This is a genomic window from Streptomyces sp. NPDC031100, from assembly GCF_055570785.1.
The window spans coordinates 1-55307 of sequence record NZ_JBVIGN010000013.1 but is presented as its reverse complement, the minus strand read 5'-3'; the positions used below and the strand labels follow the sequence as shown (position 1 = coordinate 55307).

Below are 55307 nucleotides of genomic sequence, written 5' to 3'. Positions count from 1 at the left end.
CGCGTACGGCGACGACGGCGCGGCTCCGGGCCATGTTGAGGCGGGCCACCTTGACGGCCTGGCGGGCGATCGCGGTCGTACGGGGAAGCCGGGCGGCGGTGTAGGCCGCGAGGTCCTCGGCAGGTGGCCCAGGACCACGGCGTCCTCGATGGCCTGGTTGCCGCCCTGGCCGAGGGTCGGCGGCATGGCGTGGGCGGCGTCGCCGAGGAGGGCGACCCGGCCCGAGTGGTAGGCCGGCAGCGGCTCGGCGATGTGGCGGACGTCGTGGCGGAGCACGTCCTCGGGGCGGACGGCGGCGATGACGGCGGGGACCGGGTCGTGCCAGTCTCCGAACCGGCGCCGGAGTTCGGCCCGCTCGCCGTCGGGGGCGCGCTCCCCCGCCGGGGTCATGGCGGCCGCGTAGGCGTAGACCCGGCCGTCCTTGACCGGGTGGGTGCCCCAGATACGGCCCCGGCCCCAGGTCTCGTGGGAGGCGAACTCGGCTCCGGCACGGGGATCAGGACGCGCCAGGTGGTGAACCCGGCGTACACCGGCCCCGGGTGGGACGGGAACAGCACGCTCCGGACCCGGGAGTTGATGCCGTCCGCGCCGACCACCAGGTCGGCCTCCAGCTCCTCCTCGCCCATGGTCACCCGGGCCGGGCGGGCGCTGTCTCCCGGGTCGGCGAGGGTCGCCGGGGCCGCCGTGCGGACGGCGCCGGACGGGAGCAGGGCGGCGAGGCGGTCGACGAGGGTGGTGCGGGGCAATAGGACGAGCGAGGCGCCGAAGCGGGCGGTGGCGGCCTCGGCGCTGGAGCGGGACAGCCGGCGCCCGCCGGGCGTGCGCAGGCCGCCGTCGCCCTGCCAGGCGGCGAGGTCCCGGATCTCGTCGCCGATGCCGAGGACGTCCAGGGCGCGCAGGGCGTTCGGGGCGAGCGAGATGGCCGCACCCACCGGCTCCAGCGAGCGGGCCCGCTCCAGCACGGTGACGTCCCAGCCCCGCCGGTGCAGGGCCGCGGCGGCGGCCAGGCCGCCGATTCCGCCGCCGATGACGATCGCGCGCGCGCCGACCTCGTGGCCGACACCGCCCTCGCTCTGCTCGCCGAGCGCGGGATGCGCGGGCTGACGCACCGGGCGGTGGACGAGGCGGCCGGGCTGCCGCAGGGCTCGACCTCGAACGTGGCGCGCACCCGGCAGGCGCTGCTGGAACTTTCGGTGCGGCGGCACGCCGAACGGGAGGCACGGGTGCTCGCGCTGGAGGAGATGCCGGACCCGAGCGGCGGGCTCGACGCGCTGGCCGAGGGGCTGGCCCTGGCCGTGCACCGCTCCCTCACCCGGGGCGGCGACCTGCTGATCCCCCGCTACGAATTGGCTCTGGAGGCCACCCGCCGCCCCGGACTGCGGGCCTTCTACGACGCGACCGGCGCCGTCTTCAAGGAGCAGCTGGCCGCGATGCTCACCGCCGTCGGCTCGCCTGACCCGGCCCGGCACGTGCTGTCGCTCGTCGCGTGGGCGGACGGGCTGATGTTCTCGTGCGCGGCCGGGTCCTTCAGCACAGAGGTGCCGAGCCTGGAGGAGGTGCGCAAGGGGCTGCGGGAGCTGCTGGCGGGAATGCTGGGCCGTTGAAAAGGGCTGGTGCCGGCGAGCGCGGTGTTGCGAGGATGCGGGGATGACGACCGAACGCCATGAGCCCGCCCAGAACGCCGGTGAACGCGCCATGCTGGAGGGGTGGTTGGACTACCACCGCCAGACCCTGGCGTGGAAGTGCGAGGGCCTGTCCGACGAACAGCTGCGGACCGCGTCCGTGCCGCCGTCCGAGCTGTCCCTCATGGGCCTGGTGCGGCACATGGCCGAGGTGGAGCGAGGCTGGTTCCGCAAGGTCCTGGTGGGCGACGACCCCGGCCCGATCTACTACACCGACGAGGACCGGGACGGCGAGTTCCACCTCACCGAGTCGGACACCTGGGAGGAGGCGTACGCCACCTGGCAGGCGGAGATCGAGACGGCCCGGCGCAACGCGGCCGGCTTCGGGCTCGACGACCTCTCCCGGGGCACGAGCCGGTTCACCGAGGAACCGTTCAGCCTCCGCTGGATCTACACGCACATGATCGAGGAGTACGCCCGGCACAACGGCCACGCCGACCTCGTCCGCGAGCGGATCGACGGCGCCACCGGCGACTGAACGTCACCCTCGGCGCCTGAAAATCCCCCGCAGGGGGCACGAGATCACCCGTGCGGGGGCATCAACCTTCGGTGCACGGTGCCAAGCCGGTGGCCGACCCAGCAGAGTTGCGCGGGTGCATCGAACGACGACCACCGCAGCGCTCCTGGCCACCGTGGCCGTCTCGGCCCTCGCCGGCTGTGTGACGGTACCGCGCCCGGCGAGCGCCCCCGGGCCCCTGCCGGACACCGCGCCCACGCAGCCCTCGGCGCCGCGGCCGGACGGCAGCCCGGAGCCGCGGGTGGTACAGGCGCCGGTGCGGGAGGCGCTGGAGATGGTCGGCCCGTCCGAGCACCCGCACCGCGCCGGGCGGACGGTCCCGCACCGCACACCGGCACCGCCCCCGGTCGCCCGCCAGCAGCCGGCGTCGCCCGCACACCCCCGGCCGCACCTGCACCCGGACCCCCGCGCGCCGCGCGTCGACGTCCCGGACGTGTCGCAGCAGGTCCCGCAGACCCCGGACGTCTGCGCCCTCGGCAGGCAGTACGGCGGCTGGCGCCAGGACAGCCCCGAGGCGGTGATCTGCGACCAGACGTACGGCCACTGACCGGGCCGTTCCAGTATGCGCCCGCCAGGTGCCACACCACACTCGGCGGCCGGCCGGCCACCACCCGCGTGAACAACGCCGCGGGTCGATACACCTAGCCGCTCGGCCGCTGTCGCGGCGGGCCCCAGGAGTCGCCGCCCGGGGGGCCGTCCTCGCCCAGGCGCAGCTCCAGGCGGCTGATCGCCGCCCGCACTCCGTCGCCGTAGCCGTCGTCGGACAGGGAGTCGGCGGCGCGGCGGGCCCGGCGCAGATGGCTGCGGGCGGCCTCGGCGTGGCCCAGCTTCACGTAGTCGGCGGCCAGGTTGAGGTGCAGGGAGGGGAAGAACCCGCGGACGCTCACCGGGTCGCCGGCGCCGCGGCCGTCCGCCAGCTCCTCCGCCGCCGACAACGCCCTGAGGTCCCAGGCCAGTTCGACGGACGGGTCGTCCTGGGTGTCGGCCAGGTAGTGGGCGAGGGTGCAGCGGTGCAGCGGGGCGCCGTGCTCGCCGATCTCCGTCCACAGCTGGAGGAAGCGGCGCCTGGCCTCCTCGCGGTCGCCGCCGTGATGCAGCATCACGACCTGCCCGATCCGCGTCAGCACGGCATCCGGCGCCGTCTGCTCCTGTCGCTCCGCCACCACGTCCTCCGAGCCGTCGTCGGCTGTCTGGTCAGCTGCCTGTCCCGACGCTAACGGGCGGCAGCGGCAATCCCGGGCAGGCGGCCCACGACACGGGGCCGCCTGCGGGCCGGTCAGCCCAGGTTCGGGATGGTCCAGTCGACCGCCTCGTGGCCCTGCGCGGCGATCGCCTCGTTGATCTGCGTGAACGGGCGGGAGCCGAAGAACTTCTTGGCGGACAGCGGCGAGGGGTGCGCGCCCTTGACCACGACGTGCCGGCTCTCGTCGATCAGCGGGAGCTTCTTCTGCGCGTAGTTGCCCCAGAGCACGAAGACCGCCGGGTCGGGCCGGGAGGCCACCGCGCGGATGACGGCGTCCGTGAACTTCTCCCAGCCCTTGCCCTTGTGCGAGTTGGCCTCGCCGGCCCGGACGGTGAGCACCGCGTTGAGCAGCAGCACGCCCTGCTCGGCCCACGGCATCAGATAGCCGTTGTCCGGGATGGGCAGGCCGAGCTCCTCGTGCATCTCCTTGTAGATGTTCCGCAGGGAGGGCGGGGTCCTCACGCCCGGGCGGACCGAGAAGCACAGGCCGTGGCCCTGGCCCTCGCCGTGGTACGGGTCCTGGCCGAGGATGAGGACCTTGACCTTCTCGTACGGCGTCGCCGCCAGGGCGGCGAAGACCTCCTCGCGCGGCGGGTACACGGGACCCTTCGCCCGCTCCTCCTCGACGAACTCGGTCAGCTCCTTGAAGTAGGGCTGCTGCAGCTCGTCACCCAGAACCCCGCGCCAGGACTCGGGCAGCATGGCGGTGTCGGTCACGTCAACGTCCTCACGATGTGCGGTCACTTGCAGATCTCAGAACCTACAGGCGACCACTGACAACCGGTGCCGCGCGGCGGAATCACCAGCTGGTCTTGCGGTGCAGCTCCCACATCATCATGATCGTCGACGGGTCGAGGGCCCGCTCGCCGCCCGAGATGTCGTCGTTGGCCGCCACGAACTGCCGCCCCTGCCACAGCGGGAGCAGCCGGGCGTCGTTCACCATGATCTGCTGGGCCGCCTCCAGGTCCTTGACCACCTTGCCCCGGTCGCTCTGGCCGCGCGAGCGGGGCAGCAGCACGTTGGTGATCTCCTTGGACGGGTAGGGCGTGCCGAGCGCGTTGTGCTCGCCGACGAACGGCGCGATGAAGTTGTCCGCGTCGGGGAAGTCCGGGAACCAGCCGCGGCCGAAGACCGGGTACTCGCCCTTCTGGTAGCCGACCACGTAGGTCTTCCAGGGGCGGCTCTTCAGGGTGATCGTGAACAGGCCGGAGTCCTCCAGCTGCCGCTTCAGCTCCCGGAACATCACGGCCGTCTCAGAGCCGTAGCGGTCGGTGGTGTACCAGAGGGTGAGCGGGACGCGCTGGGTGATGCCCGCGTCCCGGAGGAGCTTGCGGGCCTTGGCGACGCTCGGGTCGCCGAAGTCGTCGAAGAAGGCCGTGGTGTGCGCGGTCAGGCCCTTGGGGACCATGGAGTACAGCGGGTCCACGGTGTCCTTGTAGACCTTGTGCGCGATCGCGCCGCGGTCGACGACCTGGGCGATCGCCTTGCGGACGGCAGGCTGCTTGGCCCACGGGTCCTTGGGGTTGAACACCAGGTAGCTGATGTCCGTGCCCGCGCCGTCCACCAGCTGCAGGTCGGAGTTGCCCTGTCGCTGCAGCTCGATGATGTCGTCGGCGGCCAGGCCGCGGTAGGTGACGTCGATCTGCTTGTCGCGCAGCGCCTTGACCATGCTGGACGAGTCCTGGAAGTAGCGGATGGTCACCTCCTTGTTCTTCCGCTCGGCGAAGCCCTCGTAGTGGTCGTTCTGGACCAGGACGGCCTCTTTGTCCTCTTCGTAGGACTGCAGCTGGTACGGCCCGGAGCCGAAGACCCTGTCGTCCTTGCGCAGGGAGTTCGCGGGGTAGTCGTCGGGGTCGACGATCGACATCGCCGGGGTGGCCAGCACGAACGGGAAGGTGGCGTCGGACTGGTTCAGGTGGAAGACCACCTCGCGGTCGCCGACCGTGTCCACCCTGTCCAGGCTGCCGAGCAGCCCGGCGGGCCCGCCGGGGGCGTCGATGGTGCGGATGCGGTTGATGGAGTGCTGGACGGCCTCGGCGTTCAGCGGGTCGCCGTCGGCGAACTTCATGCCCGCGCGCAGCTTGCAGCGGTAGGTGCGGCTGCCGGAGTCGGTGAAGGAGCAGCTCTCGGCGGCGTCGGGCTGGGGGGTGGTGGCACCGTTCGGGTAGGCGAGGAGCGTCTGGTAGATGTTCCGGTACAGCTCCCAGGAGCCGTCCCAGGCACCGGCCGGGTCCAGCGTGCTGGGGGCGCTGGTGGTGCCCACGACGATCGGTCCCTTGCTGTCGGGATCGCCGTCGGACAGCAGGCTGCAGCCGGCCACCAGGGATATGGACGCGATCGCCGCGACTCTCCGCAGGAATCGGTTCCGGTTGAACACGCGCACGCTCCTCGATCTGCCATACCAAGGGTCGGCAGACCATACCGCTCTGAACCGCCCCCGGGACAGGCCTCCTTGATCGATTGTGCTATGACGACGTTGTCATTCCGCTCTGCGGACGGTGGAACGCGTTTCGGGCGCCGTTCCGCTGGGAAACGGCGCCCGAAAGAGACGACCTGGTGGAGCGGGTCAGGCACCCACGCCGGCGTTGAGGAAGATGCCGCCGTCCACCACGAGCGTCTGGCCGGTGATCCAGTCGGACTGCTCGGAGGTGAGGAACGCGGCCGCCCCGCCGATGTCGGAGGGCACCCCGAGCCGGCCGAGCGGGTAGGCCGCGGCCGCCTCCGCCTCCCGCCCCTCGTACAGGGCCTGGGCGAACTTGGTCTTCACGACGGCCGGGGCGATCGCGTTGACCCGCACCCCGGGCGCGAACTCGTGCGCCAGCTGCTGGGTCAGGTTGATCATCGCGGCCTTGCTGACGCCGTAGGCGCCGATGAACGGCGAGGGCGCGAGGCCCGCGATCGAGGCGATGTTGACGATCGCGCCGCCGTTGTCCTTCTGCCAGGCGTGCCAGGTCTTCTGGGCGAAGCCGAGGGCCGAGATCACGTTGGTCTCGAACACCTTGCGTGCGACGTCCAGGTCGAGGTCGGCGATGGGCCCGAAGACCGGGTTGGTGCCGGCGTTGTTGACCAGGAAGTCGACGCGGCCGAAGGCCTCCATGGCGCGCCCGACGGCCTCGGTCTGGTGGTCGAGGTCGTGGGCCTTGCCGGCGACGCCGATGACCCGCTCCGCGCCGAGCTGCTCGACGGCCTCCTTCAGGGCGTCCTCGTTGCGACCGGTGATGCACACGCGGTCACCGCGGGCGACCAGCGCCTCGGCGACTCCGTAGCCGATGCCGCGGCTCGCGCCGGTGACGAGTGCGACCTTGCCGGAAAGCTCCGGAAGTTCAGTCATGTCCGTGTTCCCCAATGTCCCTGAATGCCCTAGTCCAGCGGTCCGCCGGCGACGTACAGCACCTGGCCGGAGACGAAGCCGGCCGCCTCGCCGGTGAAGAAGGCGATGGCGTTGGCGATGTCCTCGGGCTCGCCGACGCGCTGCACCGGGATCTGGGTGGCGGCGGCCTTCTTGAAGTCCTCGAAGCCCATGCTGACGCGCTCGGCCGTGGCCTTGGTCATCTCGGTGGCGATGAAGCCGGGGGCGACGGCGTTGGCGGTGACGCCGAACTTGCCCAGTTCGATGGCGAGGGTCTTGGTGAAGCCCTGCAGGCCGGCCTTGGCGGCGGAGTAGTTGGCCTGGCCGCGGTTGCCGAGGGCCGAGGAGGAGGAGAGGTTGACGATCCGGCCGAAGCCCGCGTCGACCATGTGCTTCTGGACGGCCTTGGTCATCAGGAACGAGCCGCGCAGGTGGACGTTCATGACGGTGTCCCAGTCCGAGACGCTCATCTTGAACAGCAGGTTGTCGCGCAGCACGCCCGCGTTGTTGACCAGGATGGTCGGAGCGCCCAGCTCCTCGGCGATCCGGGCGACGGCCGCCTCGACCTGCGCCTCGTCGGAGACGTCCGCGCCGACCGCGATGGCCTTGCCGCCCGCCGCGGTGATCTTCTCGACGGTGTCCTTGCAGGCGGCCTCGTCCAGGTCGATCACGGCGACCGCGCGACCCTCGGCGGCCAGTCGTACGGCGGTGGCGGCGCCGATGCCGCGCGCCGCGCCGGTGACGATCGCGACCCGCTGTTCAGTGGTGGACATTGCTGCTTCTCCTCGCCCTTGAGAGAACCTGTCTGGCTCTTGAGGGAGCCTGTCTGATGCGGTGAGCGACCGCTTAGTACCTTCAGCACCCGTGACGCTAGAAGCCCTGGCACCCGGTGTCAACGGGACACCGGGTGCGTGTGATCCATTACCTCACCAGGAGGTCCAGCAGGCGCTCCGTTTCGGCCGCCGGATCGGTGGTCAGGCCGGTGTGCACGGGTCCGGGCTGCACGATGGTGGAGCGGGGCGCGATCAGCCAGCGGAAGCGGCGCCCCGCGTCGTCGCCGGACGCCTGTCCGGCCTCGTCCCCGCCCGCGCAGTGGCGCTCGATCGCGCCGAGCGCGGCCCGCACCCCGGCCACGTCGGCGTCCGGGTCGAGGGCGAGCAGCCGGGCCTCGTCGAGGTGGGTGCGGGCGCCGACGTAGCCCTGGGCGCGGCAGTAGAGGGCGATGCCGGCGTTGATGCACTCGCCGCGCTCGACGCGGGGCACGACCCTCAGCAGGGCGTACTCGAACACGTCCCGGTCGCCGCCCTGGCCCGCCCGGGTGATGTGGCGCTCGGTCACGTGACCGGCCATGTGGATGTGGGTCTCGCTCACTTGCCCTCCTCGATGCCGGTGATGCGCTCGGCGATGACGGCCGCGCGGGCGAGCAGGGGCCGCGCGTAGGCCCTGCGCAGGTCGTCCGGGGTGTCGAAGCCGGGCTCGTCGGCCAGCCAGGCGTCCGGGATCTCGGCGGTGACCTCGGCGAGCAGGTCCTCGGTGACCCGCGGGGCGAGCGCGGCCGCGGCGGCGGTCACGTCCGGGTCGAACCGGGCCAGGGCGTGGTCGCAGGCGTCGTAGGGGCGGGCCGCGGAGGCCTCGGCGGCGGGCCAGTTGTGGTGCCAGATCATCGTGGCGCCGTGGTCGATGAGCCACAGCTCGCCGCGGTGCACGAGGAGGTTGGGGTTGCGCCAGGAGCGGTCCACGTTGTTGATCAGCGCGTCGAACCAGACGATCCGCCCGGCCTCCCCGGGGCTCACCGGGAAGGCGAGCGGGTCGTAGCCGAGGGCGCCGGAGAGGAAGTCCATGCCGAGGTTGGTGCCGCCGCTGGACCGGAGCAGCTCCTGCACCTGCTGCTCGGGCTCGCCGAGCCCGAGGACCGAGTCCAGCTGGACGGTGACCAGGCGGGGCATCCGGAATCCGAGCCGGCGGGCCAGTTCGCCGCACACGACCTCGGCGACCAGTGTCTTGCGGCCCTGTCCGGCGCCGGTGAACTTCGTGACGTACGTCCCGAAGTCGTCGGCCTCGACGAGCCCCGGCAGCGAGCCGCCCTCGCGCAAGGGCGTGATGTAGCGGGTCGCGGTGACTTCCTTGAGCATCGCCCCAGGCTACTGGGGCGGCGGCGGAGTCGCCGACAGCTTCTCGACAGCCGTGGTTTACGGCCGCCTCATGTCCGCGGCGCAAGGATCCGGGTGCCGTCTGAACAGGTCGTGGCCCAGGCCCGTACCCCTGGACGGATCACGAAGGACTCCGCGGAAGGGAACGCCCACATGACCAGCGCATCGCTCAAGCCCGCAGCGGGACCGGGCCGTCGTACCGTCATGGCGGCAGCCGGAGCGGCCGGGCTCGCCGCCGCGCTGACCGCCTGCGGTTCCGGCGACGACTCGTCGAACACCGTCGACACCGGGTCCGGCTCGTCCGGCACGACCGGGTCCACCGGGTCTACCGGCTCGACCGGCTCCTCGGCCACGGGTGGCTCGGGCGGCGGCACAGCCCTCGCCAAGACCTCGGACATCCCGGAGGGCGGCGGCAAGATCTTCAAGGACCAGGGTGTGGTGGTCACGCAGCCCACGTCGGGCACCTACAAGGCGTTCTCCTCGAAGTGCACCCACCAGGGCTGCGCGGTGGGCAGCGTCGCGGGCGGCGTGATCGTCTGCCCGTGTCACAACAGCCACTTCTCCGTCGAGGACGGCAGTGTGAAGCAGGGCCCCGCGACCCAGCCGCTGCCCGCCGCGAAGATCGCTGTCTCCGGCGACCAGATCACCCTGGCCTGAGCCGGGTCACGCCCGTCGGCGCGGCCGCTTGAAGCAGCCGAGGACCTCGTCCGTGGAGGTGATCGTGGCGACCAGGGCGAGGGTGTTGCGGATCATCGTGGGCGTGTAGTCGGAGGGTACGCCCGCAATGGCGTCGGCCGGGACGACGGCGGTGTAGCCGCGGTTGACGGCGTCGAACACCGCGTTGGGCACCGCCACGTTGGCCGAGACGCCGGTGACGATCAGGGTGCGGCAGCCGAGGTTGCGCAGCAGGGCATCGACGTCGGTGCCCTGGATCGGCGACAGGCCGTGCAGCCGTCGTACGACGAAGTCCTCCTCGGTGACCTCGATCGGGGGCGCCACGCGCACCGCGGTGGTACCGGTCAGCTGCTGGACGGGCAGCCGCTCGGCGGCGCGGAAGAGGCGGGCGTTGCGGCTCGCGCCGCGGCCGTCCGGGCGGCGCTCGGCGACGGCGTGGATCACCTGCACCCCGGTGTCGTGCGCGGCGGCGACCAGGCGGGCCACGTTGTGCAGGGCGCCGGAGGAGCGGGCCTCGCGGGCGAGTTCGGGCAGCGCGCTGTCCGGTCCGACCACCCCCTGCTGGCACTCCACGGTCAGCAGGACCGTGCTCGCGGGATCGAGCAGTTCGCGCAGCTCTTCGGACGACGGCATGGCGCCTCCCTTCGCCGGGGTGCGGGGCGGTGAGAGTAACCACCTCCGGCCGCGAGGGGAAGACACGGGGGAAGGCGGCGCGGGGACGGCGGACGACCCATTCCCTTTTCTGACGTGATGTCAGAGGATCACCGCAGCAAGGACGTTCCTCTGGCACGACGTGAGAGAAGAGGGGGCCGTATGACCGTCACTCAGCAGCGCCGGGGCCGCAAGATCATGATGACGCCCGGTGAGCTGGACGAGTTCCTGACCACCCAGCGCACCTGCCGGGTCGCGACCGTCTCGGCGGACGGCGCTCCGCACGTCAGCGCGCTGTGGTTCGCCTGGGACGGCACCTCGCTGTGGCTGTACTCGGTGGTGCGCAGCAGGCGCTGGACCCAGCTGCGCCGCGACCCGCGGGTGGCGGTCGTGGTCGACTCCGGCGAGGAGTACGACCAGTTGCGCGGAGTCGAGCTGTCCGGGCGGGTGGAGTTCGTCGGCGAGGCGCCGCGCGTCGGAGAGCTGTGCGCCGAACTCGACACGGCGGAGACGCTGTTCGCACGCAAGAACTTCGGCCTGGACGAGATGCCGCACGACGGCCGGCACGCCTGGGTGCGGCTGACCCCGAAGAAGATCGTGTCCTGGGACTTCCGGAAGCTCGGGGGCTAGCCGCTCCCGTCCCCGTAGTTCCCGGGTCGAAGACGGCGGGCCTGCGGGGCGGGCGGTGCGGATCAGGCGCCTGGGCAGACGGAGACCGCGGCACTCAGCCGAGCTGCCGCGCCGACGCCCGCAGGGCCTCGACCGCCGCGCGGATCGACGGGCGGCGGTCCGCGTCCGCGCGCCAGACGACGTACACATGCCTGCGCACCCGCTGCTTGAGCGGGATCATGACGATGCCCGGCGGCACCGGGTGGCGGCCCAGCAGCGGTGCGATGCACACTCCCAACCCGGCGGCGACCAGGCCGAGTTGGGTGTGGGTCTCGCGCGCGCGGTGGCCGACGATCGGCTCGATCCCCTTCGAGCGCAGCGTGAACATCAGCCACTCGTGACAGAACTCGCCCTCGCCCCAGGTGATCCACTCGTCCTCCGCGAACTCGGCGAGGTCCACCTCGTCGCGGTCCGCGAGCGGGTGCCCGACGGGCAGGGCGACATCGGCCGGATCGTCCAGCAGAGGGGCCTTGACCAGGCCTTCGGGCACGGGCATCGGCTTGTTGTACCAGTCGAGGACGACCGCGAGATCGAGGTCGCCGCGCACGACACCGGCGATGCCCTGCTCAGGTTCCAGTTCGCTGGAGCGCACGCGCAGCCCCGGGTGCTGGGCGCGCAGGGTGCCGAGCGAGACCGGGAACAGGCCGCGGGCGGCGGTCGGGAACGCCGAGAGGCGCAGTTCGCCGACGACCTGGCCCCGGTGCGCCTCCAGATCGGACTGCGCGAGTTCGACCTGCGAGAGGATGCGGGCCGCATGCTCGGACAGCAGCCGCCCGGCGTCCGTGAGCCGCACACCCCGCCCGTTCTTGGCCAGCAGCTGCTGGCCCACCTCCCGCTCCAGCTTGCCCAGCTGCTGAGAGACCGCGGACGTGGTGACGTGCAGTGCGTCGGCGGCGCCGCTGACCGAGCCGTGCCGGGCGAGGGCGTCGAGGGTGCGCAGGCGCTCCAGGTTCAACATGTAAGCAATCCTACGAGGTACTGATAGAGAAGTCTCGATTGTGCTACGAGGTTGCCTCCAGCATCGTTGACGTCATGAGCACGGTCACCACACCCGGCACCCAGTCCCCCACGCCTGCCTCCGCCCCTGTCCGCCCCCGTCCCCGCCTCGACTGGCGGCTGCGCTTCGGCCTCCTCTCCCTGATCTGGGGCTTCAGCTTTCTGCTGATCAAGGTGGGCACGGGGGGCTACGCACCCTTCCAGGTCACGCTGGGCCGGCTGGTCTTCGGTACGGCGGTACTGGCGGCGGCGATGGCCGTGAAACGGGAGCGGCTGCCGCGAGGGACGCGCGTCTGGGCCCATATGGCGGTCGCCGCGTTCTTCCTGAACGCCCTGCCGTTCTCCCTCTTCGCCTACGCGGAGCTGACCATCCCGTCCACGCTGGCCGGTATCTGCAACGCCACCTCGCCGTTGTGGGGCATGGCCCTCTCCCTGGTCGCGCTCTCCGAGGACCGGCCGACACGCGTGCGCTTCGCCGGCCTCGGCCTTGGATTTCTCGGGGTGCTGACGGTGCTGGGAGCTTGGCAGGGGTTCAACGGGCTGGATGCCCCAGGCACCGCGATGGCGCTGCTTGCTTCGCTGAGCTATCCGGTCGGCTGGGTCTATGTGCGGCGGACGTTGGCGGGGACGGGGAACTCGCATCTGGCGATGACCGGCGCGCAACTGCTGTCGGCGACGGTTCAACTGGCCGTTGTCACCCCGCTGTTCACTTCCTTCCCGACCCGCCTCTCAGTCGGTCCACTCCTGGCGATCGCCGCGCTGGGGGCCCTGGGGACCGGGCTGGCGATGCTCGTTCAGTACGGGCTGGTCGCTGAAGTCGGACCCACCACGGCACAGATGGTCACCTATTTCGTTCCGGTCATCGCCACGGCTGCGGGTGTCGCGATTCTCGGGGAGTCGCTGCGGTGGACCACGCCGGTGGGGGCCGTGATCGTTCTGGCGGGGGCCGCGCTCACCCAGGTCAAGAAGAAGGCCTGAGGAGCAGGGCGCTGGGGTTGGGGGCCTTCGCTACACATACGTCCTGATCGGTACCGGGCCGACCGCTGCCGCCACCGCTTCCGCCAGCGGAACGGTCTCCTCCGGAGCCAGCGTCGAGATCGTGATGCGGATCCCGGGCGGAGCGTTCAGGCGGAAGCGGGCCCCCGGAGCGACCGCCCAGCCCGCGTGCAGCAGTCGGGCCACCACGCCCGTCTCGTCGGGGACCGGTACCCACACGTTCATGCCGCCGCGTCCATGTGCCGCCACCCCGCGCTCGGCCAGCGCCTTGATCAGGGCGTCGCGGCGGGCGCCGTACGAGGCCGCCACCTCGCGCGTGTCCACCGCGCCGTCGCACCACAGCCGCACGACGGCCCGCTGGAGGAGCCGGCTCACCCAGCCAGGGCCCAGCCGCTGCCGCCCGCGCACCCGGTCGAGCGTGACGGCGTCCCCGGTGAACACCGCCAGCCGCAGGTCGGGGCCCCAGGCCTTGGCGACGGACCGTACGAAGACCCAGTGGCGGGTGACCCCGGCGAGCGGGTGCAGCGGCACATCGACGATGCCGTGGCCGTGGTCGTCCTCGATCAACAGCGTCTCGGGGTACTCCCGGAGCACCGACCGCAGCGCGCGTGCGCGTGGGGCGCCGACCGCGGCGCCGGTCGGGTTCTGGGCCCGGTCCGTGACGATCACGGCACGCGCCCCGGACTGCAGCGCGCGGCGGACGTCGTCGGGGCGCGGCCCCTCGTCGTCGACGCCGACGGGCGTCGTGCGCAACCCGAGCGCCGGGATCAGATCCAGCAGGCTGCCCCAGCCCGGGTCCTCCACCGCCACCTGGTCGCCCGGCTTGAGGTGCGCCATGAGGACCCGCTCGACGGCGTCCAGGGAGCCGGAGGCCACGGCGACGGGGCCGTCCGGCACTCCGTCGGCGTCCAGGTCCGCGCGGGCACGGCGCGCCAGCTCCGGCTCCATGGGGTCGTGTCCGTACAGCACGGGTTCCCGGTCGTTCTGCGCGGCGGCCGCCGCGAACGCCTCCGCGAGGCGTGGCAGCAGCGCGGGGTCCGGGTTGCCGTCGGACACGTTCCGCACACCCTCCGGCACCTCCACCCGCATCTGCTCGCGCGCCGTCGTGGCCGGCTTGGGCCTGACCCGGCTGCCCCGGCGCCCGGCGGTCTCGATCACCCCGCGCTCGCGCAGGGTGCGATACGCGGCCGCGACCGTGTTCGGGTTCACCCCGAGCCGCGACGCCAACTCCCGCATGGGGGGCAGCGGTTGGCCCGGTTCCAGCTCGCCGGTGCCGACCGCGCGCTCGACACTGGCCGCGATCTCGGCTGCACCCTGCCCCTGAATCGGATACTCTCCTAGCACAAAAGCAATTATGCACTAGTACAATGGAGAACGCCATGCAGGGGACCCAGGAGACTTCGCCGCAGCCCGTCGCCTACACCCCGACCGACCGCACCGTGCCCACGCGTTCCGCGGACCGGGCGTCGTACGACAAGGACGTGGTGCACGCGATACTCGACGAGGGCTACGTCTGCCACCTCGGCTTCGTCCGTGATGGCGCCCCGGTGGTGCTGCCGACGCTGTACGGCCGGGTCGGCGAGCGGCTCTACGTCCACGGGTCCACCGGTTCGCGCCCGCTGCGGATGACCGGCGAGGCGGACCCGGGCCTTGCGGTGTGCCTCACGGTCACCCATGTCGACGGGCTGGTGCTGGCCCGCTCCGCCTTCCACCACTCCATCAACTACCGCTCCGTGGTGGTGCACGGCATCGCGCACGAGGTCACCGACCCCGAGGAGCGGCGGCTGGCCCTGGACGCGCTGGTGAACCACGTCGTACCGGGCCGGGCCGCCGACTCCCGGCCCGCGAACAAGAAGGAGCTGGCCGCCACCGCGGTCATCCGTCTCGACCTCGACGAGGTCTCCGCCAAGATCCGCACCGGCGGAGCGAACGACGAGCCCGAGGACCTCGCCCTGCCGCACTGGGCCGGGGTCGTCCCGCTCCGCAAGGGCTACGACACCCCCGTCGCCAACGCCGACCTGGCACCCGGCATCGTGCTCCCGGAGTACCTGGCGGCGCGGTGACGTAGGGGGCGGGGGTCAGGCGGGGACCGGCTCCCGGCGCCCGCGGGCCTCGCCGAGCGCCAGGCCCGCGACCGCGCCGAGCATCAGCAGGGTGCCGGTCACCGTGGCCGCCGTGAGGGGCTCGCCGAGCAGGACGACGGCGAGAACAGCCGCGGTCACCGGCTCCAGCAGCATGATCACGGACACGGTGGCGGACCGGACGACGGCGGCGCCCGCGAAGTACAGGGCATAGGCGAGGGCCGTCGGGACGGAGGCGATGTACACGAGGAGCACCATCAGCCGTACGGGATGGTCGGTGTGCGGGACCAGCCCCTCGCCCAGGGCGAAGGGCAGCAGGCACAGGGCCGTGATCCCGAAGGCCCCGATGGTGGTGCCGGAGGCGTCGGCGCCGGCATCGCGCCCCCACCGCCGGGTCAGCAGCGTCAGCACGGAGTAGCCGGCAGCCGACACGAGGGCGTAGAACACGCCCAGCGGCCGGACGGTGGCGGCCGAGCCGCCCAAGGTCAGCACAACCAGTCCGGCGAGGGCCCCGGCGACGGCGAGGACACCGCCCGCGCCCAGCCGCTCCCCCAGGGTGAGCCGGGCGCCGAGCGCGATGAGGACGGGCCCGGCGCCGAGGGTGACCACCGTGGCCACGGCGAGCCCGGTCGACTGGACGGCCGCGAAGTAGGCGGTCTGGAACACGGCGAGCCCGACACCGGTGGCGAGGGCCTTTCCGGCCCGGCGGCGCAGGGGTTCGGGGGCGGCCGGGCGAACCCGGGAGCGCAGCAGGCGGCCGGCCAGCAGCAGCACGAGTCCGGCGGCGCAGCGCCAGAAGGAGAGGCTGAAGGGGCCCATGTCGCCGGTCCGGTAGACCAGCGAGGCGGCGGCGCCCGCGGTGCCCCAGGCGGCACCGGTGACGATCAGGTAGAGCAGGCCACGCCCGACGGGCAGGCCAGAGGAAGTCTTCGACACGAGGATTTCTCCGCAGAAGCGCACAGAAGTGCGGAAGTTCGAAAGGCGGCCCGACTCAGCGGGTCACGCACGGACTTCGTCTGCGGGCAGCACCGTCCCGCCCGGCGCCGTGCGCCAGGCGTGGGTCTTCCCGGAGGCCCGCCTCAGGCGGCCGGAGGCGGAAGGACGAGTGTCGACGGCATGAGCAGCACCTTAGCGCCTGTCCGGCGGATCATGCCGGCATCCGGCATCGCGGGGTCTGGCCCGCCCTCCCCCACTGCCCCAAGGGCGTGGGGGCACCCCCATCGCACTAGGGGCGTCCTCCCCCCGTGTGAACGACCCTGCGGGTCAATACACCTAGGCGGCCGTACCCCGTGCGGACAATTCGCGTTCCGCGCCGCCCATGGCCACCGGCTCGGCGGAGGCCTTGGCGGGCGCCGAGGACTGGGCGATGAACGCGCCGACCAGGACGACCACGCCGCCCAGCACCTGCGGCGCCGACAGGTGCTCGCCGAGCAGCACCCAGGCCAGCACGGTCGCGATGACCGCCTCCAGGCAGGCGACGACACCCGCGACCTGCGGAGACAGCCGTCGCACGGACAGCACGCCGGTGATGTACGCGACGACCGTGGCCACCAGGACGATCCAGCCGAGCAGGGCGACGGCCGGGACGGCGGTGCCGTTCAGGTCCGCGGAGCCGGTGAGCACCGACCAGTCCATGCTCCAGGGGCGGGCCACGACGGTCAGGACGGCGGCGCCCACGAGCAGGCCGTAGGCGATGACGCCGAGCGGGTCCGGTGCCCGGTCGCCGGTCTCGCTGCCCTGGTCGGACAGGACGAAGTAGCCGACCTGGCAGCAGGCCGCACCGAGCGCGAACAGCAGGCCGAGCGCGTCGAAGCTCAGCCCCGACCACACCTCCACCACGCAGGCGAGGCCGCCGGCCGCGAGGACCACGCCGAGCGCGGCGGCGCGCGACACGGGCCGCCGCTGCACGAACCGCACCCAGCCGAGCACCAGCGCGGGGGCCAGGTATTCGACGAGCAGCGCCACGCCGACCGGGATACGGGAGAGCGAGGCGAAGTAGCAGGCCTGCACACCGGCGACGGCGAGCAGTCCGAACCCGGCGAGCAGCGCGGGCCTGCTGCGCAGCAGGGAGCGGTGCCGCACGGCGAGCGGCAGCATCACCAGGGCGGCGCCCGTCACCCGCAGCCACACCACGTGGAGCGGGTCGAGTCCCGCTTCGATCAGCGGCTTCGCCGCCACCCCGGACCCGCCGAAGGCCAGCGCCGAAGCGAGCGCGAGACCGAGCCCGACGCCTTTGCCGCGGCTGTCCCGACTGCTCTCAGACCTGTGCATCCGCACATGATGACAGGCGATGACATAGGCGTCACCTCGCTTTGCACCTGTCTCAGGAGGTGGACGTTCAGGGCGTCAGTTCAGGGCGTCACCCGGGGCGTCGGCAGAGCAGGTGGGTTCTCGACCCGGGCGCGCAGGTCGTGGGCGCGGATGCCGGCACGCTCGAGGACCTCGACGGCCCGGGACTGCGGGTCCACGACGAGCGCGGCGAGCAGATCGGTACCGCGGGCCCGGGACTCGCCGCGCTGCCGGGCGCGCCGGTCGGCCTCCTGCATCGCGTCGGCCGCGACGGGCGACCAGCCTCCGGCGTCCTTGGCTTCACCGCCGTACAGAGCGGGGTCCGTCACGACGGCGATCGCGCCGGAGTCCTCCACGCTGCCCTGCCAGCGCAGCCCGTAGCCGATGCTGCGCTGCACGAGGTAGCCGAGCAGCCGGGCGAGGTGCGGGGCGTCGCCGACGGCGGCGCGGGCCTCGGGGTCGGACTCGAGGAGCGAGTGGAGCAGATGGGCGGTGTCGATCTGCCGGTCCCCGTCCCGCACGGCCCTCCGGCGGGCGCCGGCGACCACCGCCGCCAGCTCGGCGCTGAGCCCGGCGTCGTCGTCCGCGCGCAGGCCGCCCGAGTCTTGGCCGGGCCGGTGGGCTATACGGTGTTGCACATCCTCTACCCCATCAGCCTCAACCGGCCGGGTCATCGGCGAGGGGAACCATTTCCACGTCCCACAGAGAGTGGACATCGCCGACCGGGATCTCATCCTTACGGAGGAGATCAGGCCGTTCCCGCGCCACAGGCGCGCGCCGCCTTGCCCTGCGCCCCTCACGCCACCACTGCGCACCCCTGCACGCGTCGGCCACAATTCCTGACGGTTCATCAGTATTGAATGTTCGAGGCCCTGAGGCTACGTTCCGCGACACCGTAGCCCGACACGAAGGGGTGGTCGCATGGCCGAAGTCAGCGCGGAGGCACGCATCCAGGCACCGGCCGAGAAGGTGTGGACCCAGCTCACCGACTGGTCGGCGTACGGCGAGTGGAACGCGACCCACACCAGCTTCCCCAAGGGCGGCCCCGAGACCCTGGCGGTGGGCGGGACGTTCCAGGAGAACATGAAGCTGATGGGCTTCCCGGCGGAGGTCGACTGGACCATCGAGGAGCTGGAACCGGCGCGGGTGTTCGCCATCCGCGGCAAGGGTCCGATGGCGGTGACCGTGGCCACCCGCTACACGCTCACCCCCGACGGCGACGCCACGACGGTCCGCATCGACGGCGAGTTCACCGGGGCTGCGGTGTCCCTGATGGCGGGCAAGCTCAAGGACTCGGCGACGGCCGCCCTGAACGAGTCGCTGCGCAAGCTGGGCGGACTGGTGACCTGAGCCCGGATCCCGACACGCACACGGGAAGGCGCCCCGCGGAGTCTCCGCAGGGCGCCTCGGCCGCCGTAGCCCCCGGCCTCAGTCCTCGTCGGCGAGAATGAGGTACAGCTTCTTGCGGGCGTCGTTGATGACGGTCAGCGCCTTCTCACGCTGCTCCTTGGTGCCCGTGTTCCAGACCTGGCCGAAGGCCTGCATCAGGCCGACGCCGGCCTGCCGGATCTCACCGAGGGCCTCCCAGTCGACCCCGCGCGAGGCCTCCTCCCAGGGGGCGTCCGGACCCTCGTCGGCGGCGCTGCGGCCGCTGTCGGTCAGCGCGAACAGCTTCTTGCCGCCCTCGCTCTCGCTGGCGATCAGGCCCTCGTCCTCCAGCAGCTGCAGGGTGGGGTAGACCGAGCCGGGGCTGGGCTTCCACGCGCCGCCGCTGCGCTCGGCGATCTCCTGGATCATCTCGTAGCCGTGCATGGGCCGGTCCTTGAGCAGCGCCAGGATCGAGGCGCGCACATCACCGCGCCGCGCCCTGCCCCTCGGGCCGCCGCGTCCCCGCGGCCCCCAGGGCCCCGGTCCGAAACCGGGCCCGCCGGGCCCCCAACCGGGACCACCCGGGCCGAAGGGCCCGAAGGCGGCCCGGCGCCCTTCGAATCCACCGAATCCACCGAATTCATGGGACCCGCCCCGGCCGTGCCGGCCCGGGCCGTCCTGACGATGTCCACGCTCGAATCCGTGGGTACGCATCGCGATCACTCCATTCCGTCGTTGATCAGTCGCGTGTCGCTCGCGTTCGTTACGCGATGCCTCAACGATATATCGGTACCGATAGCGTGGCAAGCCCCTTCCCGGGACGAGGCAAGCACGCTGGTCAGCCGCCCGTGGCGGCGAACCGGCCCGAGGGGCACGGCCCGCCGCCGTCGCAAAATCGGTCCAGGGTTCGCGAATTGGCCTTGGTCACCGGATTCCCGTGCCCTCTAGCGTCTGCGCCATGCGCATCCGAATCGTCGACGCCTTCACCGACCGACCCTTCGCCGGCAACCCGGCCGGAGTCCTGCTCCTGGACGACGGCTTCCCGGACGACGACCGGCTCCAGAACGTGGCCCTCGAGGTCAACCACGCCGAGACGGCCTTCGCGTACCGGCTGCCCGAGGGCGGTGAGGCGGACTGGGCGCTGCGCTGGTTCACGCCCGTCACCGAGGTCGCGATGTGCGGGCACGCCACCCTCGCCACCGCCCATGTCCTGCACAGCACCGGTGCCCACGAGGGACCGGTACGGTTCGCCACCCGCAGCGGGGTGCTCACCGCCACGCCTGGTGCGGACGGCTCGATCACCCTGGACTTCCCGACCGCCCCGCTCACCCCGGTCGAGATCCCGGCCGGTGTCGGCAAGGCGCTGGGCGCCGAACCGGTGGTCGCCTACGACACCGGGCCCCAGGTCGGCGACCTGCTGGTGGAGCTGGCCGACGAGCGGACGGTCCGCGGGCTCAGCCCCGACCTCAAGGCCCTCGGAGTGCACTCCGCGCGCGGCGTCATCGCCACCGCCCGCGCCGAGGACCCGTCCCGCGGCTACGACTACGTCTCCCGCTGCTTCTTCCCGAACGTCGGCATCGACGAGGACCCGGTCACGGGCAGCGCCCACACCGCACTCGCCCCGCACTGGTCCGCGCGCCTGGGCCGGGACGACCTCACCGGTCTGCAGGCCTCCCGCCGCAGCGGACTGGTCCGCACCGGGCTGCGCGGCGACCGCACGCTGCTCACCGGCCACGCGGTCACGGTCATCGAGGGCGAGTTGCTCGGCTGATCAGGCCGTCGGCAGCCAGCCCACCTTGCCGGCGAGCAGGGCGTAGCCGACGAACGCGCCGATGTCGAGCAGGGAGTGTGCGACGACCAGGGGGCCGACCCGGCCCCAACGGCGGTACAGCCAGACGAAGACCACGCCCATGACCATGTTGCCGAGGAAACCGCCGATGCCCTGGTAGAGGTGGTACGAGCCGCGCAGGACCGCACTGGCCACCAGTGCGGTCCCCGGGGTCCAGCCCAACTGCCCCAGCCTGCGCAGCAGATAGCCGACGACGATGACCTCTTCGAGGATCGCGTTCTGCAGCGCGGACAGCACGAGCACGGGGTACTTCCACCACACGTCGGGCAACGCCTCGGGCACCACCGTGAGGTTGAAGCCGAGGCCGCGGGCGGCCAGGTAGAAGGCGATTCCGGTGCTGCCGATCACGGCCGCGATCCCCGCGCCCCGGCCGAGGTCGGGCCAGCGGCGGGTGCGGTCGAAGCCCAGCGTCCGCAGGCTCTCGCCCTCGCGCAGCAGCAGGTGGGCGACCAGGGCCACGGGGACCAGCGCGCTGGCGATGCCGAAGAGCTGCCAGGCGAGGTCGAGCCAGGGGCGGCCGGGCGCGGCCGAGGCGTTGAGGGTGGCCGCCTGGTCCTTGAGCCCGCCCGGTTTGGTGACCGACCCGACGAAGCTGATCAGCGCGGACACCCCGCTCGCGCCGAGCGAGAGCCCCAGGACGAGCAGCGTCTCGTCCCGCAGGATCCGCCGCGAGAACCGCTCCCGGGGGTACGACTCGGCCACCGGCTCCGCCTCCACGTGCACTCCTGCTCTCGGTCCGGTCATCGGAGGTCACAGCATGCCGGATCGCCCTTCGGAGCGCTTGCCCGGGCGGGGCTTGCAGCATGGACCGGCGGTTTTCAGCCCAGCGGCACCAGGTCGGGCAGACCCACGGGCCGATGCGGGCCTGCGCCTCTCACCCCGACGGCACCGGCTCAGGCAGCCCACCAGTCAGATGCGGACCCGCGGCCCTCACCCCGACGGCACCGCCCCGGGCAGACCCACCGGCCAGATGCGGACCGACGCTTCTCACCCCAACAGCACCGGCTCGGGCAGCCCACCGGCCGGTGTCGACCCGCGGCTCTCACCCCAACGCCACCACCCCGGGCAGACCCACCAGCCCAGACGTGGACCCGCGCCTCTCACCCCAACGGCACCGCCCCGGGCAGACCCACCAGCCAGATGCGGACCCGCGGCCCTCACCCCGACGGCACCGGCTCGGGCAGCCCACCGGCCGGTGTGGACCCGCGCCTCTCACCCCAACGCCACCACCCCGGGCAGACCCACCAGCCCAGACGTGGACCCGCGCCTCTCACCCCAACGGCACCGCCTCAGGCAGCCCCACCGGCCAGGTGTGGACCGGCTCGCCCACGTGCATCAGCTCGGCGTAGCGGCGCGTCGTCGCGGCGAGGGCCGCCTCGCGGCCGAGGCCCTGTTCCAGGGCCCGGTGGAAGGTGGCCGCCTGCCAGGACGCCCCGTTGACCCGGCGCCGGCACCGCTCCTCGATGGCGCCCAGGTAGAGATCCCGGTCGGCGGGCTCCACGCCCCACGCGTCCAGGCCCGCCGAGGCCAGCGGCAGCAGCTCGTCCCGGATCAGGGTGACCGCGTCGACCTCGCCGGCGCCGCCGTAGCGTCCCCGCCGCGGCCAGACGAAGCGCGCGTCGATGCCGTCCCGGCACGCCGCGTCGAAGTTGGCCTCGGCCGCGGCGAACGGCAGCCGGGTCCACACCGGGCGCGACTCCTCGGCAAGGGCGCGCACCAGGCCGTAGTAGAAGGCCGCGTTGGCGATCACGTCGGTGATGGTCGGTCCGGCCGGCAGCACCCGGTTCTCCACCCTGAGGTGCGGGACGCCGTCCGCGACGTCGTACACGGGCCGGTTCCAGCGGTACACCGTGCCGTTGTGCAGGACGAGTTCGGGCAGCCTGGGTATGCCGCCGGCATCGAGGACCTCCAGCGGGTCCTCCTCGTCGCAGAAGGGCAGCAGCGGCGGGAAGAAGCGCAGGTTCTCCTCGAACAGGTCGTACGCGGAGGAGATCCAGCGCTCGCCGAACCAGGTGCGCGGCCGCACCCCCTGGGCCTGGAGCTCGGGCGGGCGGGTGTCGGTGGCCTGCAGGAACAGCGGCGGCCGGGACTCGCGCCACAGCTCGTGCCCGAACAGGAAGGGCGAGTTGGCGCCGACGGCGATCTGCGCGGCGCACGCCACCTGCGCCGCGTTCCACACGTCGGCGAAGCGGGCCGGGGTGACCTGAAGGTGCAGCTGTACGGAGGTGCAGGCGGCCTCGGGGACGATGGACTTCGAGGTGCAGGTCAGATGCTCCACGCCCGCGATGTCGAGGAGGAAGTCCTCGCCCCGGGCGGCGACGATCTGGTCGTTGAGCAGGGTGTAGCGGTCCACCGCGGAGAGGTTGGCGGAGACCAGGTCGTCCCGGTTGAGCGTGGGCAGAATGCCTATCATCACGATTCCGGCGTCCACCTCGCCGGCCTTCCGGTCGGCATAGGCCAGGGAGGTGCGCAGCTCCTCGGCGAGCCGGTCGAATACCCGGCCGCCCAAGCGGTGTGGGGCTATGTTCACCTCCAGATTGAACATGGCGAGTTCTGTTTGGAAATCTCGGCTCGCGATGCGCTCCAGTACCTGCCCGTTCAACATTTTCGGCATGCCGTCGGGGCCGGCGAGATTCAGCTCGATCTCCACCCCCATGAGGTTCTTCGGGCGATCGAACCTCTTCTCGACCAGCAGTCGCTCCAGTCCCGCCAGACACTTTTGGAGCTTTTCGCGGTAGCGCTGGCGATCGGACGGATCGACTCGCCCTGCCACGACCTTCTCCCCCATCGAAGCGTCCCTCCTCGGATGGGCGGGCCGAAGATCCGGCCGCCGGGGTCCCGGGTCAGGATGATGCCCAGCCGAAGCGATCGATAACGTCCCCTGCGGGCCCGGCACCCGCTACTCTTTCGGAATGTTCCCTGCGGCACATTCACGGGGCATGCCGCATCACGCACCTTCGGGTGCCCAGATCGTCTCGTGAAAAACGCCGACGACATTCGGCCGACCGCAGTGACAGCGTATTCCGAGGTCAGCAGCACAGCCCCGACGGGAAATCGGGATGATATGCGCGAATCATCGGCCGAATGACATCTGGCCCGGCCAACCGGAATGCGATAGACGAAAGTTCGTCTGAACACGCGTCGTATAAACTTCGCGAAGAAGGCCTAAGGTTGGGGCCGTGGTCCCGGTTCCCGTCGATTTCCTGCCGTCGAGGTGACGGGCGGCAGGCCTCAGCCGCACCCTCGTTCACCGATCCGGGCCCCCACCTCTCAGGCCACCCTGTGAGCAGACAGCGCCGTCCGCCCCACCTCCCTCGCGCCGCCGCGCCTGTCGAACGAGAGGCGACCCACCATGCCGCTGCACGTGCCCCCTGCCCCCGCGCCCGCCCTGCGCTCCGTCCTCACGGCCCTCGGTTCCCCGACCGCGGTCCGTGAGGCCCGAACCCCCTCCCTGCGCGCCGCGCAGGGACCCGCGACACCCGAACTGCCCCTGCCCGTGCACGTGCTGGACCGGATCACCGCGCAGGGCCTGTCCGCGACCCGGCTGGCCGGCTGGCGCTTCCTGATCCGCTGCGGCGACCGCGCGGTGGCCGCGGCCGACACCATGCTGACCCCGGACGGCTGGGCCTTCTCGCACTTCTTCGAGGGCCCCTACATCGTCTCCACCGAGCGGGCCGTGCAGCAGGCCGAGGCGCTGCAGCAGCCGTACCAGCCGCGCCTGTTGTCGGTGCCCGGCCTGTACATGCTCACCCTGTGGCTGCACGGCGAGGTCGCCGCCGACGCCGCCGAGGGCCATCCGGCCGCCACCGACCTGCTGATACCGCTGTCCCCGGCGCCGCCCGGCATCTTCGCCCACCGGGCCCACCAGGTCTCCGAGTTGCTTCCGGTGCTGACCCACCGGGCGACCCGAGTCCCGCTGCTCGGCTCGCCCGCCTGACGACGCCCGCGTGCCCCGCCGCCCGGAAGGGAAGCGGGGTACAGCTGTTTTTTTCCGGGATACGGATACTCATCCGAGGCGACGGAGGCCAGAGGGAATAGAATGCGCTCGTACGAGCAATTAGCCGCTCCTACGAGCCGGGAAAGAATCTCTTCCGTCCGGACTAGCCCTATCCGGCCACCCAGAACCACCCAAAGGGACAGTGCAGTTGGAATGAACCGTCCGCGCGGGTGACGCGTCATGAACCTGTGATAAGCGGTGCCGCGAAATCCCTGCGGAATGGCGCCCAGAGGGCAACACTGGGTTCCGACCGACCATCACCACGGGGGACGGACATGACCACGACAGATCGAGAGATCCCACCCATGTGCCAGCACCAGCCACCGTGCCCCACAGCAGAGTCCGCCGACCGGGAGTCCGCCCGTCTTGTGGCGCACCACCCGGAGCAGGGGTGGAGCCTGCTGTGCAACGGCGTCCTGCTCTTCGAGGACACCGGTGAGCTGCTGCCCGACGGCCGCGTCATCGCCCCGCACCGCCCGCTCGGTGCGGACCGGGTGGTGACCGCCGCCTAGCAGTACTCCGGGCGGTCCGCCGCACCGCCCGGTGACCCCAAGGGGCCGGCCGCACACACATCGTGCGCACCGGCCCCGACGTGTGTCCGAGGACGGCTACTACCCGTAGCCGGGCGCTGTCGCAGTGCCTCCGAGGCGAAGTCGTCTCGGATCGGCGGAGGTTGGCGGGGCACATGAGAAAGGCCCGGGCGGGTCGGCCGGCGAGGGAGGGAAGGCCGGCCCGCCCGGGAGTCCGGGGCCCGGCGGGAGCATCGGACGGTGGACAGTGCGTCAGACGTGGGAAGCGACGGGGTGCGTCGGACTGCGGGATGTCTTAGACGCCCACGTCCCTGCTGCGCAGGTCGGCCAGTGACTCGCGGCGGACCAGCAGGCGGGCCTGGCCCGCGTGCACGGCGACCACGGGCGGGCGGCCGACCAGGTTGTAGGCGGAGGCCATGGCGAGCTGGTAGGCACCGGCCGCGGGGACGGCGAGCAGATCGCCGGGGCGTACGTCGGCGGGGAGTGCGGCCTCGGCGAGGACGTCACCGGCCTCGCAGTGCCGGCCCACGACGGTCACCGGGGTCAGGGGCGCGGTGGCCGGCCGGCCGATCAGGCGGGGCGCGTAGCGGACGCCGTACAGGGAGGGCCGCGGGTTGTCGCTCATACCGCCGTCGACCGCCACGAAGGTGTGCTCGCCGGTGTGTTTGACGGCGAGGACGTGGTAGACGGCGATGCCCGCGGGACCGGCGATCGCACGGCCGGGTTCGATGATCAGGCGGGGCACCGGCAGGCCGGCCGCCGCACAGGCCGCGGCGAGTTCAGCACGGACCCTGCGGGCCAGGACGGCCGGGTCGAGGGCCGGTTCGCCGGGGCGGTAGGCGATGCCGTGGCCGCCACCGAGGTCGAGCTCGGGCAACAGGAGGCCGTGCTGGTCGCGCAGCCGGGCCAGCAGTCCGACCATGCGGCGCACGGCGGTGAGGTAGGGCTTCACGCTGGTGATCTGCGACCCCAGGTGGCAGTGCAGGCCCATGAGGTGGAGCTGCGGCTGGTCGAGGATGCGGGCGATGGCATGCTGGGCGTGACCGTCGGAGACGGAGAGGCCGAACTGCTGGTCCTCGGTGCCGGTGCGGATCTTCTCGTGCCCGCCCGCGGCGACTCCGGGGACGACCCGGACCAGCACCTGCTGCCGTCCGTCGGGCCCGAGGGCGGCGGCCAGCCGGGCGATCTCCGCGGGGCTGTCGATCACGATCCGGCCCACGCCCAGGCGCAGCGCCGTCTCCAGGTCGCGCGGCGACTTGGCGTTGCCGTGCAGCACGATCCGCTCGGGCGGGAATCCGGCGGTGACCGCCAGCTCCAGCTCGCCGGCCGAGCAGACGTCCAGGCCCAGGCCCTCCTCGTCCGTCCAGCGGACCATGGCCCGGCACAGGAACGCCTTGGCCGCGTAGAGGACTTCGGCGTCGGGGAAGGCCTGCCGGTAGGTACGGCAGCGTGCGCGCACCTCGCCCTCGTCGAGGACGTAGACGGGGGTGCCGAACCGGTCCGCGACCTCGGCGAGCGGGACGCCGCCGACGGCCAGGTCGCCGGGGCGGGGTTCGGTGGCGGAGGCGGGCCAGACGGAGAGGTCGGCGGGGGCGGTGGGTGCCGTGGTGACGGCGGCTTCGTGCAGGGTGGTCATCGGGTGCTCCCTTCCGTGACCCGGAAAGCCGGGAGCGGGACTGTCCGAACAGCGGCTGCGGGCGCCGGGGCCGAGAGCGTGGGGTCGACGGTGACCGTCGTGACGCCGAGCGGGGCGGTCAGCGCGCGCAGCGCGGGCTCGGCGAGCCGGATCCACGCCTGGTCGGGGCCGAGGGTGCCCGCCAGCCGGCGGGCGGAGGTGAAGGCGACGGCCGTGCGGTCGCCGAGCGGGGTGCGGAACAGACGGGCCGCACACCCGGCGGGTCCCGGCCGGACGGGGACGAACAAGGGTCCGGCCGGGGTGCGTTCGGAAGGCTCCGGGTCGTCACCGCAGACGAGTTCGGGCATGGGTGGCCTCCTGGGTACAGCTCGGTGGTCTCGAGTGCCCCGGACGCGGGGAGGCGGACCGGGGCTGCCTCGACGCTATGCCCGACCCCGCCGGTGATCCGACCTCTCATAACGCGTTGCTGACGGGGAACGGCACGACGCTGACGGGATGCTGACGAGGGCGGAGGCATCGGCCGTCGGGGGCGTCAGGAACATGGCAGGAAATGGTCCCGTCGGCTGGTCGAATCGCCCGCGCGGGAGTGGGATGGGAGGGAAGCCCTGTACGCGGGCCCACCCGCGGGGGTCGCCCGCGGGCATGCGCGAGAAACGGTGGAGTCATGTCCGGTTACGACGCCTCGGCGGCCGCCCGGGTGGTGGTCGGCGTGAGCGGCTCTCTGGGCAGCGTCACGGCCCTGCGGCGGGCCACGGCGCTGGCCCGGAGCCTGGGAGCGGAGCTGTGGCCGGTGCTGGCCTGGGAGCCGCCAGGCGGCGATCCGGCCGCACGCCGCTCCCCGGCCGCCGGCCTGCTGGTCGAGGAATGGCAGCGGCTGGCCAAGCAGCGGCTGGCCGCCGTGCTCGACGAGATCTTCGGCGAGGAGGGGCCGGGGGTCCCGATGCACCCCGTCGTCGTCCGCGGCACGACGGGCAGGGCGCTGGTGGCGACCGCCGACCGCGAGGACGACGTCCTGGTCGTGGGGGCCGGCCGGCGCGGCCTGCAGCGCGCCTTCTCGGGCCGGGTCACCCGGTACTGTCTCGCGCACGCGAGCTGCCCGGTGCTCGCGGTGCCGCCGTCGCCGCTGGAGTCCGACCTGGTGGCGGTCCACCGCCGCAACACATGGCACCTGCGCATGGACACCAGGGGTCTGTGAGGAACGGCCGCCGGTCGGCCCGGCGCTGCGAGCGCGTCAAGACGCGCCACGGTGCCGTCAGGGTCTCGTCAATGAACGGCACGGCCTGGTCCCACCAGGCTCACCGCTGTCTACCGTCGAACCCATGGAGCATCGCGACGCCACCAGCCCCGAGGTGACGGCACCGCACCCGCACGGCACCGGTTCCGTCGCGTACGACCGTCAGTACGCCTCGGACGTCTTCAGCTCGGTCCGCTTCGCGGCCGTGCTGCTCGGCATGCTCCTGTTCGTCGATCTGTCCGCCGGCACGCTCAGCTGGTGGCGCTCGGCGCTGTGGGTGTCACTGGCCCTGCTCCTCTTCCTGGTGCTCTGTCCCGCCCGCGTCTCGGCCGGCGAGGGCTGGCTGGCCTCACGCCGCCTGCTGCGCACCCGCCGGGTCCGCACCGATCGGCTGGTCGCGGTGCGCCCGCTGGGCGGCGTCGCTCAGCGTCTGGTCCTGCGCGACGCCTTCGGCAGCCGGGTCGAGATCGACCCCGACGTGCTGCTCCGCAACCCCGACCTCTGGTACCACCTCGCCGAGTCCGCCAACGCCGCACAGAAGTCCGGCACCCTCCTCTGCGGGACAACGGCCCTGCACCACCTGGCCGAACGCATCGACCGCGAGACGGCCCAGGCTGTGTTCAGGACATCGGGCCTGGGGTAGCAGGGCCCTCGTTGCGGCTGCGATTCCCGTTCGGGCGGGGCAGCATGGAGGTGCCGTACGAGATGACGCTCGGTGTCCGGTCTTCCGTTGACGACCGTCCCTCCCCCATACAGCCCAGCACGCCCCGTCGGCCCTCAGGCCTCGGTCTCTTGCTGCGTCACCTCACACCGTCGGGTCTTTCTTAACGCAAGATTGACGCCGCGGTGCCCCGGATCCATGGGCCCAGGCGTCACCCTCTGCATACGCTGGTGCCGCCGTCCGCGTGATGGCCGGAAACAGCTGAGCCGCACACCAGGAGCACGCCGATGGTCACGACCGAGCACCCCCCCAGTCGCCTGCGCGCCTGGATGCTGGAGGGGCTGTCCGACATGGGCAAGGGCGGCGGCCACCCCGGTCCCCACGCCGAGCCGGAGGCCGCGCACAAAGGCCAGCGCTGGTGGCGGGTGATGTGCCTGACGGGTGTCGACTACTTCTCCACCCTCGGATACCAGCCGGGCATCGCGGCCCTCGCGGCCGGTCTGCTCTCGCCCGTGGCGACCATCGTGCTCGTCATAGTCACGCTGGCCGGCGCCCTGCCGGTCTACCGCCGGGTGGCCGAGGAGAGCCCGCACGGCGAGGGCTCCATCGCGATGCTGGAGCGGCTGCTCTCCTTCTGGCAGGGCAAGCTGTTCGTTCTCACCCTGCTGGGCTTCGCGGCCACCGACTTCCTGATCACCATCACCCTGTCGGCCGCCGACGCCTCCACCCACCTCGTGGAGAACCCGCACCTCACCAGCGTGCTCCACAACCACCAGATGCTGATCACCTTGTTCCTGGTGGCCCTGCTGGGCGCGGTGTTCCTCAAGGGCTTCCTGGAGGCCATCGGCGTCGCCGTCGCCCTGGTCGGCATCTACCTCGCGCTCAACGTCGTCGTCGTGATCGTCGGCATGTACCACGTCGTCACCGCCGGGCACGTGATCACGGACTGGAGCAGCGCCCTGACCACGGAACACGGCAATGTCTTCGTCATGATCGGCGTGGCCCTGATCGTCTTCCCGAAGCTCGCCCTCGGCCTGTCCGGCTTCGAGACCGGCGTCGCCGTCATGCCGCACGTCGAGGGCGACGAGGGCGACACCGAGGAGCGTCCGACCGGCCGGATCCGGGACACCAAGAAGCTGCTGACCACGGCCGCCCTGATCATGAGCGCCTTCCTGATCGCCACCAGCTTCATCACCACGCTGCTGATCCCGGCGGACGAGTTCAAGTCCGGCGGCCAGGCCAACGGGCGCGCCCTCGCCTTCCTCGCGCACGAGTACCTGGGCGGAGCCTTCGGCACCGTCTACGACGTCTCGACCATCGCCATCCTGTGGTTCGCCGGCGCCTCGGCCATGGCCGGCCTGCTCAACCTGATGCCGCGGTATCTGCCCCGCTACGGCATGGCCCCGCACTGGGCGCGCGCCGTCCGCCCGATGGTCATCGTCTTCACGCTGGTCGCCTTCCTGGTCACCTGGATCTTCGACGCCGACGTCGACGCCCAGGGCGGCGCCTACGCCACCGGTGTGCTGGTGCTGATCAGCTCCGCCGCGATCGCGGTGACCATCGCCGCCCGCAAGGCGGCCCAGCGCGGCTGGACCATCACGTTCGCGATCATCTCCGTGGTGTTCCTGTACACGACCGTCGTGAACGTCATCGAGCGGCCCGACGGTGTGAAGATCGGTGCCTGTTTCATCGTCGGCATCATCCTGGTCTCGCTGCTGTCCCGGCTGGCCCGCGCCTTCGAGCTGCGCGTGACGCATGTGGCGATGGACCCGATGGCGGAACGATTCGTCCGGGACATGGCCAGCCGCAAGATCCGGTTCATCGCCAACGAGCCCGACCGGCGCGACAAGGCCGAGTACCGCGACAAGATCGAGCAGATCCGGGCCGACAACGAGATGCCGGAGCAGGAGGACTTCGTCTTCGTCGAGGTCACGGTCACGGACCCCTCCGAGTTCGAGGCCGGCCTGGTCGTCCGCGGCGAGGTCCTGCACAACCGCTACCGCGTCCTGACCCTGGAGTCCTCCTCCATCCCCAACGCCCTTGCCGCGCTCCTCCTGCACGTCCGGGACATGACGGGCTGCACCCCGCACATCTACTTCGAGTGGACCGAGGGCAACCCGTTCGCCAACTTCCTGCGCTTCTTCCTCTTCGGGCAGGGCGAGGTCGCCCCGGTCACCCGAGAGGTCCTGCGCGAGGCGGAACCGGACCGCGTCCGGCGCCCCCGCGTCCACACCGGCTGAGAAGGACCGCAGCACCCTCGGCGCCCGGCCCTCGTCCCCGGCCCTCGGCAGGAGAGTGGCGCGCGTCTCAGGCCGTCGCCGCCCTCCTGCCGAACAGCCGCCGCCGCGGCCGCGCCTCCAGCCGGCCCCAGCTCAGCTGCCCGTGTATCTCCACGCGCAGCACGACCGGCGTCCCGGGCGCCCCGGCGGGCCGCATCTTGGTCTGGCCGTAGTCGATCACCAGGGAGTCGGTGTCCACGACCACGCCGGGCCGGGTGATCAGGCGCAGCGTGCCGCAGTGCAGGTCCAGATCGATGTGGAGGGTGTCGTGGGTGATCACCGCCTGGGTGAGGTCGAGGGTCACCTCGCCCCACGCCGAGCGGATCTCCATCCGGCGCGGCACCGACCAGCCGCCGCCGCGCGTGGTCGACGAGCCCTGCTGCTCGATGCGGACGACGTCCTTGACCGGTGCCGCCCCGGACCGGGAGCCGTCCGGCAGGTCGGTCGTCAGTACCGCGAGTTCGCCGAGGGTGCGCGCGGACAGGGCGGCCGCCACCCGCTCCTCGTGTTCCTCGGCGGTGAGCCGGCCGTCCGCCGCGGCGGCCGTCACCATGTCCACCACACGGTCCCGGTCCGCGTGCGAGGCCCGCAGCCCGGACGGCTCCTCCGTACGCAGCAGCTCGGCCGACATACCTTCACCCCGATTCAGACGCCCCTGCAGGGGACCCGCCATCACGCACTAACGCTATATCGCGTTATACCCAACGGCCAACCCCGTATCCACGGTTCCCTGGTCGTGGCCCTATCGTGACCGGCATGCAGTCCTACACGATCGGCCAGGCGGCACGGCTGCTCGGCGTGAGCCCCGACACCGCCCGCCGCTGGGCCGACGCGGGCCGGGTGGCCACCCATCGCGACGAGGCCGGGCGGCGGCTCATCGACGGCAAGGACCTCGCCGCGTTCTCGGTCGAGCTGGCCAAGGCGGGCGGCGGCGAGGAGGACGCCTCCTACACCTCGGTCCGCAACGCGTTCCCGGGCATCGTCACGGCCATCAAGCTCGGCGACGTGGCTGCCCAGGTGGAGATCCAGGCGGGCCCGCACCGGCTGGTCTCCCTGCTCACCCGGGAGGCCGTGGAGGAGCTGGGCCTGGAGGTCGGCATGGAGGCCACCGCGCGCGTGAAGTCCACGAACGTGCACATCGACCGCGTCTGAACCGGCCCCCTCGACCCCGGCCCTCTCACCGGCACAGCAGCGCCGCCCACAGATCGAGCCGGTCGCTCAGCCGGGACAGGTCCCGCCCGGTGAAGTGCTCGATGCGCTGGATCCGGTAGTGCACGGTGTTGACGTGCAGATGCAGCGCCTGAGCCGTACGCGCCCACGATCCGTCGCAGGCGAGGAACGTCTCCAGGGTGGTCAGCAGTACGGCGGTGGCGGCACGGTCGGCCTCCAGCAGCGGGCCGAGGACCGTACGGCTGTAGGCGGCGCGGACGTCGCCCGGCACCCCGGTGAGCAGGGCGTCGAGGCCCGTGAGGGCGCTGGCGTCGGTCAGACGGGAGCCGTCCGGCGCGGTGGTCCGGGCGGAAGTGAGGGCGTACCGGGCCTGCACCAGCGCCCCGCTCAGCCCCTCGGGACCGGCCGCGGGCGCCCCCGTACCACCGTGCAGGGCGACCTCGGGCGCGCAGTCGGCGACCAGCGGCCAGACCTCGCCCAGGACGCCGTCGACATCACCGGACAGCACCGCGAAGGCGCACCCGTCCGGCAGCTGCCCCACCGCCGAGGCCCCCGCCATGACCAGGCCGGCCACCTCCGTCAGGGCCGCCTCCGCAGCTCCCGGCTGCCCCGCGCCCGCTTCGGCGACGACCACCCGGTACGGCCCGGCCACCGGCACCCCGCACCGCCGTAGCGCGGCCTCCACCGCCCCGGCCTCCGGGCCCGGCGCGGCGAGCAGTGTGCCCAGGTGGTCCGCCGCCCGGCGCTCGGCCGCCCGGCGCCGGGCGGCGGCCTCCTGGCAGTGGCTCAGGGCCGCCGCGATCTCGTGCAGCATGCGCGGCGGCGCGCCGTCGGGATCCGGCAGGTACAGCAGCCAGCGCTCGTAGGGGGAGGCACCGTCGGCCTCGGCGGACACCGTCACCCCGGTGCCGTCGGCCATGAGCGCGACGGCCTCCCGCGCCGCGACGCCCGGAGCCCCCGCCGTGCCGGCGACCGTCCGTCCCGAGGGCGTGAACACATACGCCGTGACGGCGTCGAGGTGTGCGAAGGCGGCTTCGAGGATGCCGTCCGGCCCTGCCTCCTGGGCGAGGAGCCGGCTCAGCCGTACCCGAGCGTTCTCCGGCAGCGCGGGATGACGCAGCGCATGCCGACGGCTCAACTCGCCCCACTGGCGCAGGTACACGGTGTCGGTGATCGAGCGGAACATGATGTGCGCCGGCACCCCCAGCACCGGTACCCCGTGCCGCACGCACGCCTCGACCAGGTCGTCCGGCACGGTTCCGTGCGTCTCCTCCCCGGCGAGCAGCGCCGCGGCCCCCGCACCCTTCAGTGCCGACACGAACCGGTCCGCCCGGTCCGGACCGCCGTCGGGCGACCACCACACCAGCCCGCTGAGCACGACCTCGCCCGGCCGCACGAACCGGGCCGGGTCCTCCAGGTCCGTGACGGTCACACCGCTGATTTCACGCCTCAGCAGAGCGCCCTCCGCCCACAGCAGGTGCAGGCCGAGGGAGGCGTCCCCCAGGAGGTGTTCGACGTGCATGTGCTGGCTCCTCGTACGGCCGCCGGGTGCTGGACAGAACACCCGCCCTCTCGCATTCACTAGGTAAATCTGAGAACAAGCATCGTAAATGCAAGCCCCGAGGAGGGGAATGCTTCCTGGTTGATCCTCCAGTACCGGCGCCGGAGACGTCGGAGTTTCCGTGCCGTACACCAGTCGTTCGGCGCGGGACGGATTGGTTCACTTCCGGCCATGGACTTGAACACGGTGGCCGACATCCGTGACGCCCGGCGGCCCGCGCCCTGGCGGCCGGGCGACGCCTGGCTCGGCGGTGGCACGTATCTGTTCTCCGAACCCCAGCCGCACCTGCGGCGCCTGGTGGACCTGAGCCGGACGGGCTGGACGCCGGTGCAACGGCACCCGGACGGCTCCCTGGAGATCGCCGCCACCTGCACGTTCGCCCAACTCTCGGGCCACGCACGGACGTTGCTCGCCCCTGCGGCACCCCTGTTCGAGCAGTGCTGCCGGGCCTTCCTCGCCTCGTTCAAGATCTGGAACATGGCCACGGTCGGCGGGAACCTGTGCAACGCCCTGCCCGCCGGCCCGATGATCTCCCTCACGGCCGCCCTCGACGGCGATTGCCTGCTGATCGCCCAGGACGGTGTACGGCGCCGGGTCCGCGTCGCCGACTTCGTCACCGGAGCGGGGCGCAAGGACCTCGCCGAGGGCGAACTCCTGCGCTCGGTCACCCTGCCCGCCCGCGCCCTCGCCTGCCGCACGGCGTTCCGTCAGGCGTCCCTGTACGGCCTGGGCCGCTCCGGTGTCCTCGTCATCGGGACGCTCGATCCGGTCGACCACTCCGTCACCGTCACGGTCACCGCCGCCACGGTCCGCCCGGTGCGGATCTGGTTCCCGCTGCCGCCGACGGCCGGGGAGCTGCGGGCGGCGATCGGCGCCGCGGTCGCCGACGGCGAGTGGTTCGACGACATCCACGGGCTGCCCGAGTGGCGGCGGCACATGACGTTCCGGCTGGCGGAGGAGATCCGCCGGGAGCTGACCGACAAGGAGCGGCGATGAAGGTCGAGGTCAACGGACGGTCCTTCGGGGACGAACCCCGTCCCGGTCAGTGCCTGCGCACCTACCTGCGCGAACGCGGCTGGTTCGGCGTGAAGAAGGGCTGCGACGCGGGCGACTGCGGTGCCTGCACCGTCCACGTCGACGGCGAGCCCGTGCACAGCTGCCTGTACCCGGCTTTCCGCGCCGACGGCCGCAGCGTCACCACGGTCGAGGGCCTGGCCTCCCCGGAGGGCGAACTCCACCCCGTCCAGCAGAAGTTCCTCGACGCGCAGGGCTTCCAGTGCGGATTCTGCACGGCCGGCTTCCTGATGACCACCGCGGCCCTCAGCGAGGAGCAACTCACCGATCTGCCCCGGGCGTTCAAGGGCAATCTGTGCCGCTGCACCGGCTACCGGGCCATCGAGGACGCGGTTCGCGGGGTCAAGAACACCGAGGGCCCGGCGCCCGGGGAGTCCGTCGGCCGCAGCCTGCCCGCCCCGGCCGGACCCCAGGTCGTCACCGGCACCGCCCGCTACACCTTCGACCTCGACGTGCCGGGCCTGCTGCACATGAAGCTGCTGCGCTCCCCGCACCCGCACGCCCGCATCCGCGCGATCGACACCTCCGCCGCCCTGCGCGTCCCCGGCGTCCTGGCCGTCTTCACCCACCACGACGCCCCGGAGCGGCACTTCTCCACCGCCCGCCACGAGCACCCCGAAGAGGACCCGGACGACACCCGGGTCCTGGACGACAGGGTCCGCTACATCGGCCAGCGCGTCGCGGCCGTCGTCGCCGACAGCGAGGCCGCCGCCGAGGAAGGCTGCCGCCGGATCGAGGTGACGTACGAGGTGCTGCCCGCCGTCCTCGACCCCGAAGAGGCCATGCGGCCGGGGGCGCCCGTGGTCCACGACAAGGACGCGGCGACCGCCCGGATCGCGCGCCCGCAGACCAACGTCGTCGGCGAGGCGCACGGCGAGATCGGCGACGTTGCGGCAGGTTTCGCCGAGGCGGACGTCGTCTACGAGGAGACGTTCCGCACCCAGCGTGTCCAGCACGCCAGCCTGGAGACGCACGGCGCCCTCGCCTGGATCGACGACGGCGGCCGGCTCACCGTCCGCACCAGCTCCCAGACACCGTTCCTCACCCGCCGCGCCCTGTGCGCCCTCTACGACCTGCCCCAGGAGCAGGTCCGGGTGGTCGCGGGCCGGGTGGGCGGCGGTTTCGGCGGCAAGCAGGAGATGCTGGTCGAGGACATCGTGGCGCTGGCCGTCCTGAAACTGCGCCGCCCGGTGAAGCTGGAGTACACGCGCGCCGAGCAGTTCTACGGTGCGACCACCCGCCACCCCTTCACGATCCGGGTGAAAGCGGGCGCCCGTCGCGACGGCACCCTCACCGCGCTCCAGCTGCGGGTGGTCGCGAACACGGGTGCGTACGGCAACCACGGCCCGGCCGTGATGTTCCACAGCGTCGGCGAGTCCATGGCCGTCTACCGCGCCCCGCACAAGAAGGTGGACGCCTTCTCGGTGTACACGCACACCGTCCCGGCGGGCGCCTTCCGCGGCTACGGCCTCGGCCAGGTGCTGTTCGCGGTGGAGTCCGCCCTGGACGAGCTGGCCCGCCGACTCGGCCTGGACCCGCTGGAGTTCAAGGCGCGCAACATCATCGGCCCCGACGAGCCGATGCTCACGCCCGGCGGCCACGAGGAGGACCTGCACATCGCGAGCTACGGCCTCGACCAGTGCCTGTCGATCGTGCGCCGGGCCCAGGCCGAGCCCCTCGCCGAGCCCGTCCCGGAGGGCTGGCTGGTCGGCGAGGGCGCGGCCCTGGCGATGATCGCGACCGGCCCGCCCGGCGGCCACATCGCCGACGCCAAGGCCACCCTGCTGCCCGACGGCACCTTCGACCTGGCCGTCGGCACCGCCGAGTTCGGCAACGGCACGACGACCGTGCACCGACAGATCGCGGCCGGCGAACTCGCCACCACCGTCGACCGGATCACCGTCCGCCAGTCCGACACGGACGTCGTACGGCACGACACCGGCGCCTTCGCCTCCACCGGCACCGTCGTCGCGGGCAAGGCCACCCTGCGCGCCTCCCGTGCCCTCGCCGACCAGCTGCTGGACTTCGCCGCCGCCCGTCTCGGCACGGCCCGCGGGCACTGCCGGCTCGTGGAGGAGGCGGTGCTGCACCCCGGCGGGCGGCTCCTGCTGAAGGAGGTGTACGCCGCCGCCCGCGCGGTCGGCCTGGACCTCGCCGCCGACGGACACTTCGGCGGCACCCCGCGCTCGGTCGCGTTCAACGCGCACTGGTTCCGGGTGGCGGTCGACCCCGGCACCGGGGAGATCCGCATCCTGCGCAGTGTGCACGCGGCCGACGCGGGCAAGGTGATGAACCCGATGCAGTGCAGGGGCCAGGTCGAGGGCGGGGTCGCGCAGGCGCTCGGCGCCACGCTCTTCGAGCAGGTACGGCTGGACGAGCGGGGCGCGGTGGACACGGCCGCCTTCCGCCGCTACCGGCTCCCCCAGTACGCCGATGTGCCGCGCACCGAGGTGCACTTCATGGAGACGGCCGACGCGATCGGGCCGCTGGGCGCCAAGTCGATGAGCGAGAGCCCCTTCAACCCGGTGGCCCCCGCCCTGGCCAACGCCGTACGGGACGCGACCGGCGAGCGGTTCACGGAGCTGCCGCTGACGCGTGACCGGGTGTGGCGGGCGCTGGACCGTCGAAGCCGTAGCCCCCGTCCACCCGGATCGCCGTGATCCCGCTGATGTGCCGGGCCCCGCAGCGGTCCTGCGGCAGCACCAGCTGGGGGCCGACCGCGTCCAGCGGGGTGCCGTCGATCGTGACGGCGAGCAGCACGGGTGCGTGGGCGAAGTCGGGGTCGATCTCGGCCCAGGACAGCAGGGCGTGATGGCCGTCGGTGCCGGTGACGGCGATGAGGAAGCGCAGCCGGTCCTTGCGCCGGGCCGGGTCGAAGCCGGGTCCCGCGTCGGCGAGCACGTCGTACAGGCGCGGGCCGGTGAAGCGGTGGTGCTGGATGCCGCTGGTGGCGCACTCGAAGCTGACGTCGGCCCGGTGCTGCGGCCAGCGGAGCAGCTCCGGCACGGTCAGCCGGGCCGGTCGTACGAGATCGCCGGTCAGGGCGAGTTCCGTGGGCGTCACCTGCGACCACCTCCCGCAGAACCGTACCCCTGGCTGAGCGCCGTACAAACGCACATGCAAGCTCCAAGTCACAAGTTCGCAGCTCATGCGATACGACAGAAGACTTACGCCTGGCAGATGCGGCAGTATCATCGCCGCACGGCCGATGCCCGGTCGTGCCAGGGCGCGACAGTTGTTCCACAGAACCCGAGGAGTAGACCGTGATGACCCGTTCCGTGCGCCGGACCCGGATGCTGCAGCTGGCCGGTGCGGGAGCCGCCGCCCTGATGGCCCTCAGCGCCTGCTCCTCCTCCGACGACTCCTCGACCGCGAAGTCGGACAAGTCCGGCTCCGCCTCCCCGAAGCTGTCCGGCACGGTCACCGTGTTCGCCGCCGCCTCCCTCAAGGAGAGCTTCACGACCCTGGGCGAGGAGTTCGAGAGCGCGCACCCCGGCACCAAGGTCAGCTTCAACTTCGGCGGCAGCGACACCCTCGCCGCGAGCATCACCGGCGGTGCCCCGGCGGACGTCTTCGCCGCCGCCAGCCCCAAGACCATGAAGATCGTCACGGACAAGAACGACGCGGTCGGCACCCCGGCCCCCTTCGTCCGCAACCAGCTGGAGATCGCCACCCTGCCGGGCAACCCCGACAAGGTGTCCTCCCTGAAGGACCTCACCAAGTCCGGCCTGAAGGTCGTCCTGTGCGACAAGACCGTGCCGTGCGGCGCCGCCGCCCAGAAGGCCCTGGACGCCGGCAAGCTGAAGCTCACCCCGGCCTCCTACGAGGAGGACGTCAAGTCCGCCCTGAACAAGGTGGTGCTGAAGGAGGCCGATGCCGCAGTGGTCTACAAGACCGATGTGAAGGCGGCGGGTGGCAAGGTGGAGGGCGTGGAGTTCCCCGAGTCGTCCAAGGCCATCAACGCCTACCCGATCGCCCTGCTCAAGAACGCCCAGAACGCCGAGGCCGCCAAGGCCTTCATCGCCCTGGTCGAGTCCGCCGAGGGCCAGAAGGTGCTGACCGAGGCCGGGTTCCTCAAGCCGTGACCTCGCTCGACAAGCCCGGCGCCGCGGCCGACCCCCGCACGGGTGGGCCGCGGCGCCGCCGCGTCCGGGCGGGAGTGCCACTGCCGCTGCTGCTGCCCGGTGTGCTGGCCCTGGCCTTCCTGCTGCTGCCACTGCTCGCGCTGCTCGTCCGCGCCCCCTGGCGCAGCCTGCCGGACCAGCTGACCAGCACCGAGGTGTGGCAGGCGCTCCAGCTGTCCCTGGTCACCGCCACGGCCGCGACCGCCGTCAGCCTCGTCCTGGGGGTGCCGCTGGCCTGGCTGCTGGCGCGCACGGACTTCCCCGGCCGCGGTCTCGTACGGGCCCTGGTGACCCTGCCCCTCGTCCTCCCGCCGGTGGTCGGCGGTGTGGCCCTGCTGCTCGCCCTCGGCCGCAACGGAGTGGTCGGCAAGTGGCTCGACTCCTGGTTCGGGATCACCCTCCCGTTCACCACCACCGGGGTCGTCATCGCGGAGGCGTTCGTCGCCATGCCGTTCCTGGTCATCAGCGTCGAGGGCACCCTGCGCGCCGCCGACCCGCGCTTCGAGGAGGCGGCCACGACGCTGGGGGCGTCCCGCTTCACCGCGTTCCGCCGGGTCACCCTGCCGCTGATCGCGCCCGGCGTCGCCGCGGGCTCGGTCCTGGCCTGGGCCCGCGCACTCGGCGAGTTCGGCGCGACGATCACCTTCGCGGGCAACTTCCCCGGCCGCACCCAGACCATGCCCCTCGCGGTCTACCTCGCCCTGCAGAACGACCCCGAGGCCGCCATCGCCCTCAGCCTGGTCCTGCTGGCCGTGTCGATCGCGGTGCTGGCGGGGCTGCGGGACCGATGGCTGACGGGGACCTGAGGGTGACGCGAGGATGGAAGACGACGCTGTGCGAGTGCCGACGAAGGACGCCCCCTGCATGACCGACATCGATGCCCCCGAGGCCGACCTCGAGGTCGTGGGCGAGCAAGGGCTCGACGCCCGGCTCGTCGTACAGCGAGGCCCCTTCCGGCTCGACGTGACTCTGACCGCGGCCCCGGGGGACGTCGTCGCACTTCTGGGCCCCAACGGCGCCGGAAAGACCACCGCGCTGCGTGCCCTCGCGGGGCTGGTCCCGCTGACCGACGGCCATCTGCGCCTCGACGGTGCCCCCCTGGAGCACACCCCGCCCGAGTCCCGCCCGGTCGGCGTCGTCTTCCAGGACTATCTGCTCTTCCCGCACCTGTCCGCCCTGGACAACGTGGCCTTCGGACCGCGCTGCCAGGGGGCCGCCAAAGCCGAGGCGCGGGCCCTCGCCGCCTCCTGGCTGGACCGCATGGGCCTCGCCGAGCACGCCGGAGCCAAGCCCCGTCGGCTCTCCGGCGGCCAGGCCCAGCGCGTCGCGCTCGCCCGCGCCCTGGCCATCCGGCCCCGGCTGCTGCTCCTGGACGAGCCGCTCGCGGCCCTGGACGCCCGGACCCGCCTGGAGGTCCGCTCCCAGCTCCGCCGCCACCTGGCCGAGTTCGAGGCGGTCGCGGTCCTCGTCACGCACGACCCGCTGGACGCCATGGTGCTCGCGGACCGGCTGGTGGTGGTCGAGCACGGCCGGGTCGTGCAGGACGGCACCCCGGCCGACATCGCCCGCCATCCGCGCACGGACTACATCGCCCAGCTGGTCGGCCTCAACCTCTACCGGGGACAGGCCGAGGGGCACACGGTACGGCTCGACGCGGGACCCTCGATCACGACCACGGAGGACCTGTCCGGGCCGGTCTTCGTGGCGTTCCCGCCGGTCGCCGTCACCCTGTTCCGGGACCGTCCCACCGGCGCCAGCGCCCGCAATCTGTGGCGCTGCGAGATCGCCGGCCTGGAGACCCACGGCGACCAGATCCGCGCCGACCTGACCGGCGAGCTCCCCCTCGCCGCCGACCTCACCACGGTCGCCGCCGCCGAGCTGGATCTGCGGCCGGGTGCGTCTGTCTGGGCGACAGTGAAAGCAACCCAGACCCACGCATATCCGGCCTGAACGGACGGGCACCCTACCGTGAGTGCCCATGACACTGAGCATCCGCAACCAGCTCCCGGGCACCGTCTCCGAGGTCCACCCCGGCGAGGTCATGGCCACGGTCAGGATCCGACTGAACGGCGGGCAGGACCTCACGGCGGCCATCACCCGGGAGGCCGCCGACCAGCTGGGCCTCGCCCCCGGCTCCCCCGTCCGCGCCCTGGTGAAGTCGACGGAGATCTCCCTCGCCACGAGCACGGTCGAGGGCCTGTCCATCCGCAACCAGCTCCCCGGCGCGGTCGTCCATCTCGCCCTCGGCGCAGCCATGGCCTCCGTGAAAGTCGCCGTGGCCGACGCCGAACTGACCGCAGTGATCACCAAGGACGCGGCCGAAGCCCTCGGCCTCTTCGTGGGCTCCGACGTGATCGCCCTGATCAAGTCGACCGAGGTGGCGCTGGCGACGGCGTAGAGCATGCGCGAGGGCCCCCGCCCGGGCACGGACGGGGGCCCTCACTCAGGCGCTCGCTCAGTCCTCGTACGCGTCCAGCGGCGGGCAGGAGCAGACCAGGTTGCGGTCACCGAAGGCCTGGTCGATGCGGCGCACCGGCGGCCAGTACTTGTCGGCGGCCGAGACACCGGCCGGGAAGACGGCCTCCTCGCGGCTGTAGGCGTGCTTCCACTCGCCGCCGAGGGCGGCGGCGGTGTGCGGCGCGTTCGCCAGCGGGTTGTCCTGCGCGGGCCACTCGCCGGAGCCGACCTTCTCGATCTCGGCGCGGATGGCGATCATCGCGTCGCAGAACCGGTCCAGCTCGGCCAGGTCCTCGGACTCGGTCGGCTCGATCATCAGCGTGCCGGCCACCGGGAACGACATGGTCGGCGCGTGGAAGCCGTAGTCGATCAGGCGCTTGGCCACGTCGTCCACGCTCACGCCGGTCGCCTTGGTCAGCGGGCGCAGGTCGATGATGCACTCGTGCGCGACCAGGTTGCCGGGACCGGTGTAGAGCACCGGGTAGTGCGGCTCCAGGCGCTTGGCGACGTAGTTCGCGGAGAGCACGGCCACCTGCGTGGCGCGCTTGAGGCCCTCGCCGCCCATCAGGCGGACGTACGCCCACGAGATCGGCAGGATGCCCGCGCTGCCCCACGGCGCCGCGGAGATCGGGCCGACGCCCGTCTCGGGGCCTGCGGCCGGCTGCATCGGGTGGTTCGGCAGGTACGGCGCGAGGTGCGAGCGTACGGCCACCGGGCCGACGCCCGGGCCACCGCCGCCGTGCGGGATGCAGAAGGTCTTGTGCAGGTTCAGGTGGGAGACGTCGCCGCCGAAGTGGCCCGGCTTGGCGAGGCCGACCAGGGCGTTGAGGTTGGCGCCGTCGACGTAGACCTGGCCGCCGGCCTCGTGGACCTGGGCGCAGATGTCGGCGACGTGCTCCTCGAAGACGCCGTGCGTGGACGGGTAGGTGATCATCAGGACCGCCAGCTCGTCGCGGTACTGCTCGATCTTCGCCCGCAGGTCCTCGACGTCGATCTCGCCGTCCTCGGCGGTCTTGACGACGACGACCTTCATCCCGGCCATCACGGCGCTCGCGGCGTTCGTGCCGTGCGCGGAGGACGGGATCAGGCACACGGTCCGCTGCTCGTCACCGTTGGCCCGGTGGTAGCCGCGTACGGCGAGCAGGCCGGCCAGCTCGCCCTGCGAACCGGCGTTCGGCTGGAGCGAGACCTTGTCGTAGCCGGTGACCTCGGCGAGACGTTCCTCCAGCTCGCGGATGAGCGTGAGGTAGCCCTCGGCCTGCTCGGCGGGCACGAAGGGGTGCAGCTGGCCGAACTCGGGCCAGGTGACCGGTTCCATCTCCGTGGTCGCGTTGAGCTTCATGGTGCAGGAGCCCAGCGGGATCATGCCGCGGTCGAGCGCGTAGTCGCGGTCGGCCAGCTTGCGCAGGTAGCGCAGCATCGCGGTCTCGGAGCGGTGCTCCTGGAAGACCGGGTGGGTCAGGTAGTCGTCGGTGCGCAGCAGCGCCTCGGGCAGGGTGTCCGCGGCCGTGGCGTCCAGCGCCTCGATGTCGCCGGCGACGCCGAAGGCGGAGAAGACCGCGTCCAGCTGGGCCCGGTTGGTGGTCTCGTCGCAGGAGAGGGAGACATGGTCGGCGTCGACCAGACGCAGGTTGACGCCGTTGTCCCGGCCCGCGGCGACGACCTCGGCGGCCTTTGCGGGCACGCGCGCGGTGAGGGTGTCGAAGTAGGAGCCGTGGACGATCTCGACACCGCCGGCCTTCAGGCCCTCGGCGACGATGGTGGCGTACCGGTGGGTGCGCCGCGCGATGGTCCGCAGGCCCTCCGGCCCGTGGTAGACGGCGTACATGCCGGCCATCACGGCGAGCAGCACCTGCGCGGTGCAGATGTTGCTGGTGGCCTTCTCGCGGCGGATGTGCTGCTCACGGGTCTGCAGCGCGAGGCGGTAGGCCTTGTTCCCGTCGGCGTCGACGGAGACACCGACGAGGCGGCCGGGCAGGCTGCGCGCGAACTTCTCGTGCACCGCCATGTAGCCCGCGTGCGGACCGCCGAAGCCCATCGGGACACCGAAGCGCTGGGTCGTGCCGACGGCGATGTCCGCGCCCAGCTCGCCCGGCGAGGTCAGCAGGGTGAGGGCCAGCAGGTCGGCGGCGACGGTGACGAGGGCACCCAGCTCGTGCGCCTGCTCGATGACCGGCTTGATGTCGCGAACGGCACCGGAGGCACCCGGGTACTGGATCAGCACGCCGTTGATCTCGCGTGCGGCGATGTCGGCCGGGATGCCGTCGCTGAGGTCGGCGACGACGATCTCCACACCGGTCGGCTCGGCGCGCGTCTCGATGACGGCGATGGTCTGCGGCAGGGCGTCCGCGTCGACCAGGAACAGGCCCTTCTTGTTCTTGCCCATGCGCCGGGACAGCGCCATCGCCTCGGCGGCGGCCGTGCCCTCGTCCAGCAGGGAGGCGCCGGAGGTGGGCAGACCGGTGAGGTCGGCGACCATCGTCTGGAAGTTCAGCAGGGCCTCCAGACGGCCCTGCGAGATCTCCGGCTGGTACGGCGTGTACGCCGTGTACCAGGCCGGGTTCTCCATGACGTTGCGCAGGATGACCGGCGGGGTGAAGGTGCCGTAGTAGCCGAGGCCGATCATGGAGCCGAGGACCTGGTTGCGGTCGGCGAGCGAGCGCAGCTCGGCGAGCACCTCGGCCTCGGTGCGGGCACCCGGCAGGTCAAGAGCGTCGGCGTTCTTGATCACATCCGGGACCGCGGCGGCGGTCAGCTCGTCGAGGGAGCCGTAGCCGACGTGCGCGAGCATCTTGGCCCGCGCCTCCGGGTCGGGCCCGATGTGGCGCTGCTCGAAGGGGATGCCCGCTTCGAGCTCGGAGAGCGGAGTGCGATGGGCGGTCATTGCGGAGGCCTCCTGGTCTGACGCGACCTTCGAGGGGCACCACGGCACGGTTGCCCCGACGGCCTCCCCCTCTGTCATCTCAACCTGAGAGCTTCACCGGACACCCGAGGGTCCCGGCTTTCACCGTCGGTGAGGGCGAGAGCCGTCGACGCTCGCCCTGCTTTCCAGAGTGACCTCGTCCGTGCGGTACGTGAGCCTGAGAGATTCCGGGGAGGATTTGCTCCTTCGGCGCCTCCGAGGTGGTCGGAGGACTCTCCCGCACGGGGTCAGCAGCCGCTGTCAGCCTACCAGCGAGGTCAACGCCTGGGCCCTCGAGTGGCCGCCTCCCTGAATGTGCTCTTTCGTAGTGCTTACGGATGAGTTGCGACCAAGTGGAGGGAGACGGACCGTGCAGACCGGCATCGATCCGCGCAACCTGATCGGCCGCAAGGCGTTCGACCGCAATGGCACCAAGATCGGCACCATCGACGAGGTGTACCTCGACGACGCGACCGGCGTGCCCGAGTGGGCGGCCATACGGACCGGCCTCTTCTCCCGGGACGCCTTCGTCCCCCTGGAGCCCAGCGAGCTGGTCGAAGGCGCCCTCCGGGTCCCCTTCGACCGCGCACTCATCAAGGACGCCCCCGACTTCGGCGTGGGCCGCCACCTCTCCCCCGAACAGGAACTCCAGCTCTACCACCACTACGGCCTGGACGTGTCCGCCGCTCCCCCGCCCCCGGACCGCGATTTCGGCAAACTGGCAGGCAGCGAGGAGGCCTAGGGATGGCCTAGGGACTCTTGCCGGCCCCTGGGGGCGCGGGGAACTGCGCGAAAAACCACGGCGAACCCGCACCCACCGAACGACCTCCCCCCTACAGACCGGTATCGACGTCCGACACCAGCGGCAACGGCTCCGCCGGCTCCAGCCCGGGATCGTCCACCCGAAACGTACGAACCCGCCCCGGCTCGGACTGCGGTGTCTCGAAGCGCACGGTGACCCGCCCCAGACCGCTGCCCTGCACCCACCCGTGCCCGTACTCGACGTGCCGCACGTCATACCCGGCACGCCACTGCCGCTCGGCCGGTTCCGGGTCCTCCACGGCCTCGGGCACGACCTCCTCCGGCCCCTCCGCGGACGCGGCCCGCTCGCCCGCCGCCTGGGCGAACAGGTCCTCCTGGGTGTAGTCGGCCAGCCCGGAGACGCCCACGCCGAGCAGCCGGACCCCGCCCGTGGTGTCCACCGACTCCAGCAGCCGTGCCGCAGCCTCCCGGATCACCGCCGGATCGTCCGTGGGGCCTCTGAGCGTCTCGGAGCGGGTCAGCGTCGAGAAGTCGTACCGCCGCACCTTCAGGACGATGGTGCGCCCGGACAGCCCGGCACCGCGCAGCCGCCGCACGCACCGGTCGGCGAGCCGCTGCACCTCCAGGCCGACCCGCAACCGGTCGTGGATGTCCACGTCGTACGTGTCCTCGACCGACACCGACTTGGTCTCCCGCTCGGCCACCACGGGCCGGTCGTCGCGTGCCAGTGCCATGGCGTACAGCGCGTGCCCGTGTGCCTTGCCCAGCAGCCGTACGAGTTCGTCCTCACCCGCCTCGGCCAGCTCCTCGACCGTCGTGATCCCGGCCCGTCTCAGATGGTCACCGGTCGCCGGGCCGACCCCGGGCAGCGTCCGCACCGACATGGGGCCGAGCAGCTTACGCTCCGTGCCGGGCTTGATGAGCACGAGTCCGTCGGGCTTGGCCTGCTCCGAGGCGATCTTCGCGATCATCTTGGAGGCGGCCAGCCCCACCGACCCCGTGAGCCCCGTGACCGCCCGTATGTCGTCACGCAGCTTCGTCCCCGCCAGCCGCGCCGACTCCTCGTCCCAGGCCGCTCCCCCGGCCTCCAGGTCCACGAACGCCTCGTCCAGGCTCAGCGGCTCCACCAGCGGTGACAGCGCCCGCAGCAGCGCCATCACCTGATCGCTGACCGATCGGTACAGGGCGAAGCGCGGCACGAGATACGCGGCGTTCGGCGCCAGCCGGCGCGCCTGTGCCATGGGCATCGCCGAGTGGACACCGAAGACCCGGGCCTCGTACGACGCGGTGGCCACCACCCCGCGTGGTCCGAGGCCGCCCACGATCACGGCCTTCCCGCGCAGGCTCGGCTTGGATGCCTGCTCCACCGAGGCGAAGAAGGCGTCCATGTCGAGATGCAGGATCGTGGGCGCGTTTCTCACATCTCCGATGCTGCACCACGCCACTGACAATGCAGGGTCCCCGAGGGCCCTGCCGTGGGCTGCCCGGGAGGCGTCAGACGGCCCGGTTGCGCCGCCTCGCCAGCTCGTCGGCCGGGTTGGGCCCGACCAGCGTCTCCCCGGTGTCGATGCGCTCGCCGTGCAGCTGGGAGAGCGCGCTTTCCACGTCCCGCCAGACCACGCCGACGGCGATCCCGAAGATGCCCTGACCGCCCTGGAGCAGGGCGTGGACCTCGTCGGGCGAAGTGCACTCGTAGACGGTGGCGCCGTCGCTCATGAGGGTCATGCGCTCCAGGTCGCGGAAACCGCGTTCCCTGAGGTGCTGGACGGCCGTACGGATGTTCTGGAGCGCGACCCCGGTGTCCAGGAACCGCTTCACGATCTTCAGGACGACGACGTCCCGGAAGCTGTACAGACGCTGCGTACCCGACCCGTAGGCGGGCCGCACGCTCGGCTCGACCAGGCCGGTGCGGGCCCAGTAGTCGAGCTGCCGATAGGTGATGCCGGCGGCCGCGCAGGCCGTGGGCCCGCGATAGCCGATCTCCTCGGACGCCATGGACGCCGCCCCTCCGCCGTTCGGCACCGCTGTCGGCCGCCGCGGGGCGTGATCGACAGCGCTGCTATGAAGCGGGTACGGACCGCTGTCCCCGAAACGTCCGGGAGCACCCCCAGCCGTACCGTCGCCGCTGGTTCTCACGCCGACCTCCGTCCTTGACCTGCCTTCTCGACGGTAGGCAGTCACCAGGGGTGCGTCAACGATCGCCACACTCGGCACGCCGAGTGATAATCACCCTGGGAGTGGTTTCCCGTCCCCCACCGCGGGGAAAGGCTAGCCGAATGCTCTGGCAGGAAGCCGTAGGACGCTCTCCATGGCCGGTGGCACATGCCATGGCGCGGGGCGCGGACGAACGGCCGACCGGCCGGTCACATACCCGCGGGTCGCCCGGCCGGCCCCCGTCTCACTGGCTGCTGGTGCCGAAGTCCTCGGGCGAGATCTGGTCGAGGAACTCGCGGAACTTCTCCACTTCGTCCTCCTGCTCGTCCGGAATCGCGATGCCGGCGTCGTCCAGCACCCCGTCGCTGCCATAGATCGGCGTTCCGGTACGCAGGGCCAGCGCTATGGCATCGGACGGGCGAGCGCTCACCTCGACCCCGCTGGCGAAGACCAGCTCCGCATAGAAGACGCCCTCACGGAGATCCGTGATGCGCACTTCGGTCAGCTCCTGGCCGACGGCCTCCAGCACGTCCTTGAAGAGGTCGTGCGTCAGCGGTCGCGCGGGGGCCATGCCCTGCTGGGCGAAGGCGATCGCCGTCGCCTCCCCGGGCCCGATCCAGATGGGGAGGTAACGGTCGCCTCCCACTTCGCGCAGGAGCACGATCGGTTGGTTGGAGGGCATTTCCACCCGGACACCTACGACATCGAGCTCGTTCACACAGCAACCCTAGGCCGTGCCCGGGACGTTTGGGTAGTCGGGCCGGGAACAGGTGGCCGATCCGGCCGCCCGGACACGCCGCCGGTCAGGGCAGCCGCACACCGAGAGCGACCTGCACCAGCGCGGCGTGCAGCTTCACCGTGAGCGCCGCCAGCTCCTTCGTTCGGGCCTCGGCATGAGCCCTGGTCTGCGGGTTGCGGTGGCGCTTCAGGGGGGCCACCACCTGGTCCACGAGCCCCGCCTCACGGTCGGCGGCGGCCTTCATCACCCGCAGGTGGCGCGGCTCGATCCCGAACCGGCCCAGCTCGGCGACGAGCGTGGCCACGGTGACGGCCTCGGCGTCGTACGTTCCGCCCTCCACGGGAGCGATCAGCCCGTACGACTGCCACTCCTCGAGGTCCGCCTCGTCGATCTCCGCGGCCGCCAGCAGCTCGGCCCGCCCGATCCGGGCGACCGTGGGCCGCTCGAACGACTCCGGTACGTCCTCCCCGGTGCGCTGACGCCCCACCACGGGCAGCTGGACGGCCTCGCCCCGCTCCATGGCGTCCAGGTGCTCACGGATGACCTTGAGCGGCAGATAGTGGTCCCGCTGCATCCGCAGGACATGGGCGAGACGCTCTACGTCGCCTGCGCTGAACTTTCGGTACCCCGAGGGGGTCCGCTGCGGCTCGACGAGGCCCTCCGACTCCAGGAAACGGATCTTGGAGATGGTGACCTCGGGGAACTCGTCACGCAGCGCGTTCAGCACCGTGCCGATGCTCATCAGCCCACTGTCCGTGGCGGCGGTACCGCTTCGGGCACCGCCGCTCGGTGTATGAAGCATGGACCTTCCCTGGGGTCCCCGGACGGGTCCGGGGGTCAGATGCCCTGCCGACTCGCGTAGAAGACCAGCCGGTACTTGCCGATCTGCACCTCGTCACCGTTCGACAGAGCGACCTGGTCGATCCGCTCACGGTTGACGTACGTACCGTTCAAGCTGCCCACATCGGCCACCGTGAACGAGCCGTCCGGGGAACGCCGGAACTCCACATGCCGACGGGAGACCGTCACGTCGTCCAGGAAGATGTCGCTCTGCGGGTGACGGCCGGCCGTGGTCAGGTCGCTGTCCAGCAGGAAGCGGCTGCCCGAGTTCGGTCCCCGGCGCACCACCAGTAGCGCCGAACCCATCGGCAGCGCGTCGACCGCGGCCTGCGCTTCGGGCGAGAGCATCGGCATGGCCGTCTGACCGGTCGCCTCGGCGTCGTAGGCCTCGAGACCGGAGATGGAGATCGTGGACGTGGTCTCGGACGCGCGCTCCGGTGCCACACCGGGACGCAGCGGCGCACCGCAGTTGGAACAGAACCGGGCGTTCTCCGCGTTGCGGTTACCGCACCTCGTACACACCAGGACCGACATGAACGGATCCTCCTGCCGCGACTGCCCCGCGGAAGCGTTGGACGCGTACGGGTCGGAGGCAAACCCTCCACCCGCACTTGAGGTTGACGGTTGCCCGAAACCTATGCCGCCGGACTGGGCAGGGTCAACAGACGCCGCGCCCTGACCTCCGGAAATGTCACCGCCCGGACCAGCGACCTGGTCGCGGAACAGTGGGCGCTGGCCCTCTGCGTCAGGCTGTGCGCGATGACGAGCGGTCGCGTTGTCGCTGCCCTCTCGCGCGCTCTTGCCGAACAACTTCGCAAACAACTTCACGGGCGATTCCCCTTGACCGAAACAGACCCGCCCGTGGGGCAGGACGAACCCTGATTGCCTACACCGGCCGACCCGGACACCCTCACAACGTCCGTATCCACCAAACAGTTTCCACCACGCACCACCCCTTCGGTGCGCCGACCCCCCGCAACCTCATGCCCCTGCCGGACGTCCCCCATGCACCACCGGTTCACTGGGAGGACGACCGAGCGTAGTCAGGCTGCTTCGCCTGCCGCAAGGCGTCTACGACGATCTTGTTAGACCGCTCCACGGTCGCCGTGGCCTGCTCCTTCTCCAGGGTCTGCACCACGCCTCCAGGGATGTTCAGAGCAGGCTCGAGATCCTGCGGCTTCCCGATGACCTTGAAACGATAGGGGGCGTTGATCTTGTTCCCGTCGACGCTCACACTCTTGTCGGAATCGGTGAAGTAGCTGCTCGCGACCACCCGTACCCCGTTGACCTGGATCGCCTCCGCGCCGGCCGCGCGCAACTCCTGGATCGCGTCGAGCAGCATGTCCGCCTTGACCGTCCCCTTCGTGTCCGCGATCGTCATGGTGATGCCGGGACCCTGCGCCGCCACGGTGCCCGCCAGAATGCTCAGTTGCTTCTCCTTCTCGGCGGTCTGCTTGCGTGCCTCCGCAGCCTGGTCGGAGCTGCTCTGCAGCTCCTGGCGCTGCTTTTCGAGTCCCTGCTTCTCGTCCTCAAGACGCTGGGTACGGTCATCCAGTTCATCGAGGATGCGAACAAGATCTTCCTGCCGGGCGCCGCGCAGCGCGCTGTCGCTGTCGCTGTTCGACGCCACCTGCACGGCCAGCCCGAAACCGAGCCCGAACAGCAGCAGCGCGACGATGAGTTGGGCCCGCGTCAACCGCGGCGGCCACAGCCCCTTGACCAGCCGCCGGCGCCCGGTGAGCTGCGGCTCGGGGTTCTCAGCGGGTCCCTGCTCAGGCGTCTGCTGCTCCGACTCCGCAGCCGCGGCCGGCACCTCGTCGGGCAGTGCCTTGCGCAGCCTGTTCTCCGGCTGCCCCTCCTGGTTGCTCATCAGCCTCACGCCCGGAACACGTGCCGTCGGATCGCCGCGGCGTTCGAGAAGATCCGGATACCGAGCACCACCACAACACCCGTGGACAGCTGCGCGCCCACGCCCAACTTGTCACCCAGGAACACGATCAACGCGGCCACGACCACGTTCGACAGGAACGACACCACGAAGACCTTGTCGTCGAAGATCCCGTCCAGCATGGCCCGCAGACCGCCGAACACGGCGTCCAGCGCCGCCACGACGGCGATCGGCAGATAAGGCTCGACGACCGCCGGAACCTCAGGACGGACCAACAGGCCGGCCACGACTCCCACGACGAGGCCCAGTACGGCGATCACGATGTGCCCTTCTCAGTCTTCTCAGTGCTCTCGGAGTTTGGCTGTGCTGTACGTACGATCACACTCGGTGCGGCGGGCAACCGGACGTCGCCTTCCGTGGCGATGGTGGCGCGGATGCCGAAGTTCTCCTCCAGGGCATGCAGATACAGCCCGTCGGCGCTGTCCTGGAACCTGGTGCTCAGCCGCTTCCCGTCCCCCGCCGCGAGCACCGTGTACGGCGGCACCAGCGGTCTGTTGTCGACCAGTATCGCGTCACCCGCGGCCCTGATCGCGGACAGGGCCGTCAGCCGCTGTCCATTGATGGAGACGGCCTCGGCCCCGGAGGCCCACAGCCCGTTCACCACCCGCTGCATGTCCCGGTCGCGCAGCCGCCCGGTGTCGGAGAAACCGGAGGTCTCGCGCGGATTGCTGCCGTCGCCACCGGTGCTGGCCTCCTTGGCGTCGTTCACCACGAGCTTCACCCCGGGGCCATGCACCGCGATGGCGCCCGACAGAATACCCACCAGGTCCGCCTCGGCGCCGTCGCCGCTCTGCCGCAGTGCCGCCCGCTGGCGCGCGTCGACGTCGTCGCGCAGCTTGTCGACATCCTTCTCCAGGCTGTCCGCTGCCGCGGTCTCGCGGTCGACACGGTCGATCAGCTCCTGGCGCTCCTTGGCCACCACGGGCGCCGCCACGCGCGCCTGTGCCGCCCCGACGGTCACCACCAGCGCCGTGAGGACCAGTCCCGCCGCCAGGCCCAGCTTCGCCCTGAGGGTCTTCGGCAGCCCGCCCTCGCCCCGGGACTCCCTCCGGGCGGCGGCCTCGGCGTAGCCGTCGTCGAGGCTGTGGTCCATGACGTTGGTGATCAACGACATGGAGGCGTCCGGACGCGGCGGCCGCGTGGGGCTGCTCCGAACGGGGGGTTGCTGCGGCATGCCGCACATCGTCGCATGTCGCGAGCAGTACCTCCGAATGGCCCCACCGGCGTGCCGGACAGGCCCCCTTGGGGACACTTGTCCGGCACGCACGCGTGCAGTGCCTTTTCGCCCTCCAGGGCCGCCCTTCTACCGTCCGGCGCTGTCCACCACGGCCGCCCACTCGTCCAGCAGGGCCTGCGCCGAGGCGTCGTCCGGCCCCTCGGCCCACAGATGGGTGACGGCCTCGGCCGGGTCGGGCAGCACCATCACCCAGCGCCCGTCTGTCTCCACGACCCGCACACCGTCCGTCGTATCGACAAATCGATCCCCGGCCGCCTCCACGACACGCCGCATCACCAGACCCTTGACGGCCCACGGGGTCGCCAGGTCCCGCTTGAGGACGTGGGCCCGCGGAATCCGCGCGTCGATCTGGCTCAGGGTGAGCTGCGTACGCGCCACCAGCCCGATCAGCCGTACGAAGGCCGCCGTGCCGTCGTAGACGCTGCTGAACTCGGGGACGATGAACCCGCCCTTGCCGTCACCGCCGAAGATGGTGCCCTCTTCGCCGCCCACGCGCGTGAGGTCGTCGGGAGAGGTCGTGGTCCATTCGACCTGCGTTCCGTGATAAGCGGCCACCTGCTCGGCGATCCGGGTCGTGGTCACCGGCAGCGCCACACGCCCGCTGCGCCGCTCGGCGGCCACCAGGTCCAGCATCACGAGCAGGGCCCGGTCGTCCTCGATGATCCGTCCCTTCTCGTCCACCAGCGACAGCCGCTCGCCGACGGGGTCGAACCGGACACCGAACGCGGCCCCCGAGGACGCCACTATCTCGCCGAGGCGCACCAGCCCGTTGCGGCGCATCTCCTCGGTCTCCGTGGGCCTGGACTCGTCCAGACCGGGGTTGATCGTCAGTGAGTCCACGCCGAGCTTGCCGAGCAAGCTCGGCAGGACGAGGCCGGCACTGCCGTTGGAGGCGTCCACGACGACCTTCAGGCCCGATTCCGCTATCCCCGTCGTGTCGACGTTCCGCAGCAGAGAGCCGGTGTACGAGTCGAAGACGCTCGCAGGGAAGTACAGGTCGCCGATCTCCCCGGGGAACGCCCGGCGGTACTCCTGGCGCGCGAACACCCGGTCGAGCTTGCGCTGGCCGCCCTGCGATAGGTCCGCGCCCTGGCCGTCGAAGAACATGATGTCGACGGAGTCCGGCACACCCGGCGAGGTCCGGATCATGATGCCGCCGGCGCTGCCTCGCGCCGTCTGCTGCCGAGCCACGGGGAGCGGAACGTTCTCCAGGTCCCGCACGTCGATGGCGCTCGCCTGCAGCGCGGAGATCACCGCCCGCTTGAGGGCACGGGCACCCCGGGAGTGGTCGCGGGCCGTGGTGACCGTGGAACCCTTCTTCAGCGTGGTCGCATAGGCGCCCGCCAGCCGTACGGCCAGCTCGGGGGTGATCTCCACGTTCAGAATTCCGGAGACACCGCGGGCACCGAACAGGTTCGCCTGTCCTCTCGACTCCCAGATGACCGAGGTGTTGACGAACGCGCCCGCCTCGATGGTCTTGAACGGATAGACCCGCACATTGCCCTGAACGATCGATTCTTCGCCGATCAGGCACTCGTCACCGATGACCGCGCCGTCCTCGATCCGTGCGGCCCGCATGATGTCGGTGTTCTTGCCGACTACGCAGCCGCGCAGATTGCTGTGCTGGCCGACGTACACGTTGTCGTGGACCACGGCCCGGTGCAGGAAAGCACCGCTCTTGACGACGACATTGGAACCGACCACGGTGTGCTCGCGGATTTCGGCGCCGGCTTCCACTTTGGCGTAGTCGCCGATGTAGAGCGGCCCGCGGAGCACGGCGTCGGGGTGTACCTCGGCGCCCTCGGCCACCCAGACGCCCGGAGAGATCTCGAATCCGTCGATCTCGACGTTGACCTTGCCTTCCAGGACGTCTGCCTGGGCCTTCACGTAGCTCTCGTGTGTGCCGACGTCCTCCCAGTAGCCCTCGGCGACATAGCCGTAGATCGGCTTGCCTTCCTTCATCAGCTGCGGGAAGACATCGCCGGACCAGTCGACGGGAACATCGGCTTCGACGTACTCGAAAACCTCGGGCTCCATGACGTAGATGCCCGTGTTGACCGTGTCGGAGAAGACCTGCCCCCAGGTCGGCTTCTCCAGGAAACGCTCGACCTTGCCTTCCTCGTCGACGATGGTGATGCCGAACTCCAGCGGATTGGGCACCCGGGTCAGACAGACGGTGACCAGCGCGCCCTTCTCCTTGTGGAAATCGATCAGGTCGGTGAGGTCGAAGTCGGTCAGGGCATCACCGGAGATGACGAGGAAAGCATCGTCCTTCAACGCCTCTTCGGCGTTCTTGACGCTTCCGGCGGTACCGAGTGGCTTCTCCTCGTTCGCATAGGTGAGCTCCATTCCGAGCTCGTCGCCGTCTCCGAAGTAGTTCTTGACGAGCGATGCCAGGAACTGCACGGTCACAACGGTCTCGTTGAGCCCATGGCGTTTGAGCAGCCGTAGCACGTGCTCCATGATCGGGCGGTTCACCACCGGCAGGAGCGGCTTGGGCATGCTGGAGGTCATAGGGCGAAGGCGAGTGCCTTCGCCACCGGCCATCACGACGGCCTTCATGTCGGAAGCGTCCTCCTCAAGAGACGACGGTCTAGCCGACTTCACCCGTCCAGATTGTCCCGCAGTTCTCCGCAGCGGGCCATCGGGCCACTATGTCCGGACAATCAACGAGCTCAATCGGCCGTGGCATCCGCGCGGACCAGACGGCGGACCTGTACCACGTAGAGCACTCCTGCCCACCAATAGAGGGTTGTACCCCACCCTGCGAACGCCCATCCGAAAATAGCAGCGAGTGACGCGATCCATCCGCTTCCGTCGCTGAGGAGCAGCAGAGGAAACGCATACATCAGGTTGAAGGTGGCGGCCTTCCCGAGGAAGTTCACCTGCGGCGGCGGATAGCCGTGACGCCTGAGGATGCCCACCATCACCAGCAGAACCAGTTCTCTCGCCAGTAGAAGCGCGGTCAGCCAGATCGGCAGGATCTCGCGCCAGGTGAGGCCCACCAGGGTGGAAAGGACGTAGAGCCGGTCGGCGGCGGGATCGAGGAGCCGGCCGAGGCTGCTGATCTGATTCCAGCGCCGGGCGAGCTTGCCGTCGAGATAGTCACTGATCCCGCTGAAGGCCAGCAGGAGGAGGGCCCAGCCGTCGCTGTTGGGCCCCCCGAACTCCGGCCTGAGGATCAGCCAGAGGAACAGGGGCACTCCCACCAGCCGTGCCATGCTGAGGATGTTGGGGATGGTGAGGACCCGGTCCGTTTGGACACGGGTCTCCTGGACCTCCACCCGGGGGCCTCCTGTGCGAATACGAGCCGACGATGCCCCCTGACCTTACCTCAACGCAAAAAAGCTCCGGCCCCTGGGCAATGCCCAAGAGCCGGAGCTGTAAAAGGAGTTCGGCGGCGTCCTACTCTCCCACAGGGTCCCCCCTGCAGTACCATCGGCGCTGTGAGGCTTAGCTTCCGGGTTCGGAATGTAACCGGGCGTTT

The 55307-nt window shown here is 71.4% G+C and carries 54 protein-coding genes, 1 rRNA gene, 1 pseudogene and 1 riboswitch (1 of these 57 running past the window's edge); of the genes and pseudogenes, 22 read left to right on the top strand and 34 right to left on the bottom strand.

From position 1 onward, the window contains the following. Nucleotides 1-1034 (bottom strand): annotated as a pseudogene (locus ACZ5DS_RS31950) (FAD-dependent monooxygenase) (it extends 119 nt beyond the left edge of the window). On the opposite strand from ACZ5DS_RS31950, the gene ACZ5DS_RS31945 reads away from it, so the two are divergent. The 3 genes from ACZ5DS_RS31945 to ACZ5DS_RS31935 all read left to right on the top strand — a co-directional run bounded on the left by ACZ5DS_RS31945 (nt 984) and on the right by ACZ5DS_RS31935 (nt 2746). Then, entirely contained in the window at nt 984-1604 is a 621-nt protein-coding gene (locus ACZ5DS_RS31945; RefSeq protein WP_468245423.1) for a TetR/AcrR family transcriptional regulator, read from the top strand. The pseudogene ACZ5DS_RS31950 and the gene ACZ5DS_RS31945 sit on opposite strands and share 51 nt — an antisense overlap. 43 nt (nt 1605-1647) lie before the next feature. Further along, on the top strand, nt 1648-2160 hold the full coding sequence (locus tag ACZ5DS_RS31940) for a DinB family protein (protein ID WP_468245420.1): 513 nt from the start codon (nt 1648-1650) through the stop codon (nt 2158-2160). Between the two features lie 115 nt (nt 2161-2275). Next, on the top strand, nt 2276-2746 hold the full coding sequence (locus ACZ5DS_RS31935) for a hypothetical protein (RefSeq protein ID WP_468245419.1): 471 nt from the start codon (nt 2276-2278) through the stop codon (nt 2744-2746). Nucleotides 2747-2840: 94 nt separating this feature from the next. On the opposite strand, the gene ACZ5DS_RS31930 is transcribed toward ACZ5DS_RS31935, so the two are convergent. The 7 genes from ACZ5DS_RS31930 to ACZ5DS_RS31900 form a co-directional block, all read right to left on the bottom strand. Further along, on the bottom strand, nt 2841-3362 hold the full coding sequence (locus ACZ5DS_RS31930; protein WP_468245416.1) for a hypothetical protein: 522 nt from the start codon (nt 3360-3362) through the stop codon (nt 2841-2843). A 113-nt stretch (nt 3363-3475) separates the two neighbouring features. Further along, the gene (locus tag ACZ5DS_RS31925) at nt 3476-4159 is read right to left on the bottom strand and encodes a uracil-DNA glycosylase (protein ID WP_468245414.1); all 684 of its coding nucleotides are present in this window, start codon (nt 4157-4159) and stop codon (nt 3476-3478) included. 82 nt (nt 4160-4241) lie between these two features. Beyond that, nucleotides 4242-5819, bottom strand: a complete 1578-nt coding sequence (locus tag ACZ5DS_RS31920) for an ABC transporter substrate-binding protein (RefSeq protein WP_468245411.1) — start codon at nt 5817-5819, stop codon at nt 4242-4244. 189 nt (nt 5820-6008) lie between these two features. Continuing rightward, entirely contained in the window at nt 6009-6773 is a 765-nt protein-coding gene (locus tag ACZ5DS_RS31915) for an SDR family oxidoreductase (RefSeq protein ID WP_468245410.1), read from the bottom strand. Nucleotides 6774-6802: 29 nt separating this feature from the next. Next, a complete protein-coding gene (fabG, locus tag ACZ5DS_RS31910) occupies nt 6803-7564 on the bottom strand; it encodes a 3-oxoacyl-ACP reductase FabG (RefSeq protein WP_468245407.1) in 762 nt (253 codons plus the stop codon). 148 nt (nt 7565-7712) lie between these two features. After that, nucleotides 7713-8162, bottom strand: a complete 450-nt coding sequence (locus tag ACZ5DS_RS31905) for a DUF3037 domain-containing protein (protein ID WP_468245405.1) — start codon at nt 8160-8162, stop codon at nt 7713-7715. Beyond that, nucleotides 8159-8923: a HipA family kinase gene (locus tag ACZ5DS_RS31900; RefSeq protein ID WP_468245404.1), complete on the bottom strand. Its 765-nt coding sequence runs from the start codon at nt 8921-8923 to the stop codon at nt 8159-8161. Before ACZ5DS_RS31900 ends, ACZ5DS_RS31905 begins: the two co-directional genes overlap by 4 nt. Nucleotides 8924-9094: 171 nt before the next feature. Here ACZ5DS_RS31900 and ACZ5DS_RS31895 point away from each other — a divergent pair, with 171 nt between their 5' ends. Further along, complete coding sequence (locus ACZ5DS_RS31895; protein ID WP_468245402.1) at nt 9095-9598, top strand: Rieske (2Fe-2S) protein; 504 nt, start codon at nt 9095-9097, stop codon at nt 9596-9598. 6 nt (nt 9599-9604) lie between these two features. Here the strand turns inward: ACZ5DS_RS31895 and ACZ5DS_RS31890 are convergent, their stop codons facing one another. Continuing rightward, nucleotides 9605-10249, bottom strand: a complete 645-nt coding sequence (locus tag ACZ5DS_RS31890) for a cysteine hydrolase family protein (protein WP_468245399.1) — start codon at nt 10247-10249, stop codon at nt 9605-9607. A gap of 180 nt (nt 10250-10429) precedes the next feature. Between ACZ5DS_RS31890 and ACZ5DS_RS31885 the strand changes: the two genes are divergently transcribed. Beyond that, nucleotides 10430-10897, top strand: coding sequence for a pyridoxamine 5'-phosphate oxidase family protein (locus ACZ5DS_RS31885; RefSeq protein WP_468245398.1), 468 nt, complete (start codon nt 10430-10432; stop codon nt 10895-10897). Between the two features lie 94 nt (nt 10898-10991). Here ACZ5DS_RS31885 and ACZ5DS_RS31880 read toward each other — a convergent pair whose 3' ends face one another. Continuing rightward, complete coding sequence (locus ACZ5DS_RS31880) at nt 10992-11894, bottom strand: LysR family transcriptional regulator (protein ID WP_468245395.1); 903 nt, start codon at nt 11892-11894, stop codon at nt 10992-10994. A 74-nt stretch (nt 11895-11968) separates the two neighbouring features. Between ACZ5DS_RS31880 and ACZ5DS_RS31875 the strand changes: the two genes are divergently transcribed. Next, nucleotides 11969-12910, top strand: coding sequence for a DMT family transporter (locus tag ACZ5DS_RS31875; protein ID WP_468245394.1), 942 nt, complete (start codon nt 11969-11971; stop codon nt 12908-12910). Between the two features lie 30 nt (nt 12911-12940). Here ACZ5DS_RS31875 and ACZ5DS_RS31870 read toward each other — a convergent pair whose 3' ends face one another. Beyond that, complete coding sequence (locus ACZ5DS_RS31870; protein WP_468245392.1) at nt 12941-14272, bottom strand: aminotransferase class I/II-fold pyridoxal phosphate-dependent enzyme; 1332 nt, start codon at nt 14270-14272, stop codon at nt 12941-12943. Between the two features lie 35 nt (nt 14273-14307). On the opposite strand from ACZ5DS_RS31870, the gene ACZ5DS_RS31865 reads away from it, so the two are divergent. Continuing rightward, on the top strand, nt 14308-14991 hold the full coding sequence (locus ACZ5DS_RS31865; RefSeq protein WP_468245390.1) for a pyridoxamine 5'-phosphate oxidase family protein: 684 nt from the start codon (nt 14308-14310) through the stop codon (nt 14989-14991). A gap of 15 nt (nt 14992-15006) precedes the next feature. On the opposite strand, the gene ACZ5DS_RS31860 is transcribed toward ACZ5DS_RS31865, so the two are convergent. From ACZ5DS_RS31860 to ACZ5DS_RS31850, 3 genes are all read right to left on the bottom strand, one after another. Then, nucleotides 15007-15945 (bottom strand): DMT family transporter, encoded by a 939-nt coding sequence (locus tag ACZ5DS_RS31860; RefSeq protein ID WP_468245389.1) that lies wholly within the window; start codon nt 15943-15945, stop codon nt 15007-15009. Nucleotides 15946-16281: 336 nt separating this feature from the next. Further along, nucleotides 16282-17280 carry an EamA family transporter gene (locus tag ACZ5DS_RS31855; protein WP_468245386.1) on the bottom strand — a complete coding sequence of 333 codons (999 nt, stop codon included), beginning with the start codon at nt 17278-17280 and terminating at the stop codon, nt 16282-16284. Nucleotides 17281-17360: 80 nt separating this feature from the next. After that, a complete protein-coding gene (locus ACZ5DS_RS31850; protein ID WP_468245384.1) occupies nt 17361-17936 on the bottom strand; it encodes a hypothetical protein in 576 nt (191 codons plus the stop codon). 283 nt (nt 17937-18219) lie between these two features. Between ACZ5DS_RS31850 and ACZ5DS_RS31845 the strand changes: the two genes are divergently transcribed. Next, a complete protein-coding gene (locus ACZ5DS_RS31845) occupies nt 18220-18648 on the top strand; it encodes a type II toxin-antitoxin system Rv0910 family toxin (RefSeq protein WP_468245383.1) in 429 nt (142 codons plus the stop codon). A 78-nt stretch (nt 18649-18726) separates the two neighbouring features. Here the strand turns inward: ACZ5DS_RS31845 and ACZ5DS_RS31840 are convergent, their stop codons facing one another. After that, nucleotides 18727-19380, bottom strand: a complete 654-nt coding sequence (locus ACZ5DS_RS31840) for a PadR family transcriptional regulator (protein ID WP_468245380.1) — start codon at nt 19378-19380, stop codon at nt 18727-18729. A gap of 244 nt (nt 19381-19624) precedes the next feature. On the opposite strand from ACZ5DS_RS31840, the gene ACZ5DS_RS31835 reads away from it, so the two are divergent. Continuing rightward, a complete protein-coding gene (locus ACZ5DS_RS31835; RefSeq protein ID WP_468245378.1) occupies nt 19625-20437 on the top strand; it encodes a PhzF family phenazine biosynthesis protein in 813 nt (270 codons plus the stop codon). Here ACZ5DS_RS31835 and ACZ5DS_RS31830 read toward each other — a convergent pair whose 3' ends face one another. Both ACZ5DS_RS31830 and ACZ5DS_RS31825 read right to left on the bottom strand, forming a co-directional pair. Continuing rightward, complete coding sequence (locus ACZ5DS_RS31830; protein ID WP_468245844.1) at nt 20438-21238, bottom strand: CPBP family intramembrane glutamic endopeptidase; 801 nt, start codon at nt 21236-21238, stop codon at nt 20438-20440. Nucleotides 21239-21785: 547 nt separating this feature from the next. Beyond that, on the bottom strand, nt 21786-23303 hold the full coding sequence (locus ACZ5DS_RS31825; RefSeq protein WP_468245375.1) for a glutamate-cysteine ligase family protein: 1518 nt from the start codon (nt 23301-23303) through the stop codon (nt 21786-21788). Between the two features lie 564 nt (nt 23304-23867). Here ACZ5DS_RS31825 and ACZ5DS_RS31820 point away from each other — a divergent pair. Next, on the top strand, nt 23868-24452 hold the full coding sequence (locus ACZ5DS_RS31820) for a hypothetical protein (RefSeq protein WP_468245373.1): 585 nt from the start codon (nt 23868-23870) through the stop codon (nt 24450-24452). A 365-nt stretch (nt 24453-24817) separates the two neighbouring features. Then, the gene (locus ACZ5DS_RS31815; protein WP_468245842.1) at nt 24818-25024 is read left to right on the top strand and encodes a DUF5999 family protein; all 207 of its coding nucleotides are present in this window, start codon (nt 24818-24820) and stop codon (nt 25022-25024) included. A 313-nt stretch (nt 25025-25337) separates the two neighbouring features. On the opposite strand, the gene lysA is transcribed toward ACZ5DS_RS31815, so the two are convergent. Further along, a complete protein-coding gene (gene lysA, locus ACZ5DS_RS31810; protein WP_468245372.1) occupies nt 25338-26678 on the bottom strand; it encodes a diaminopimelate decarboxylase in 1341 nt (446 codons plus the stop codon). Continuing rightward, on the bottom strand, nt 26675-27025 hold the full coding sequence (locus ACZ5DS_RS31805) for an SAV_915 family protein (protein ID WP_468245369.1): 351 nt from the start codon (nt 27023-27025) through the stop codon (nt 26675-26677). Before ACZ5DS_RS31805 ends, lysA begins: the two co-directional genes overlap by 4 nt. Nucleotides 27026-27342: 317 nt before the next feature. On the opposite strand from ACZ5DS_RS31805, the gene ACZ5DS_RS31800 reads away from it, so the two are divergent. The 3 genes from ACZ5DS_RS31800 (at nt 27343) to ACZ5DS_RS31790 (ending at nt 30813) form a co-directional block, all read left to right on the top strand. Then, the gene (locus ACZ5DS_RS31800) at nt 27343-27873 is read left to right on the top strand and encodes a universal stress protein (RefSeq protein WP_468245366.1); all 531 of its coding nucleotides are present in this window, start codon (nt 27343-27345) and stop codon (nt 27871-27873) included. A gap of 124 nt (nt 27874-27997) precedes the next feature. Further along, entirely contained in the window at nt 27998-28555 is a 558-nt protein-coding gene (locus ACZ5DS_RS31795; protein WP_468245364.1) for a hypothetical protein, read from the top strand. 305 nt (nt 28556-28860) lie between these two features. Then, nucleotides 28861-30813: an APC family permease gene (locus ACZ5DS_RS31790; protein WP_468245361.1), complete on the top strand. Its 1953-nt coding sequence runs from the start codon at nt 28861-28863 to the stop codon at nt 30811-30813. A 67-nt stretch (nt 30814-30880) separates the two neighbouring features. Here ACZ5DS_RS31790 and ACZ5DS_RS31785 read toward each other — a convergent pair whose 3' ends face one another. Next, nucleotides 30881-31483, bottom strand: a complete 603-nt coding sequence (locus tag ACZ5DS_RS31785) for a DUF1707 SHOCT-like domain-containing protein (RefSeq protein WP_468245359.1) — start codon at nt 31481-31483, stop codon at nt 30881-30883. Nucleotides 31484-31608: 125 nt separating this feature from the next. On the opposite strand from ACZ5DS_RS31785, the gene ACZ5DS_RS31780 reads away from it, so the two are divergent. After that, nucleotides 31609-32004 carry a TOBE domain-containing protein gene (locus ACZ5DS_RS31780; protein WP_094214403.1) on the top strand — a complete coding sequence of 132 codons (396 nt, stop codon included), beginning with the start codon at nt 31609-31611 and terminating at the stop codon, nt 32002-32004. Between the two features lie 25 nt (nt 32005-32029). On the opposite strand, the gene ACZ5DS_RS31775 is transcribed toward ACZ5DS_RS31780, so the two are convergent. Further along, a complete protein-coding gene (locus ACZ5DS_RS31775; RefSeq protein WP_468245356.1) occupies nt 32030-33544 on the bottom strand; it encodes a helix-turn-helix domain-containing protein in 1515 nt (504 codons plus the stop codon). Nucleotides 33545-33754: 210 nt separating this feature from the next. Here ACZ5DS_RS31775 and ACZ5DS_RS31770 point away from each other — a divergent pair, with 210 nt between their 5' ends. After that, on the top strand, nt 33755-34579 hold the full coding sequence (locus ACZ5DS_RS31770; RefSeq protein WP_468245354.1) for an FAD binding domain-containing protein: 825 nt from the start codon (nt 33755-33757) through the stop codon (nt 34577-34579). Beyond that, a complete protein-coding gene (locus ACZ5DS_RS31765) occupies nt 34576-37317 on the top strand; it encodes a molybdopterin-dependent oxidoreductase (RefSeq protein ID WP_468245352.1) in 2742 nt (913 codons plus the stop codon). The genes ACZ5DS_RS31770 and ACZ5DS_RS31765 overlap by 4 nt, the downstream gene beginning before the upstream one ends. On the opposite strand, the gene ACZ5DS_RS31760 is transcribed toward ACZ5DS_RS31765, so the two are convergent. After that, nucleotides 37232-37720, bottom strand: coding sequence for a molybdopterin-dependent oxidoreductase (locus tag ACZ5DS_RS31760; RefSeq protein WP_468245349.1), 489 nt, complete (start codon nt 37718-37720; stop codon nt 37232-37234). The genes ACZ5DS_RS31765 and ACZ5DS_RS31760 overlap by 86 nt on opposite strands. Nucleotides 37721-37923: 203 nt before the next feature. Here ACZ5DS_RS31760 and modA point away from each other — a divergent pair, with 203 nt between their 5' ends. From modA to ACZ5DS_RS31740, 4 genes are read left to right on the top strand one after another with little or no spacing between them, the layout of a single operon-like run. Next, nucleotides 37924-38742, top strand: a complete 819-nt coding sequence (gene modA, locus ACZ5DS_RS31755) for a molybdate ABC transporter substrate-binding protein (protein ID WP_468245346.1) — start codon at nt 37924-37926, stop codon at nt 38740-38742. Then, nucleotides 38739-39587, top strand: a complete 849-nt coding sequence (modB, locus tag ACZ5DS_RS31750; RefSeq protein WP_468245344.1) for a molybdate ABC transporter permease subunit — start codon at nt 38739-38741, stop codon at nt 39585-39587. The genes modA and modB overlap by 4 nt, the downstream gene beginning before the upstream one ends. Before the next feature lie 58 nt (nt 39588-39645). Continuing rightward, nucleotides 39646-40731, top strand: a complete 1086-nt coding sequence (locus tag ACZ5DS_RS31745) for an ABC transporter ATP-binding protein (RefSeq protein WP_468245341.1) — start codon at nt 39646-39648, stop codon at nt 40729-40731. A gap of 28 nt (nt 40732-40759) precedes the next feature. Next, nucleotides 40760-41179 carry a TOBE domain-containing protein gene (locus ACZ5DS_RS31740; protein ID WP_468245339.1) on the top strand — a complete coding sequence of 140 codons (420 nt, stop codon included), beginning with the start codon at nt 40760-40762 and terminating at the stop codon, nt 41177-41179. Between the two features lie 57 nt (nt 41180-41236). Here the strand turns inward: ACZ5DS_RS31740 and gcvP are convergent, their stop codons facing one another. Then, complete coding sequence (gcvP, locus tag ACZ5DS_RS31735) at nt 41237-44122, bottom strand: aminomethyl-transferring glycine dehydrogenase (RefSeq protein ID WP_468245337.1); 2886 nt, start codon at nt 44120-44122, stop codon at nt 41237-41239. Between the two features lie 174 nt (nt 44123-44296). Beyond that, a riboswitch (glycine riboswitch) is annotated at nt 44297-44391 on the bottom strand. 119 nt (nt 44392-44510) lie between these two features. Here gcvP and ACZ5DS_RS31730 point away from each other — a divergent pair. Further along, nucleotides 44511-44882: a PRC-barrel domain-containing protein gene (locus ACZ5DS_RS31730; protein WP_468245335.1), complete on the top strand. Its 372-nt coding sequence runs from the start codon at nt 44511-44513 to the stop codon at nt 44880-44882. A 91-nt stretch (nt 44883-44973) separates the two neighbouring features. Here the strand turns inward: ACZ5DS_RS31730 and ACZ5DS_RS31725 are convergent, their stop codons facing one another. From ACZ5DS_RS31725 to rrf, 11 genes are all read right to left on the bottom strand, one after another. Beyond that, nucleotides 44974-46323, bottom strand: a complete 1350-nt coding sequence (locus ACZ5DS_RS31725) for a DNA polymerase IV (RefSeq protein ID WP_468245333.1) — start codon at nt 46321-46323, stop codon at nt 44974-44976. A 73-nt stretch (nt 46324-46396) separates the two neighbouring features. Then, nucleotides 46397-47038, bottom strand: a complete 642-nt coding sequence (locus tag ACZ5DS_RS31720; RefSeq protein ID WP_468245330.1) for a MerR family transcriptional regulator — start codon at nt 47036-47038, stop codon at nt 46397-46399. Nucleotides 47039-47300: 262 nt separating this feature from the next. Beyond that, nucleotides 47301-47774 (bottom strand): bifunctional nuclease family protein, encoded by a 474-nt coding sequence (locus tag ACZ5DS_RS31715; protein WP_004002801.1) that lies wholly within the window; start codon nt 47772-47774, stop codon nt 47301-47303. Between the two features lie 85 nt (nt 47775-47859). After that, entirely contained in the window at nt 47860-48597 is a 738-nt protein-coding gene (gene ftsR / locus ACZ5DS_RS31710; RefSeq protein ID WP_468245328.1) for a transcriptional regulator FtsR, read from the bottom strand. A 35-nt stretch (nt 48598-48632) separates the two neighbouring features. Then, on the bottom strand, nt 48633-49463 hold the full coding sequence (locus ACZ5DS_RS31705; protein ID WP_468245325.1) for an FHA domain-containing protein: 831 nt from the start codon (nt 49461-49463) through the stop codon (nt 48633-48635). 190 nt (nt 49464-49653) lie between these two features. Beyond that, on the bottom strand, nt 49654-50505 hold the full coding sequence (locus tag ACZ5DS_RS31700; RefSeq protein WP_468245323.1) for a DUF881 domain-containing protein: 852 nt from the start codon (nt 50503-50505) through the stop codon (nt 49654-49656). A 5-nt stretch (nt 50506-50510) separates the two neighbouring features. After that, nucleotides 50511-50843: a small basic family protein gene (locus ACZ5DS_RS31695; RefSeq protein WP_003988855.1), complete on the bottom strand. Its 333-nt coding sequence runs from the start codon at nt 50841-50843 to the stop codon at nt 50511-50513. After that, nucleotides 50840-51766: a DUF881 domain-containing protein gene (locus ACZ5DS_RS31690; protein ID WP_468245321.1), complete on the bottom strand. Its 927-nt coding sequence runs from the start codon at nt 51764-51766 to the stop codon at nt 50840-50842. Before ACZ5DS_RS31690 ends, ACZ5DS_RS31695 begins: the two co-directional genes overlap by 4 nt. A gap of 120 nt (nt 51767-51886) precedes the next feature. Further along, nucleotides 51887-54382: a sugar phosphate nucleotidyltransferase gene (locus ACZ5DS_RS31685; RefSeq protein ID WP_468245318.1), complete on the bottom strand. Its 2496-nt coding sequence runs from the start codon at nt 54380-54382 to the stop codon at nt 51887-51889. A 113-nt stretch (nt 54383-54495) separates the two neighbouring features. Then, nucleotides 54496-55104 (bottom strand): CDP-alcohol phosphatidyltransferase family protein, encoded by a 609-nt coding sequence (locus ACZ5DS_RS31680; protein ID WP_468245314.1) that lies wholly within the window; start codon nt 55102-55104, stop codon nt 54496-54498. A gap of 108 nt (nt 55105-55212) precedes the next feature. Continuing rightward, nucleotides 55213-55307: ribosomal RNA gene (rrf, locus tag ACZ5DS_RS31675) — 5S ribosomal RNA — on the bottom strand; the annotation flags it as partial.

Bases quoted from the DNA above. Each gene is read 5' to 3' on its own strand.
- ACZ5DS_RS31835 (WP_468245378.1), top strand. From the start codon at position 19,625: ATGCGCATCCGAATCGTCGACGCCTTCACCGACCGACCCTTCGCCGGC.
- ACZ5DS_RS31690 (WP_468245321.1), bottom strand. From the start codon at position 51,766: ATGTGCGGCATGCCGCAGCAACCCCCCGTTCGGAGCAGCCCCACGCGG.
- ACZ5DS_RS31890 (WP_468245399.1), bottom strand. From the start codon at position 10,249: ATGCCGTCGTCCGAAGAGCTGCGCGAACTGCTCGATCCCGCGAGCACG.
- ACZ5DS_RS31685 (WP_468245318.1), bottom strand. From the start codon at position 54,382: ATGAAGGCCGTCGTGATGGCCGGTGGCGAAGGCACTCGCCTTCGCCCT.
- fabG (WP_468245407.1), bottom strand. From the start codon at position 7,564: ATGTCCACCACTGAACAGCGGGTCGCGATCGTCACCGGCGCGGCGCGC.
- ACZ5DS_RS31900 (WP_468245404.1), bottom strand. From the start codon at position 8,923: ATGCTCAAGGAAGTCACCGCGACCCGCTACATCACGCCCTTGCGCGAG.
- ACZ5DS_RS31820 (WP_468245373.1), top strand. From the start codon at position 23,868: ATGCCGCTGCACGTGCCCCCTGCCCCCGCGCCCGCCCTGCGCTCCGTC.
- ACZ5DS_RS31940 (WP_468245420.1), top strand. From the start codon at position 1,648: ATGACGACCGAACGCCATGAGCCCGCCCAGAACGCCGGTGAACGCGCC.
- ACZ5DS_RS31740 (WP_468245339.1), top strand. From the start codon at position 40,760: ATGACACTGAGCATCCGCAACCAGCTCCCGGGCACCGTCTCCGAGGTC.
- ACZ5DS_RS31880 (WP_468245395.1), bottom strand. From the start codon at position 11,894: ATGTTGAACCTGGAGCGCCTGCGCACCCTCGACGCCCTCGCCCGGCAC.
- ftsR (WP_468245328.1), bottom strand. From the start codon at position 48,597: ATGCTTCATACACCGAGCGGCGGTGCCCGAAGCGGTACCGCCGCCACG.
- ACZ5DS_RS31700 (WP_468245323.1), bottom strand. From the start codon at position 50,505: ATGAGCAACCAGGAGGGGCAGCCGGAGAACAGGCTGCGCAAGGCACTG.
- ACZ5DS_RS31745 (WP_468245341.1), top strand. From the start codon at position 39,646: ATGACCGACATCGATGCCCCCGAGGCCGACCTCGAGGTCGTGGGCGAG.
- ACZ5DS_RS31885 (WP_468245398.1), top strand. From the start codon at position 10,430: ATGACCGTCACTCAGCAGCGCCGGGGCCGCAAGATCATGATGACGCCC.
- ACZ5DS_RS31765 (WP_468245352.1), top strand. From the start codon at position 34,576: ATGAAGGTCGAGGTCAACGGACGGTCCTTCGGGGACGAACCCCGTCCC.
- ACZ5DS_RS31815 (WP_468245842.1), top strand. From the start codon at position 24,818: ATGTGCCAGCACCAGCCACCGTGCCCCACAGCAGAGTCCGCCGACCGG.
- ACZ5DS_RS31825 (WP_468245375.1), bottom strand. From the start codon at position 23,303: ATGGGGGAGAAGGTCGTGGCAGGGCGAGTCGATCCGTCCGATCGCCAG.
- ACZ5DS_RS31865 (WP_468245390.1), top strand. From the start codon at position 14,308: ATGCAGGGGACCCAGGAGACTTCGCCGCAGCCCGTCGCCTACACCCCG.
- ACZ5DS_RS31805 (WP_468245369.1), bottom strand. From the start codon at position 27,025: ATGCCCGAACTCGTCTGCGGTGACGACCCGGAGCCTTCCGAACGCACC.
- ACZ5DS_RS31915 (WP_468245410.1), bottom strand. From the start codon at position 6,773: ATGACTGAACTTCCGGAGCTTTCCGGCAAGGTCGCACTCGTCACCGGC.
- ACZ5DS_RS31785 (WP_468245359.1), bottom strand. From the start codon at position 31,483: ATGTCGGCCGAGCTGCTGCGTACGGAGGAGCCGTCCGGGCTGCGGGCC.
- gcvP (WP_468245337.1), bottom strand. From the start codon at position 44,122: ATGACCGCCCATCGCACTCCGCTCTCCGAGCTCGAAGCGGGCATCCCC.
- ACZ5DS_RS31780 (WP_094214403.1), top strand. From the start codon at position 31,609: ATGCAGTCCTACACGATCGGCCAGGCGGCACGGCTGCTCGGCGTGAGC.
- ACZ5DS_RS31855 (WP_468245386.1), bottom strand. From the start codon at position 17,280: ATGCACAGGTCTGAGAGCAGTCGGGACAGCCGCGGCAAAGGCGTCGGG.
- ACZ5DS_RS31895 (WP_468245402.1), top strand. From the start codon at position 9,095: ATGACCAGCGCATCGCTCAAGCCCGCAGCGGGACCGGGCCGTCGTACC.
- ACZ5DS_RS31795 (WP_468245364.1), top strand. From the start codon at position 27,998: ATGGAGCATCGCGACGCCACCAGCCCCGAGGTGACGGCACCGCACCCG.
- ACZ5DS_RS31840 (WP_468245380.1), bottom strand. From the start codon at position 19,380: ATGCGTACCCACGGATTCGAGCGTGGACATCGTCAGGACGGCCCGGGC.
- lysA (WP_468245372.1), bottom strand. From the start codon at position 26,678: ATGACCACCCTGCACGAAGCCGCCGTCACCACGGCACCCACCGCCCCC.
- ACZ5DS_RS31875 (WP_468245394.1), top strand. From the start codon at position 11,969: ATGAGCACGGTCACCACACCCGGCACCCAGTCCCCCACGCCTGCCTCC.
- modA (WP_468245346.1), top strand. From the start codon at position 37,924: ATGACCCGTTCCGTGCGCCGGACCCGGATGCTGCAGCTGGCCGGTGCG.
- ACZ5DS_RS31790 (WP_468245361.1), top strand. From the start codon at position 28,861: ATGGTCACGACCGAGCACCCCCCCAGTCGCCTGCGCGCCTGGATGCTG.
- ACZ5DS_RS31775 (WP_468245356.1), bottom strand. From the start codon at position 33,544: ATGCACGTCGAACACCTCCTGGGGGACGCCTCCCTCGGCCTGCACCTG.
- ACZ5DS_RS31800 (WP_468245366.1), top strand. From the start codon at position 27,343: ATGTCCGGTTACGACGCCTCGGCGGCCGCCCGGGTGGTGGTCGGCGTG.
- ACZ5DS_RS31845 (WP_468245383.1), top strand. From the start codon at position 18,220: ATGGCCGAAGTCAGCGCGGAGGCACGCATCCAGGCACCGGCCGAGAAG.
- ACZ5DS_RS31770 (WP_468245354.1), top strand. From the start codon at position 33,755: ATGGACTTGAACACGGTGGCCGACATCCGTGACGCCCGGCGGCCCGCG.